Raw genomic sequence first — 56,864 nt, 5'->3', positions numbered from 1 at the left:
AGCTCGACGACGACACCGTCCGCGTCGACCTGACCGTCACCAGCGCCGGACAGAAGGTGCTGGGCATGTCCCGGGCGCTCGTACGCCTGGCCTGAGCCACGCGTCGTAGACCTGCCTCGAGCCGCGCGGTCGCCCCGCACCCCTCCCCCATCTCCCCTCCACCACACAGGAGAACGATGCTCCAGCGTCGGCTGTCCACCCTCGCCGTCTCGGCCCTCGGGCTCGGCTGCATGGGGATGAGCGACCTCTACGGCCCCGGCGACGACACCGAGTCGATCGCCACCATCAGGCACGCACTGGACCAGGGGGTGACCCTGCTCGACACCGCGGACATGTACGGCCCCTTCACCAACGAGCGGGTCGTCGGCCGGGCGATCGCGGACCGCCGGGACGAGGTCGTCCTCGCCACCAAGTTCGGCATCGAGCGCCTGCCGGACGGCACCCTCCTGGGCATCAACGGCCGCCCCGACTACGCACGGACGGCCTGCGACGCCTCCCTGCGGCGCCTCGGCGTCGACCACATCGACCTCTACTACCAGCACCGCATCGACCCCACCGTCCCCATCGAGGAGACCTGGGGCGCGCTCTCCGAACTCGTGGCCGCGGGGAAGGTGCGCCACCTGGGCATCTCCGAGGCCGCGCCGGCGACGGTGCGACGGGCGCACGCGGTCCACCCGATCACCGCGGGCCAGTACGAGTACTCCCTCTTCAGCCGCGGCATCGAGGACGAGCACCTGCCCACCCTGCGGGAACTGGGCATCGGCCTCGTCGCCTACGCCCCCATGGGCCGCGGCCTGCTCACCGGCACCGTGACGAGCCCCGGCCAGTTCCCCGAGGGCGACGTCCGCCGCATGGCACCGCGTTTCCAGGAGAGCAGCCTCGTCACCAACCTCGCCCTCGTCGAGCGGCTGCGCGAGCTGGCCGCCACGGTGGGGGCCACGCCCGCCCAGCTCGCCCTCGCCTGGCTGCTGCACCAGGGACCCGACGTCGTGCCGATCCCGGGCACCAAGCGGCGCGGGTACCTCGACGAGAACCTCCGGGCATGCGACATCCCCCTCACCGGCGATCTCGCCCGGGCCCTGGCGGAGGCGATACCGGCCGACGCCGTCGTCGGCGAGCGCTACGACGCGGCGCGCATGGCCACGCTGAACCTGTGACCCGCGCCAGACCCCGAACCCCGCCCCTTCCGCCCCGATTCCCGCCCTCGTGACACGAAGGAACCAGCACATGACCATCACCGTCCTCGGCGCCACCGGAGCCACCGGCCGCCTGATCGTGGAACAACTCCTCCGCCATGGCCACTCGGTGCGCGGCGCCGTACGGAAGCCGGCGAAGGCCGCCCGGTCCGCCGCCGGCACCGAGTTCGTCGAGCTCGACCTCGCGGCACCCGACAGTGACCGGTTCGCGGAGGTCTTCGCCGCGACCGAGGTCGTCGTCAACGCCGCCGCCACCCGCAGCATGACCAAGAAGCAGGCCGACCTGATCGACCGACAGGGCATCATCGCGGCCATCGACGCGGCGGTGGCCGCGGGCGTGAAGCGGTGGATCCAGGTGTCCATGATGGGCAGCGGCGACCCGGCCCGGCTGCCGGGGTACCTGCGGGCCACCGGGCAGGCCAAACACGCGGCCGACCTCCATCTCGCACGGTCGGGCATGACGTGGACGGTCATCCGCCCGCCGTGGCTGACCGACGGCGCCGCCACGGGCCGCGTCACCGCCGGCGAACAGGTCCCCGAAGGAAGCCTGACCCGCACCGACCTCGCCGCCGTCGCCGTCGCCTCACTGGACACCGTCCCGACCCACAACCGCCTGTTCGAAATCACCGGCGGCGGCCGCCCCATCGCGGAATCCCTGGCGGCCCTGGCCTGAGCCGCCACCGGACCTGAGTCATCCACCCGAACACGGGGGCCAGAAGGAGTGCCCCCGTGTTCGAGGACGGCTGGGGACGGCCGGGGACACCCATGGCCTCCCCATGGCTCAGCCCTTCCGGGGTTCAGCCGAGCCAGGCGAGCGGGTCTTCCTCGCCCTCCCCGGACGCCCGGACCGTCGTGAAGGTGAGCGGGACTCCCAGTTCCGCAAGACCTGCCAGAACGTCTGGCGAGAGGTACAGCCCCGATCCCGACCCGGCAACGCCTGACACATCGACCTTCACCGACGCCCCCGCCTTCTTCAGCGCGTCGAGCGCCGGCTTGCGCGGGCTGAGGAATGCGATGAGTTCCGCGGCCTGTTCGTCGACGCCTTTCGAGCGCCGCTCGTCAACGGTGAGCGCGACCCACCCGGGGCCGGAAGAGAAGCCCACACCCTCGAACGAAGAGAACTCTTCACTGTCGCCGAATTGCAACTCCGCGGTCAGGGCGGCCGAATCCACTCCCTCACTCCGCCTTCGGGATGCGGCCCCAAGACCTACGCATCAACAGTGATCCGATCCTGGTCCGGGAGCGTCCACGGTCGCCCGTCACAAGTCTTGCGTACGCGCTCGGGCACCGTGCCGGGCGGCCGTGGACGGAAGCGCCTCGCCCTGGGACGAGCGTCGACCGAGACCGCCGCCGCCCCTCGACGCGCGAGGTGTCTAGATGAGCTTGGGCAGCCCGAAGTTGTTGATCAGGGGACCCTCGATGGTCAGTCCCTCAGTGATCAGGGACTCGGCTCCGGGCAGCACCGGGCTCGGGTTGGCCGCCTTGTGCTGTCCCACCGGAGCGGCCTGAGCGGTTCCGGTCACGGTCAGTGCGGCCCCGACGAGGGCGAGTGCGGCGAGTGCGCGCCTGCTGTTGTTCATGCCGGGCCCAACGATCTTGACGGGTGACGGACACGCCACCCGCAACCACTGAGACCAGCACGGGGACCGAGGACCGGCGCGCGGCCCGCGCCCGCCACCGTCGCTGCCTCCACTGAACACAAAAGCCCAGCTCAGACAATGTCTGGGCTGGGCTTGGAGAGAGCCGCCTTCGGGATTCGAACCCGAGACCTACGCATTACGAGTTGTCCGATCTTGGTCCGGGGGCGTCCGTGGGCGTCCGTCATCCCGGCTTCTTGCCTGATCACAGGGGTTGGCAGACCCCGGTGGACGGGACCGGACGACTGGGGAATCAGCGGCTGTTGAGACCAAGGTTGAGACCACCCGACGCGACAAGTGCGCCGGATCCCCAAATGCGGTGGCGGATCGATGGCTACCTCGGTGGATACTGCCGCATGGCGCGGATGCTGGAAGACCTGTTCAAGGAGTGCGGCGTTAAGGGGTGGGCGGCAGGCCACGCGACCCTAGCGCAGATACAACTTGAGGCTGCGATGCTTCGATGGACCGCAGTGCCGACACGACGGGGTGGCCCGGATGTCGCCACCCTGCGCCCGGTCGACCCCGCCGAGGCGCAGCCCAATTCGCTCAGCGCACGCTATGGCATGGGTGCCCAACCTCTGCACACTGACGGCGCACACCTGCATGAGCCCCCAGACATCGTCGTCCTCACATGCGAAACCACCAGTACGACGCCAACGCGTCTGTGGAACAGGATGCGCTACGGCCGCTTCATCCCAGGACTGCCGGAATCCGTGCGGCACGGCGTCTTCTTGATCAGTAGCGGAAACGACAGCTTCTTCGCTACGGCATACGCAAGCGGGCGCTTGCGCTACGACCCTGGCTGCATGCTTCCCTGCGACGCGCGAGCGAGACAGGCAGCTCAGTTCTTCGAGGAAGCGGAGAGTTCTACGACCGAGCACACATGGAACGAACCCGGTCAGGTGCTCTTGATCGACAATCGTCGAGTCCTGCATGCCCGCGCCTCCGCTGTAGACGAACCACAGAGAGAAATCCGCCGACTCAGCTTCCACCTTAACCGCGAGGCGTCATGACCAATCCATTCGATCACGAGGCGCTCTGGACGAAGGCGAAACTCTTCCTCAACCGCGCCATGGACGATGACGCCAGGTCGTTTGATGAACAAGCCCTTTGGGCCGCACTGGCGCTCGAACTACTAGCCAAGGCGGCCCTCGCGCGCGTTTCACCGCTCTTGATCGCGGAACCAAACGAGGAAGGCACCAATCTTCTCATCGCAAGCGGACTGGTCAAGGGCGACGCCAGGTTTACCTCCGTGCGCGCAAAGACGCTGATGGCCCGATGCCACAAGGCATTCAAGCCTTTCGACCAGTCGGAAGCCATGAAAATTATCAACGGTCGAAACGAGTACCTCCATAGCAGCGGTACTGGCTTCATGGCCATCCCACCCCACGCATGGTGGCCCAGGTACTGGGCACAGGCCGCCGTCCTGGTCACAGCACTTGATCGTGAAATAGAGGAGTTGGTGGGCAGTGACCGCGAACTCACGGTTACTAAGCATCTCGAACGGAACGCCAAGAACCTTGAACAGCGCACTGAAGCTCTGATCGAGAGAGCTAAGCAGCGTCGGCAACAGTGGCTCGGTGGGACTCTCCCCGCAAAAGTCGCCGCAGAGTGGAAGTCGGGACAGTATCTGTCGGCAACAATGTCTCACAGTGAAGCCGCGACTTGCCCGGCTTGCGAATCCGCTGGACTCCTCGAAGGCGAGGAGGTGGTCAACGTCCAGTATCACTATCCGCCTACCGGCGGCTACGGGCCGGACGGCGAGTACGACTACCTGGACGAAGCCTCGGTGACCCTTACCATCGGCGCCGACTACTTCAGTTGCCCGGCCTGCCAGTTGGTCTTGAACAGCTACGATCTGATTAGACAGGCGGGAATGGACACCGAATTTCATGTTGAGGGCGACGCCTATGAGTACATCGGTCGAGAGCCTGAGTACGGAAACGACTAGCGGACCCAGATGGACGGACGCGGACTGGGGTCACAGCTGACACCGCAGACCTATCTGGCCGCTGACCCCCAGTCCTCTCCGCAGCGGTCGCGAGTCGTGGGAGTCTTGGAGGTGACGACGGCGAACGGCGAGGGAGAGCGAGTGTCGCAGCAGGCCAACCCTCGGGGAACCTTCCTGAGGATTGCCGACTCTGTGAAGCGGCAGATCGAGGACGACCCGGACATGACGGAGCTCCCGTCACTGGCTGAGGTCATGCGCGACCACAAGGTCTCGCGCGGGGTTGCCCTTCGCGCGTTCGGCGTGCTGCGTCAGGAAGGCGTGGCCGAACCGGCGCCCGGCGAGCGGTGGCGCGTCGTGCGCGCGGGTGCGCGAGTCGACCGGCGTCCGCTCGATCAGCGGATCGCAGACGTCATCACGGCTGACGGGCTCGAAGTAGGGGAAGCGTTCCCGAGTGCTTCCGCCCTAGCCGAACGGTTCGGGGTCTCACGTCCCACCGTGGCCAAGGCGCTGGAAAAGTTGGAAACCGCCGGCCTTCTGGCGGGGGGAGGACAAGGCAAGGTGCGGACAGTCCGCGCCGTGCCGACGCGAGAGGAGCGTTCCTAGCTTGCCGACGTTGACGGAGTGGGCCTATCCCCTGGCTGAGTCCCTGCTCGCCGAGCCGCTGCCGCGGCGGTGGAAGCACTGTCTTGGAGTTGCCGAGAGAGCGCGCACGATCGCTCTCGTTCTCAACGAGGACGCGGACCTGTTGGAGGCCGCGGCGGTGCTGCACGACATCGGTTACGCGCCGGACCTGGCCAAGACAGGCTTTCACCCGCTGGACGGTGCGCGCTACCTCCGGGACGTAGCCGGCGCCGACACACGGGTCATCAACCTGGTTGCTCACCACTCCTGCGCCTGGATGGAGGCGGAAGCGCGTGGCATGCGTGAGGAGTTGGAGGGCGAGTTTCCGCGCGAGAGTGCGCACCTGAACGACGCGCTCTGCTACTGCGACATGAACACGACGCCGGACGGCACGCCCACGAACCCGATCGACCGGGTCAACGAGATCGCCGGGCGGTATGGGCCGGACAGCCTGATCGGGCAGTTCATCCGCCGGGCCGAACCCGAGATCCTGGCGTGCACCTCCCGCGTACTCGAACGGGTCGTCGCCGCCAAGCGTCAGCCGATGTAGGGGGTCGTGCGCGTACGGTCCATCGCGTGCTCGATCCGGAGTCGCATCGTGGGGTGCACGTCCAACGCCGTCAGGTCCGCGGGGTCGACCCAGCGGACCTGAGTCGTCTCGTTGCTCGTGCGGAGCTCACCGCCGACCGGCCGCGCTCGAAAGCAGATGCTGAACTGCTGGCGCACCTCGCCGTCGTCGTACTGCATCACGTGTCCAGGGTCCGTGTAGAGCCCGGACACGTCGACGACTTCAGCCTTGATTCCGGTCTCTTCCCAGACTTCACGCACGACGGTGTCGCTGATCGACTCCCCCACGTCGTGGCCACCGCCGGGCAGTGCCCAGCGCCCGTTGTCGGATCGCTGGATCATCAGCACCTGTCCCGCGTCGTTCTGCACGAACGCGACGACGGACGGCACCACCGAGTTGGCCGGCGGGGCGTCGGGGTCGTGCAGGTAGTCAATGCGTCCCATGATGCTCAGGCTCCTGTGATGTCTCGGTCCGTGACCTGGCGAGCGCCTCCCCAGGTCTGTTCGATGCTATTCGCGTAGGTGTCGAACAGACCGCCGCCCGGCATGCGCCGCAGGTGGAAGACGGGTGCCATGTAGGCGCCGATGCCGTAGACGTGAGGGTTGACGAGCATCTCGTCATCGGACCGGTATATGGAGTTGTAGAGCGTCGTCGAGTGGAGCCGAAAGCCGATTTCAGGGTGGCTCTCGGCGAGGGGGCGATAGTTCACCAGCGCGTTCCGGATCTTGCCATCCATGATCCGGTGCCCCTCGTCGATGCCGCGCTGCCGGACGGCTTCACACTCCGGGTCCCCAAGCATGATGCGCACCTGTGTGGACCCTTCCACCTTCTTCTTCAGCAGATCGTGGAACAACGGATCCTCCGACAGGAAGAGCCCCGAGTAGACGAGAACGTCCAGGTTGCGCTGTGCGCGCGCGTAGAGATCACGCCAGAGGCCAGACGGCACTGTGTGCCGATGCGGGTAGACGGCGACGATCTCCGCTTTGGTCAGATCCATCGCACTGTCGACGGTGCGACCGTCGTCCCACAGCGTCGTCACGTCTACCTTGAGCGCCGCCGCCGTCGCGTACTGGTGGCGCCGGTACGGCACCTTGCCCTGTGTGATCCAACGTTCGACCGTCTTCGGGTTGACCTCGATAGCTTCGGCGAGGCTCTGCACGGTCATGCCGCAGGCGAGCAGTGCGGACCGCAAACGCTCGTTCGACATCTGCACCCCCGTTGGGACGTCTAGGAACTTCTTGACCGTAGCCAGAAGTCCCAAAGCTGTCCACGGCTGCGGTGACCAACTCCCCTGACCTGCAGCGATTCTGAATGTGCGCCAGGAAGTCCCGGCGCAGAAGCAAGAGGCTCCGGCAACGTACTTGACGGGCCCTCATGCAGTACCTGTAAAACAGGTACTGCAGCAGCCGGACGCAACAACTCGGCTGGAAGGCGGCTTCATGCCGCATGCGCAAAGGGCGGAGGACGCTGCAAGACCGCCCGCTTAGGCCCAGGTGCAACAGGGTTTCGGCCCGTACTGGGGAGGTGGCCCGGCGACCGCGAGCAACGGCCGGAGAGTGGGGACGCGGTCCCCCTTGCAGCAAATCCCCTGTTCTCTCACCTAGTTGGAGGCTCCTCATGCACCGACGAAAGCAACGGGCGCCGCCGTGATGGACCGGCCGGCGGCGCCAGTGCTTGACCCCAGCTCGTGAGCGGAACGCACGCTCGCGGCCAACCCGGTCCGCCCCTCAATCCGCCATCGCAGCGGCTAGCGCTGCGGCCGGTTGCCTCCCTCGCCCGTCCGGCTCCGCACTCGCGCGGTGGTCGTACGGGCGGGGTTGCAGGGAGCCGAGTCTGTTCCGGCTTCAACGGCGAGCACCCCCGGAGTTGGCGCTCCGGGGGTGCGGTTCGGGCCGTTCACCCTTCGAGAGGAACACGACCCATGAAGCACATCGGTGCTGATCAGGCGGGTGTTACCGCCGACGACTTCGACCGCGAGCCGACGGCCGCGGAACTCGACGCGATCGAGAGCGAGTGGCCCGCCATCGAGGCGGACGTCAAGCGGCTCGACGCGCTGATCCAGAGCCTGAACCAGCGTCCGGACGAACTGTCCGTGCGTCGGGTGCGCCGGACGCAGCGCCGGATCCTGGCGGCCCGGCGGGTGCTGGTCAACGGCGAGCTGAGCGGGGGTGCGGCATGACCGGCACCGTCCGTTGCCCAGCGGCTCACCGCGACGACCCGACCCCGTGCGACGGCCCGGCCGTCGTGACCGTGCTGGATCAGTACAACGCGGGCGCGGATGGCTGCGAGCACCACGGGGCCCGGTTGCTGGCGTCGTTGGAGCGCGGCCGGGTCTACGCCCTGCCCGCCGCGCCGGCGGGCGCCGCCATCCGTGTCTTCACCGCCGCGGATGGCATCCCGCCGTTCGTCTGGTACGAGGGCGCCCCGCGGACGCAGCCGAACCAGCGCAGCCACGCGGAGAACCGCCGCCTGGGGGTGACGGAATGACCACCACCGAGACGACACAGACTGCTGAGCGTCCGGCGGTGCCGCCGCTGACCCGCCCGGAAATGGGGCTCGCCGGAGTCGGCGCGCTCGCCGCCGCCGCGGTCGGGGCGCTCGGGCTGATCTCCTCCTTCGACGCCGTGTCGGCCGCCGCCGCGCGGTGGGGGTTCGGCGAGCCGTGGATGCTGCCCGTCGGGATCGACACCGCCATTCCGGTGTTCACCGTGGCCAACCTGCTGTTGATCCGGATGGACATGGCGTTGGCGTGGGTGCGGTTCGTGCCCTGGGTGCTCACCCTGGTCACCTGCGGTCTGAACGTGGCCGCGGGTGACGGGCTGTGGGCGAAGGTGGCGCACGGCACGATGCCGCTGCTGTGGGTGGTGTTTTCCGAGATCGGCGCGCACATCTACGCCGTGCGGATCGGCGCCGCCACCGGACGCCGGATGGAGAAGATCCGGTTCTCCCGCTGGCTGCTGGCCCCGCTGTCCACGTTCGCGCTGTGGCGCCGGATGACGCTGTGGGAAGTCACCTCCTACGCTCTGGCGCTCGGCTGCGAGCGAGAACGATTGCTGGCCCGCGCGGACCTGCGCGAGCAGTACGGGCCGCTGTGGCGTTGGAAGACACCACGGCGCGAGCGGGTCATGCTGCGGATGGGCGAACTCACCCCCGCCGCCGAACCCGCACCTGTCATGCCCAATCCGGAACCGGAGCCGACGGAACCGAAGGGCGAGGCGCCCACGCCGACGCGCACGCGGACGGCCAAGCCCCGGGCGAAGAAGGCTGCTGCCTCGCCCTCGCCGCAGCGCACGGCGGCCGAACTGCTCGCCGAAGCACGCACGGTCACGGCCGACTGGCCGGACGCGCAGATCAACGGCGAGGCGCTGCGCAAGGTGCTGCGCTGCGGTTCCGGACCGGCCCGGCAGGTGCGTGACGCCCTGCTCGCCGAACGCGCGCACAACCCCGCCCCGCACATCGTCGGTGCCGACGCCGCCGTGTCCGGCGCAGAGGCTGATGGGGTGGCCGCGTGAACACCCTGGCAACGATCCTGCTGTCCGCGCTGCCGCTCGCCGTCGGGTGGGCGGTGCATGTGTGGTGGCTGCGCAGCTGCCTGAACACCGCCCGGCGCGACCCTCTCACCGGACTGCGCACCCGCGACGGGTTCACCCGCCGTGCCACGGCCCTGCTGAAGGACCCACGCGCGGTCGTCGTCCTCGCCGACGTCGACCGCTTCAAGCACATCAACGACACCTACGGGCACGCGGCCGGGGACGCCCTGTTGAAAGCGACCGCCGACCGCCTCGCCCACCACACCGGCCCCCTGGGGGTGGCCGGACGGCTCGGGGGCGATGAGTTCGCCGCCGTCCTGATCGACGACCACGGCACCGCCGGCGACATGCTCGCCGTCCTGCAGGGCGTGCTCGCCCGCCCGGTAGACGGCCAGGACCCCGCCGTCCACACCACGGTCTCTCTCGGTTGGGTGCGCGCCGCCGACTTCCCCGCAGACGACCTGTCTGGGCTACTGCGGCGGGCGGATGAGGCCATGTACGCGGCCAAGCAAGCCCGCTCCGGTACCCGCCGGGCGGGACTGGGCCGGCTGTTCGCCACCCTCGCCGGACGGCGTGCCGGACGCTCCGGCGCCCACACGGCCCCGTCGGCTCCGGTCGTGGGGGTGGCGGCGTGAAGTCTCAGCCCATCGTCGGCGCCGCCGTGTTCAACACCGTGATGCAGGCGGCCGGCTACCGCTGCCAGTGCGGCGGTGAGTGCGGCAATCCCCACAACCGGGACGCCGGGCGCTGCCCACGCGAACACGATCACTACACCAGCAAGCACGGTCGACTGGTCCGGCTCATGGCTGCACCCGCTGACCCGCTCGCGAGCAACATCACCGCCGCCCGTCTCCCGGCGTGCGCGCTGCGCGCATGGTGCCCCGACTGCCACGAAGCAGCCGCACGCCAAGCCAGGAAACAACTCCCCCCAGCCCCCGCGGATCAGTGCGCGCTGTTCGACCTGAGCACCGGAGAGGACCACTCATGACGACCACAACCGAGCCGGTCAAGGCATTCAGCTTCGGGGGCGGCTGGCAGTCGACGGCCGCCCTGGCGCTGGCCGCACGCGGGGAGCTCGACTACCGCACGTTCATCTTCGCCAACGTCGGTGACGACTCCGAGAAGCCCGCGACCCTGCGCTACGTCGAGCAGTACGCGCAGCCGTTCGCCGACGCCCATGGGCTTGAGTTGGTCACGGTCGGCCGGGTGCGACGGGACGGCACAAACGAAACTCTCTACGGGCGCATCACTCGGGAGGGCTCGCGCTCGCTGCCCATTCCGGTACGGCTGTCCCCGAGTGGAGCGCCGGGCACGCGGGCCTGCACCGGCGACTTCAAGATCAAGGTCATCGGCAAGGAACTGAAGCGGCGCGGCGCGAGTCGCGACAACCCGGCCACGGTCGGCATCGGCATCAGCGTGGATGAGATCGGCCGGGCCAATGCCCGGCGCTGCGAGCCGCACGAGCGGATCGAATACCCGCTGCTTGATCTCGGCATCCGTCGGGCGGACTGCCCGCGCATCATCCGATCCGCGGGCCTACCGGTGCCGCCGAAGTCGGCGTGCTGGTTCTGCCCCTTCCACCGGCCCGAGAACTGGCACGACATGCGCCGAGATGAGCCGGAGCTGTTCGCCAAGGCATGTGACCTCGAAGCGTTGCTCAACCGACGCAGGGACGCGCTCGGCAAGGACCACGTCTATCTCACCCGCCTGCTCCGGCCGCTGGCCGACGCGATCCCGGACGGGGTCGACACGTTGCCCTTCGACGACACCGACACCGGCTGTGACTCCGGCTGGTGCATGACCTGAGCACACCCCACTTCCGGGCCCGGCCGCTCACCTTCCACAGCACGCGGTCGGGCCCGGTATCCCTCCCAGAGAGAAGGAACTCTCAGTGAACCACCCCGACGACAACGAACTCTTCAACCGACTGGAAGCCGAGATGTCCGCCGACTCCGGCGGCGAGGTGGTCGACCTGGACAAGGCCCGATCCGCCCGCACCGAGTCGACCGACTCGGTACCCCGACCGGCCGCCGACCGGTCGTCCGACTCCCACCCGGGTGAGTCGGGGGCGGAGTCGGCCGACCCTACGGCCACGGTGTTGGTCGACTCGCCGACGCTAAAGGCGGCCGGTCCGGGCTACCTCGGTCGGCTCGCCGCCGCGCAGCGTCGCCCGGTCGTCCCGGCGTGGCTGTGCTCGGTCGCGGAACTCAAGACTGCGTCGGCGTGGGTGGCGCGCCACTACGCCCACGCCGCCGGCTACCACGCCCTTCGGACCCCGGTCTACGCCGCCCGCCTCGCTCTTCAGGCCCCGGCCGGCGCCGCGCGGTTCGTAGGGGGCACGATGCGGTGGGTGGCCGACCGGGAGGGCGAACCCGTCCGGCTCGCCGCCGTCCGCCGCGAGGACGCAGCCGAGTACCTGAAGCTGTCCCGGCAGCGTGACGGCCGCGTGCGGCTGCGCACCCTGGTCACCGTGCTGGGCATGTTCATCGGACTCGGTACGGCGCTGGCCATGTACGTGCTCGCCCCGAGCTGGCTTCAGGCCGTGTCGGTGACCGCGCTGGTGATGGCGCTCGGAGTCGCCGGCCGCCGCGCGGACGCCCCGGTCGTCCACCGAGCCGTGGAACTGCCCAAGGCCACCAAACTCACCAGTGACATCGTGCTGCGGGCGCTCGGTGCGCTGGGCATTCCGGCGATCAACCAGGCGCAGGCCAAGGGGCGGGACGGGTTCGAGTTCACCGCCCCGATCACCCGCGACGGCCCCGGATGGCGCGCCCAGGGCAACCTCCCCTACGGCGTCACCGTGACGGACATCATCGAGCGCCGCGAGCGCCTCGCCTCCGGCCTGCGCCGCCCGCTGGGATGCGTCTGGCCGGAGGCCGTAGCGGAACAGCACACCGGGCATCTGGTGCTGTGGGTCGGTGACCAGGACCTGGCCCAGTCGAAGAAGCCACAGTGGCCGCTGGCCAAGGCGGGCGCGGTCGACTTGTTCAAGCCCGTCGCCTACGGCACCGACCAGCGCGGACGCTGGGTCGACGTCACCCTCATGTACATCGCCGGAGTGATCGGCGCCATCCCCCGCATGGGCAAGACGTTCCTGCTGCGCCTGCTGCTGCTCATCGCAGCCCTGGACCCGCGGGCGGAGCTGCACACCTTCGACATGAAGGGCACCGGCGACCTGGACCCGGTCGGTGACGCCGTCTCCCACCGGCACGCCGCCGGCGACGACGACGAATCCATCGGCTACGTGCTCGCCGACTTTAGGGCGCTGCGCGAGGAACTGCGCCGCCGCACCAAGGTGATCCGCTCCCTGCCCCGGGACATCTGTCCGGAATCGAAGGTGACCAGCGCTCTCGCGGACAAGCGGTCGCTGGGGCTGCACCCGATCGTGGTGGGGGTGGATGAGTGCCAGGTGCTGTTCGAGCACCCCGAGCACGGCAAGGAGTTCGAGGAGATCGCCACCGACCTGGTCAAGCGCGGCCCCGCCACCGGCATCGTGATGCTGCTCGCCACGCAGCGCCCCGACGCCAAGTCGCTGCCCACCGGCATCTCCGCGAACGCCGGCGCCCGCTTCTGCATGAAGGTCATGGGCCAGACCGAGAACGACATGGTGCTCGGTACGTCCGCCTACAAGCGCGGCGTGCGGGCGACCATGTTCGCCTGGGGTGACAAGGGCATCCACTACTTCGTGGGCGAAGGCGCGGACGCCCGGATCGTCTACGGCACGTTCGTGGACGCCCCCGGCGCCGCCGCCATCGCCGCCCGCGCCCGCAAGGCCCGCGAGACGGCCGGACTCCTCACCGGTCACGCGCTCGGGGAGACGCCGGAGGCGGTGACCGGGCCGTCCTACGACCTGCTCGCCGACATCCTCGCCGTCGTCCCCGCCGCGCAGGCCAAGGAATGGTCCGAAACGGTCGTGGCCCGGCTCGCCGAACTGCGCCCGGAGGTCTACGGCGGATGGGAGCCGGACGCGCTCGCCGCCGCGCTCAAGCCGCACGGCGTCGCCACCATCCAGGTGGGCCGCCGGGTGGACGGCAAGGTCGTCAACCGCCGCGGTATCGACCGCTCCCACATCACGGCCGCGATTGCGGAGCGTGACGGAAAGCGGGACGCGGGCTGAGGCTCCGGGGCCGCTAACGATAGCGGCACGCCCCGCTAACGTTAGCGGCCCCGCTAGCGCCCCAAACAGCCTTTGATCAGGCCGCTAGCGGATAGCGGCCCACCTGCGGAAACCCCCAGAATCCCGCCCGGAGGGCATCTCATGACCCCCATCATCCTTGCTATCGCCTGCCTGTTCGCCGTCACACTCGGTTACGGTGGGCTGTGTGCGGCCTCGCCGTTCGGCGACTGCCGCAAGTGCCGCGGCATGGGCCACACCCTCAAGACCGACCGCAAGGGACGGTTGAAGCGCGGCAAGGACTGCCGCCGCTGCAAGGCCACCGGCAAGCGCATACGCGTCGGCCGCTGGCTCTACAACCGCTGGGCCCGCATCTACCGCGCCGGCACTGGCTGAGAGACGCGACCGACGACCGCCCGTCATGAGACGGACCCCGCTCCTAGCTGGAGCCAGGCGGGCACGGTCGCCGGTCATTCGCCCCGAATTTGCCAGAACCCGGGGCCCGCAGAGCGTATCCACCCATCCACTTCGCCCGGAAGCGAGATCACTGCCGTGATCCTCAACATCTCCGCCGTCCTGCTCTTCGGCGCCGCCTCCGCCTTCGCCGTCAAGACCAAGTCCGCCGGCGGCGGCGCCGCCCTGGTCCTGTTCCTGTTCGGGTTCTTCGCCGCCGGGACCGGCGCGTACGAGCCCATCCACAACCTCGTGCAGGCGTCCGCCGACGCCCTCACCGCCCTCGGCAACTGACGGGAGACGACGACCGTGAACGAACCCACCCGCCACCCGGCCGTGCACGATACGGCGGCCCTGGAAGTCCACCGACCCACACCCATCACGCCCGCGCACCCGGCGCCGCTCGTGCCCGTGCACCCCGGCACGATCCCGGCCGTGGCGAGCGTCGTCCTGCCGGACGGCCGTGTCGTCACCGGCTACGCCGTCGCCCCCGCGCAGCCCGAACAGGTCGTCGCCAAGCCGGCCGTCTCCCGCGCGGCGGTGAACGTCGCCCTCGGAGGCGTCGGGTTCCTCGCCGTGTGCGGCGGGCTGTTCCTGCTGACCGCGTTCATCACCGCGCTCACCGCGCTGGTCACCCAGCTGGTCATCCTCGCCGCTGTCATCTTCGGCGGATGGGTTGCCGTGCAGGTGATGGGGTCGAGTAGTCGCAAGGGCGGCACGACGGTGAACATCCGCCGTGCCGTCTTCAAGCGCAACCACTTCCACAGCTAACAGGACTCTGCCGCGGCGGCTACGGCTGGTTGTAGGCGAGCGGCCAGCCGGCGAAACCGCCGTCCTCGGTCTGGTAGACCAGCTCCACGTACTCCTCACCGAGGAGATCCTTCAGGTCCTCGCTGGGCTCACTGGGCAGCAGCACAGCGACACGCAGGTCCTTGCGCCCGGGGACGTGGCGGCGGTAGTCGGCCAGCTGACCAATAGCCATGCGGATGTTGGCCCGGGTTGTCTGCCCCTTTGCCTCGTACAGCGCATGGTCCGTGGCGTCGTACAGGTCGGGCATCAGCGCCCCGGGCTCACCCTTGACGGTGATCTGGAAGCGGTGGGTACTGTGCCCAGCCGCGGTCAGGTGCGCCACGAAGGCCTTGACCAACTCGCCCTCACGGCGCAGGACCTTGCGCTGTCCGGCAGGAATGTCCGCAACGGTCTCCGCGGTGGCGTGCTGCTCGGTCTTCATGACCTTCGCGCCGCTCTGCTTCGGCAGCGTGACCGGCTCCGGCACGTCCACCACGGGTTCGGTGATCTCGACGTCCGACTTTGTCGCGGCCGGCATCCGATCGGCCTCCGTCCACGCGGGCGTGGTCCCCGCGGCCGGCCGAAACCGGAAGACCAGCACGTTGCGCATCACGCCGTCCCTGCCGGGCCCGCGGCGAACGTCGTACGGCTTGATGGGGTCCACCACCATCTGACCGATGTAGCGCTGCTGCATCGCGCCACTGCCCGGCACCCTGCCGGCGGCGACGAACAGATGCACTTCACGGCCCTTCTCGGCGTGCGTCAGCAGTGAGCCGTTGCGGCCGGAAGGCTTCTGGTCCCCGTTCGCGCCGGCGCCGGTGTACAGATACAGCGGCCCGAACTCATCGTCTTCCGCCCGGCCATCGAAGGTGTAGCCGTACTCCTCCCCCGCCGAAGGGTCGGAGTACACGAACACCTTGCCCGCTTCATCGGCCGGTTCGATGCCCTGGAACGTGCCACAGCCGTAGGCCGCCGCGATCGCATCGCGCGTCGTCACCACACCCGGCACAAGATCAACGGTCGTCGTCATGCCGCGACCTTAACGACCCCCACTGACACCCTGCCGCCCCATTTCCCAGGGGCAGGCAAAAGGGCGACCCCCCTTCCGGCAAGAACGCGGGGCCGCCCTCATCCCAGCACCATGCAACAGCACTGGAGACACCCAGCATGACGCAACCCACCACCGTCCGGCGAGCCCGAACCGCCACGCTCGAACCCCTGCGCATCGCGCTGGCACTCGCTGCGCACGGCGTACCGGCGTTCCCCCTGCGCGCCGGGAAGCGGCCGTTCGGCAACTGCCCCGACTGCAAGGACAGCGCGTGCGGCGACCGGCCCCACATGAAGAACGCGGGCCCCTGCCAGTGCCCCGCGCCGTGTCACGGATGGGCCGCCGCCACCGCCGATCCCCGAGTCCTCACCTCCCCCGCCTGGGCCCTCGCCTGGGACCGGGCGCACGACGTTGGTTACCACCCCGGCGGCGCCGGCGTGACCGTGGTCGACCTCGACAACCCCGCGGCCGTCGCATGGGCCCGCGCCACGCTGCCAGCCACCCGCACCGTGCCGACCACACGGGGAGAACACTGGATCTACCGCGGCGTGATGCGCTCCGCCAACGCTGTCCGGCCCGGCGTCGACATCAAGTCGCACATGCAATACGCCCGCTGGCTCGGCCCCGGCGCCGGCATCATGACGAGGTTGTCCACGTCCGTGGTCGCACTCGTCAGTAAAGAAGACACCACCCCCGCCCGCGCAGGGGTGGTGTCTTCCCTCCCCCGAGCCACCTGGGACCGCCACGCGGCCACCGGGTGCCGCCACACCGAACGCTTCGTGCGCACTGGCCTGGAACGCGGCCTGACCCTCGTACGCGCCCGCACCGAAACCGGCGCTGGATCACAGGCGTTCGGCGTCGCACGGTTCCTCGCCGTACAGCACGCCGCATGCCCCGGACCCTGCGGCCTGGAAGCGCTCGGAGAAGAGATCGTGTCCGCCGCCGTCGCCGTCGGCGTGCCGGAGTCATACGCCCGCCGTGCCGTCTCAAACGGCCTCAACACCGGCAAGGGAGTCACCGCATGACGAACAGGCCCCACACACCCGGCAACGGCCCGCAGGACGCCGTACAGCCCGCACCGGGCCCGGTCGTGGGCGAGCCGACAGGCGCCGCCCGCAAGGACGTCCCTTCTGCCCCTCGCCCTGAGCCGCACCCGGAAGAGCTGCCCGCGCCGTCCAACCCGCTCGCCGTCGCCCGCCGACTGCTGCCGGACTGGCAGACCGAGGACGGACAGCTTGTCTGCCGACGCTGGCGCGCATCGTGGATGCGATGGACCGGCACATGCTGGCGCGAGATGGACGAAGCCCAGATGCGCGCAGCGATGTACACCCGGCTGGAGCACGCCACCTACAGCGCGCCCGGCAAGGACGGACAGCCTGAGGAACGCGACTGGGCACCCACCAAACAGAAGATCAGCAACCTTCTCGACGCCCTCGGAGCCATCACCCTGCTGCCCACCGACACCGACGCCCCCGCATGGATCGACCACGACGGCGAGCCGGACGCCGGGCCCATCGTGGCGTGTGAGAACGGGCTGCTGCGCATCCGTGACCGGGCGCTGCTGCCGCACGGTCCCGGCTTCTTCAACCTCGTCTCCGTCCCCTTCGCCTACGACCCCACCGCCACGGCGCCGACGTGGGAACGCTTCCTGGCGCAGATCTGGCCCGACGACCCCGACGCCGTGGCGGCGCTCCAGGAATGGTTCGGCTACGTCCTGTCCGGCCGCACCGACCAACAGAAGATCCTGCTCATCGTTGGCCCCTCCCGCTCTGGCAAAGGCACCATTGCCCGCGTCCTCAAAGAGTTGGTCGGCCGCGACAACCTCGCCGGCCCCACCCTCGCCGGACTCGGCACGAACTTCGGCCTGTCCACCCTGGTCGGCAAGCCGCTCGCCGTCATCTCCGACGCCCGCCTGTCCGGCAACGACAACAGCCAGGTGGTTGAGCGACTGCTGACGATCTCCGGTGACGACACGATCGACATCGACCGCAAGTACCGCGAGCCGTGGACCGGCAAGCTGCCCACCCGGCTGATGATCCTGTCCAACGAGTTGCCGCACTTCGGCGACTCCTCCGGCGTCATCGCCAAGCGGTTCGTGCTGCTGAACATGCGGGTGTCGTGGCTGGGCAGGGAAGACACCACCCTCACCGACCGGCTCACGGCGGAGATGCCCGGCATCCTCAACTGGGCATTGGAAGGGCTCGCCCGTCTTCAGCGCACCGGCAGGATCACGGAACCGGCATCCAGCCGCGAAGCGGTCACCACCATGCAGGACACCGCATCCCCCACCAGCGCATTCATCCGTGAGCGCTGCATCACCGGACCCACGTGCAGCGTGCCTGTGGACACCCTGTGGTCCGTCTGGCGCGAGTGGGCCGAAGACAACGGCGTCCGCCCCGGCACGAAGCAGGTGTTCGGCCGCAATCTGCTCTCCGTCATCCCCCAGCTCAACCGCACCCGCCCCCGTGACACCTACGGCCGACAGGTGATCACCTACAACGGAATCACGGTCAACGTGTCCGAACCACATTTGCCTGAGTCGCGGCTCACCGCGTCTCAAGACCCCTCCGAGCGCCTCTGAGTGCCGATGAGTCGCGACTCAGCGCAATGTAAATCCAACTCCGTTCCGGCCCCGAGCCCGTTCCGTCACGGAGGTACGCCCCGATGAGTGCCGCCATCGTGCCGACCACTGACCAGTTGCTGTACACCCCGGAGGAAGCCGCCAGGGTTCTCCGCTTCGGCCGCTCAACCGTCTACGAACTGATGGCCGAAGGGTCACTGACGTATATCAAGCGCGGTCGCTCTCGCCGCATCCGCCGCAGCGACCTGGAGGCGTACGTGAACAGCCTCGAACCGGCCGCAGCCTGAATATCCCCACACCCCAACGCGGCTCCGAGCACCGTGCCCGGAGCCGCTCTGTTGCGCAGAGGAGCACATGAGCCCCCGCCCAAAGAAGCAGAACATGGAGTCATCCATCTACGAGGGCAATGACGGTTGGTGGCACGGTCGCGTCACCATGGGCGTCAAGGACGACGGCAGCCCTGACCGCCGGCACCGCCGCGCCCGCACGGAAACCGAAGTGAAGCGCAAAGTACGCGAGTTGGAGGATCTACGGGACAAGGGCCGCGCGCCCAAGGCCGGCCGCAAGCCGACCGTAGAACAGTGGATGACCACCTACCTCACGGACATAGCGTCCCTGAAGCTGAAGCCGCGCTCTCTGGATGATTACTGGTCCAAGACCAGGAACGACATCATCCCCGGCATCGGCAAACACCGGCTCGACAAGCTTCAGCCGGAGCACCTAGAGCGGATGTACCGCGTCATGCTCGATGAGGGGCACGCGCCCTCTCATGTGCTGAAGGTGCACCGCATCCTGTCCCGCGCTCTGAAAATCGCCCACCGCCGACGCCTCATCGTGGAAAACGTGGCCACCCTCGTGGATCCGCCCACGGTGGACGAGACGGAGGCAAACCCCTTCACCACCGCAGAAGCCAAAGCGTTTCTCCAGGCCGCCGCCAAACGCCCCACCTTCATGCGCTGGTGCGTCGGTGTCGGCATGGGCTTCCGGCAGGGCGAGACCCTGGGCCTGAGGTGGCCCTACGTCGACTTCGACAACGAACTGTTCCGCCCGGAGTGGCAGCTTCAGCGCCTCACCTGGCGGCACGGCTGTAAGGACCCGCACGCGTGCGGAGCCAAATTCCACCGGTTCGAGCCGTGCCCGCCGACCTGCACGACGCACAAGGGCTACAAGCGCGGATGCCCGAAGTCGTGCCCGGAGAGCTGTACGAGTCACGCCCGCGCCTGCCCCGACCGCAAGGGCGGCGGGCTGGTCTTCACCCGCCCCAAGACCAAGAAGAGCAGGAACGCCGTGCCCATCCCGCCGCCGTTCATCCCCTACCTTCGCAAGCACAAGGCCCGGCAGGAGGAAACGCGCGCCGAAGCGGGCGACGCGTGGGAGGAAAACAAGCTGGTCTTCACCCGCCCGGACGGCCGTCCCCTCGACCCCCGGCAGGACTGGGAAGAGTTCAAGGAACTGTTGGCGGAAGCCGGGATCGACGACCGCCGCCTGTACGACGGGAGCCGCCACACCGCCGGCACGATCCTCAACGAACTCGGGGTAGACATGCCCACGATCATGGAGATACTCCGGCACACCCAGATCAGCCAGACCCGGCGGTACGTGAAGGGGCGCTCACACCTGTCGAAGGACGCCATGCGTCGCATGGGCGACACCTTCATGCCCGGCCCGGAACCGGCCCCGGAGCCTCAGCCGGAACCCCACCCCGGACCATCCGTTGAGACCAGAATTGAGACCAGGGACAGCCGCGCGGCCCGTGCGCAGCGTCGCCGCCGCATCCGCTGAACGCAAAAGCCCAGCTCAGACACTGTCTGGGCTGGGCTTGGAGAGAGCCGCCTTCGGGATTCGAACCCGAGACCTACGCATTACGAGTGCGTTGCTCTGGCCATCTGAGCTAAGGCGGCGCGCCGTCCACACCATGGTGCGATCAGCAACGTCGGTAAGTCTACACAGTTTCCAGGGGTGCTCCGTACCACCCCCGGAGGCGACGGCTCCGGGAGTGGCTGTCAGGGCTATGAGCAGCGCTTTCCGTCCGTCGGAGGTGTCCCGCGGAGGAGGTAGGCGTTGATCGCGGAGTCGATGCAGGCGCTGCCGCGGCCGTAGGCGGTGTGGCCGTCGCCCTGGTGGGTGAGGAGGTGGGCGGAGGAGAGCTGGGCGGCGAGGGAGCGCGCCCAGCGGTAGGGGGTGGCGGGGTCGCGGGTGGTGCCGACGACGACGATCGGGGCCGCGCCCTTCGCCTCGATGCGGCGCGCCTCACCGGTGGGCGCGACCGGCCAGTACGCGCAGTTCAGGGCCGCCCACGCGAGGCCTTCGCCGAAGACCGGGGACGCCCTCTCGAACTCGGGCAGCGCCCTGCGCACCTGGTCCGGGCCCTCGAAGGCGGCGGGCATGTCCACGCAGTTCACGGCCGCGTTGGCGAACATCAGGTTCGAGTAGCGGCTGCCGGCGTCCCGCTCGTAGTAGCTGTCGGAGAGGAAGAGCAGCCCGGACCCGTCGTCGTCCTCGATCGCCGCGGTCAGCGCCTCGCGCAGCTGCTCCCAGGCGCCCTCGTCGTACATCGCCGCGATCACGCCCGTGGTGGCGAGGGATTCGGTGAGTCTGCGGCCGTCCACGTCACCGGTGGGCAGGGGCCGCGCGTCGGCCTTCTCGAAGAACGCCTTGAGCTTCTCGCCGACCTCGCCCGGCTCGGTGCCCAGCGGGCAGCCCGGCCGCCGTACGCAGTCCCGCGCGAAGGACCGGAACGCCGTCTCGAAGCCCGCCGTCTGGTCCAGGTTCATGCGCCGGGAGGACAACGACGGGTCCATCGCACCGTCCAGCACGAGCCGCCCCACCCGCCCCGGGAACAGCCCCGCGTACGTGGCGCCGAGGAACGTCCCGTACGACGCCCCCACGTACGTGAGCTTCCGGTCCCCCAGCGCCGCCCGCAGGACGTCCATGTCGCGGGCCGCCTCGACGGTGGAGACGTGGCGCAACAGCCGCGTCGACCGCGCCCCGCACCCCTCCGCGAAGTCCTTGTACGCGGTGACGAGCACGTCCGTCTCCCGCTGGTCGTCGGGGGTGACGTCGGTCTGCGTGTAGGCGTCCATCTCACGCCCGTCGAGGCACTTCACGGGCTCGCTGCGGGCCACGCCCCGCGGGTCCACGGCGACCATGTCGTAGCGGGCGCGGACCTCGGCCGGGTAGCCGACGCCGGCGTACTGCTGGAGGTAGCCGATCGCCGAGCCGCCGGGTCCGCCCGGGTTCACGAGCAGAGAGCCGAGCCGCTCGCCGGGGCCCGTCGCCTTCTTGCGGGCGACGGCGAGCCGGACGTCGCCGGCGCCGGGACGGTCGTAGTCGAGCGGGGCCGTCAGGGTGGCGCACTCGAAGCCGGGGACGCCACAGCCGCGCCAGCTCAGCTTCTGCCCGTAGTACGGCGCCAGCGCGGACGGCGTGGCGCGGGGCAGTGCGGCCTGCGCCGCCTCCGCCGCCGGGGTCGCGGACCCCGTACCGCCTCCGGGGGAGCAGGCGGCGAGGAGCAGGGCGGCGAGGGACGCGAGGGTGGGGAAGATGACGCCGGTACGGGATGTGCGGGGGGAGCGCCTGATGTGCATCCAGCGAGCGTAACTCTGCGCGACGGATCGAATGCCGTGCGTACGCCGACCGCCACGGAAGAGTGACGCGGTCAACGCGCCGCCAACCGCCCGGCCGGACTCAGCCCGCTCTCAACGCCATCGTCATCGCCTCCACCGCCAGCAGCGGGGCCACGTTGCGGTCGAGGGCCTCTCTGCACGCGGCGATGGCCTCGATGCGACGGAGGGTGGACTCGGGGGTGGTGCCGCGGGCGAGCCGCTCCAGGGTGTCCTCGGCGTCCGTGTTGGCCAGGGCGACGCGGGAGCCGAGCTGGAGGGCGAGGACGTCGCGGTAGAAGGCGGTGAGGTCGGTGAGCGCCAGGTCGAGGCTGTCGCGCTGCGTACGCGTCCTGCGGCGCTTCTGCTTGTCCTCCAGGTCCTTCATCACGCCTGCCGTGCCGCGCGGCATCCGCCCGCCCTGGGCCGCGCCCAGCGCCGCCTTCAACTCCTCGGTCTCCTTGGCGTCCCTCTCCTCGGCGAGCTGCTTGGCGTCCTCGGTGGCCGCGTCGACGAGCTCCTGCGCGGCCTTGAGGCAGCCGCCGACGTCCTCGACGCGCAGCGGCAGCCTGAGCACGGCCGCCCGGCGCTCGCGGGCGGCGGGGTCGGTGGCCAGGCGCCGGGCCCGGTCGACGTGCCCCTGGGTGGCGCGGGCGGCGGCCGCGGCGACGGCGGGCTCGACGCCCTCACGCCGTACGAGCATGTCGGCGACGGCGTCGACGGAGGGCGTGCTCAGGTTCAGGTGCCGGCAGCGGGAGCGGATCGTCGGCAGGACGTCCTCGAGGGACGGCGCGCACAGCAGCCACACGGTGCGCGGGGCGGGCTCCTCGACCGCCTTGAGCACGGCGTTGGCGGACTTCTCGTTCAGCCGCTCGGCGTCCTCGACGAGGATGACCTGCCAGCGCCCGGTGGCAGGCGAGGTGAACGACTTCCGCACCGTGTCGCGCATGTCCTCGGCGAGGATCTGCGTGCCCACGGCGGCGACGGTGGTGACGTCGGCGTGCGTGCCGATCAGCGCCGTATGGCAGCCGTCGCAGAAGCCGCACCCCGGGGCGCCGCCGAGCGCCCGGTCGGGGCTCACGCACTGGAGCGCGGCGGCGAAGGCCCGGGCCGCCTGCGTCCGGCCCGCGCCGGGCGGCCCCGTGAACAGCCAGGCGTGCGTCATCTTCGACGCCTCGGGCGGCGGCGCGTCGGACGCGGCCGCGGTGACGAGCGCGTCGGCGTCCCGGGCGGCGGCGGTGAGCTGTTCACTCACCCTCTCCTGCCCGACGAGGTCGTCCCATACGGTCATGGGTTACGCCGCCCCTTTCGTCACGGTGCGCCTTGCGGATTCCCATTGTGCGGGCTCCCACTGACAACGACTCCGGCACCCCACGGACCTCGGCAGCCCACAGGCCCCGGCCGGCACTCTGAGGCCCCCACGGACGTCGGCAGCCCGAGATCCGACCGTCCCGGGCGCCGGCCCGGGCCCTGCGGCAACCCGCGGGCCTCGGCGTCCCCCAGGATCTTCCGCCCCCCACTCGGTCGCCCAAGACTCACTCAGCGCGGCACGGAATCCGGCCCCCGAGATAAGCCCCCGGAAGCCCGCCCCGGCCGATGACCGGACTCCGGCAGCAGGTGTTGAGCCTCACAACCGGCTGCCGGGTCCCGGCGACGCCGACCCGGCCTTCGGCCGCCGCCGCAACCCTTGGCGAGCCCGGACATCCCCCGCGGCCGCGCGAGGCCTCGGCATCAGGTACCGGGCCGCCCGCCTCATCGGCGGCCGGACCACAAGGCGCCGACCGCCCTCGGCTGCCGCCGCAGACTCCGGCGGGCACAGAAGCCCGCCTGCGGCCGCCGCCACCTGGCAAGCCCGGAACGCCACTCGAAGCCGACGGCCACGCCTCAGTCACCAGTGCCGAGCCGCCCGCCTCACCGGCGGCCGACCCTCAGCGGCGTCGACCCCGACCTCGGCCGCCGCCCCGGCCGCCGTCCCGTCCCTCGTCGGCGCCGTCGTCGTACCCGGCGTCGTCGCGGTGCGGGCCCAGCAGTTCGTCCGCCAGCGTCGGCAGGTCGTCCAGGGGTGTCTCCTCGGCCCAGTCCGGGCGCGGCCGGTGTCGGGGCGTGCCCTCCTCGTCGACCTGGGGCAGCTCTCGCGTGCGGTCATCGGAGCCGTCCGGCCCGGCAGCCGGACGCTCGTCGCGGAAGTACCCCGGCGGCACCCGGTCGGCGGGGCTGTCCCCGGGCGCGGGCGTCCCGTCCGCGGGGTTCTCGCCGCGCACCGGGGGCAGCACCGCCGTCTCGTCGGCAGCGCCCGGCGACGTCACGGGGGGCAGGACGGCCGTCTCGTCGGCGGCAGCGGCAGGCGCCGGCGGCTGCGGCAGCTCGGCGGTCACCTCGGCGTCGGACCCAGGCCGCTCGGGTGCGTCCGACGGCTCCCCGGCGACCCCGGCCGACCTCCGGGAGTCGCGCGAGCCCCGCGAGTCCTCGACGGGATCCTTGTCCATGCGTACGCGAGGCAGCACGGCCGTCTCCTCGACGGGCCCGCCCGACGCGTTCGTCGGCGTCACCACCGGCGTCGGCACGGTCGCCGCGTCCGGCGCGACCGTGGCGGCGGGGGGCGGCGTCGGCTTCGGGCCGGCCTGGGCGGCGGCAGCGGCCTGCTCCGCCGCGCGCCGCGCCTCCTCGGCCCGCAGCAGCGCCTCCTCGGCCTTCCGCTGCTTCTCCAGGCGCAGCGCCTCGGCCTCGGCGCGCAGCCGGGCCTCCTCCTCGGCCTGCCGGCGGCGCCGCTCCTCCTCCGCCCTGCGGCGGGCCTCCTCGTCGGCGCGGGCCTTCTCCTCGGCGAGGAGACGCAAGCGCTCCTCCTCCGCCCGCCGGGCCGCCTCCTCGGCCCGCCGCCGGGCCTCCTCGGCCTGCCGCTCGGCCTCGCGTCGCTGCGCCTCCTCCAGCTCGCGCCGCTTGCGCTCCTCCTCCTCGGCACGCAGGCGGGCGAGCTGTTCCTGGCGCTCACGCTCCAGGCGCTCCTCCTCGGCCTTGCGCCGGGCCTCTTCCTCAGCCTTCCTGCGCGCCTCCTCCTCGGCCTTCCTGCGCGCCTCCTCCTGGGCCTTGATCTCGGCCTCGGACAGCGGCAGCATCCGGTCGAGCCGGGCCCGGACGGCCGCGGTCACGGCCTCCGGCTCCTGACCGGCGTCGACGACGAGGTAGCGGCCGGGGTCGGCGGCGGCCAGCGTGAGGAAACCGGAGCGCACGCGCGCGTGGAACTCCGCCGGCTCCGACTCCAGCCGGTCCGGCGCCTCCGTGAAGCGTTCGCGGGCGGTCTCCGGGGAGACGTCCAGCAGCACCGTCAGATGCGGCACCAGCCCGTTCGTCGCCCACCGGGAGATCCGCGCGATCTCGGTCGGGGACAGGTCCCGGCCGGCGCCCTGGTAGGCCACGGACGAGTCGATGTACCGGTCGGTGATCACCACGGCGCCGCGCTCCAGCGCGGGACGCACGACCGTGTCCACGTGCTCCGCGCGGTCCGCCGCGTACAGCAGCGCCTCCGCGCGGTGCGAGAGCCCGGCGCTCGACACGTCGAGCAGGATCGACCGCAGCCGCTTGCCGACGGGCGTGGCACCCGGCTCGCGCGTGAGGACGACCTCGTGCCCCTTGGCGCGGATCCACTCGGCGAGCGCCTCGGCCTGGGTGGACTTGCCGGCGCCGTCGCCGCCCTCCAGGGCGATGAAGAAACCGTTGGCGGCCGGTGCCTGCACGGGGTCGTCACCGCCGAGCAGCGCGTCCCGCAGGTCGTGCCGCAGGGGTACGCCGGAGCGGTCGTCGACCTTGGCGAGCACCAGCGCGGCGACCGGCAGCAGCAGCGCGCCCACGAGCATCAGCGTGAAGGCGGCCCCGCCGTGCGCGAAGACGAACTTGCCGTTCTCCAGTCGGTGCGGCCCGATCAGCGCCGCCACCACCGGGGCGATCAGCGCGCCCAGCGCGACGAGGACGCGGACGACCGCGTGCAGGTGCTCCGTCACGCGCGTGCGGCGGTGGTCCTCGGCCTCCTGGTCGAGGAGCGCGTGCCCGGTGTTGGCGGCGACGCCCGCGCCGACACCGGCGAGGGCGACGATCAGCAGCACGGTGGTGACGTCCGGGACGAGCCCGGCCGCGAGCAGCGCCACGCCGGTGAAGGCGATGGCCAGCGCGAGCAGCCGCCTCCGCGACAGCGACGCCAGCATCTTCGGTGCCGTACGGACGCCGGCGACGACTCCGCCGGTCAGCGCGAGCACGAGCAGGCCGTACGTCACCGGGCCGCCGCCCAGGTCCTTGGCGTGCAGCACCGCCACGGCGACCGCGGCGGCGATGGCGCCGGCGACGGCAGCGCAGGCGAGGACCAGCAGCGGGATCGCGCCCGTGCGGCCCACGTCGACACCGGTGGCCGTCCGGGGCCGGCGCAGCCCCTCGAGCGGGGACCGCGCGCGCGGGGTGCGCGTACCGGGCAGGTCCAGGAAGACCACGACGGAGAGGGACGCGGCGAACAGGCCGGCGGCGACATACGAGGCGAGGGCCGCCTGGTGCTGGGCGAACCAGGCGATCCCGGCGCCCAGCAGGTTGTTGAGCAACGCCGCCACGAGCAGCGCGGCCGCGCCCAGCGGCACCGCGACGAAGCCGGTACGCAGCGACAGCCGGCGCAGCGCGTCGAGGTGGTCCGGCAGCGGCCGTACCGTCGCGCCCTCCAGCGGCGGGGCGGGCAGCAGCGCGGGGGCCGCGCTCTCGCGGGCGACCGTCCAGAACCGCTCGGCGACACCGGTCACGAACACGGTGACCAGCAGCAGCGCCAGGGCGTCGTCCGGGGTCCAGTCGATCCACAGCGGCGCGACGATCAGCAGGGCGGCGCGCAGTCCGTCCGCGCCGACCATGGTCCAGCGGCGGTCCAGCGGCCCGTCCGGCGACGTCAGGGAGGTCAGGGGTCCGAGGAGGACCGCGCCGAAGAGCAGGGTGGCGAGGATCCGTACGCCGAAGACGGTCGCGACCGCGAACGCCACGCCCCGGTAGCCGCCTCCGAAGGAGCCCTCGGCGATCGCCGCCTGGAGGGCGAGGAGGACGAGGACCAGCAGGGCGAGGGCGTCGCCGACGCCGCTCACCAACTGCGCGCTCCACAACCGCTTGAGCTGCGGCTGGCGCAACAGGGCGCGAACGGCGCGCTCGCGGGAGTCCGCTACCAGGGCGTCGTCTGGGGCCGGGTGGTGGGCCGTTGGCTGCTCGGCTCGCGTCATGCTTTCAGCCTATCGGCAGCGACTGACAGCCCGAGGGGCCCGTCCACAGGCGTGCACACCCCGACACCAAAGTGATGCCGGGGCGTGCGTTTCGCGAAGCCGATGTGGGGAAATCCCGCGCGGCGCGGGCGGCTTGGGCTCTCAACCCTCAGAGCTCGGCCTTCGGCAGCCCGCAGTCCGCGGCTTCCGGTCCACCTTCAGCTCCGGCCGCCCTCAGCCATCGGCAGCTTGCGGCCGGCAGCCTCCGGTCCATCTCAGCCTCCGGCCATCGACAGCCGGCAGCCTCCGGGCGCCGTCGGCTCAGCCGTCAGTCACCCTCAGCCTTCGGGCGCCTTCAGCCGTCGGCCGACGTCAACCTCCGGTCGCCCTCAGCCGCCGGTCGCCCCGGCCCCGGTCGCCGTCAGTCCTCGGTCGCCGTCCTGGAAGCCGTCGCCTTCTTCGCCGTCGTCTTCTTCGCGGTCGTGGTCGTCTTCTTCGCCGCGGTCTTCTTGGCGGCCGTCTTCTTCGCCGGAGCGGCCTTCTTCGCGGCCGTCTTCTTGGCGGGCGCCTTCTTCGCCGTCTTCTTGGCGGGCCCCTTGGCCCGCTTCTCGGCGAGCAGCTCGAAGCCGCGCTCCGGGGTGATCGTCTCGACGCTGTCGCCGGAGCGGAGCGTCGCGTTGGTCTCCCCGTCGGTGACGTACGGCCCGAAGCGACCGTCCTTGACGACGACCGGCTTGCCGCTGACCGGGTCCTCGCCCAGCTCCTTCAGCGGCGGCTTGGCCGCGGCGCGACCACGCTGCTTGGGCTGGGCGTAGATCGCCTGCGCCTCCTCCAGCGTGATCGTGAAGATCTGGTCCTCGGACTGCAGCGACCGCGAGTCCGTGCCCTTCTTCAGGTACGGGCCGTAGCGGCCGTTCTGCGCGGTGATCTCCGCGCCGTCCGCGTCGGTGCCGACGACACGCGGCAGCGACATCAGCCTGAGTGCGTCCTCCAGCGTGACCGTGTCCAGCGACATCGACTTGAAGAGCGAGGCCGTCCGCGGCTTGACCGCGTTCTTGCCGGTCTTCGGGGTGCCCTCGGGGAGTACCTCGGTGACGTACGGGCCGTAGCGGCCGTCCCTGGCGATGATCTGGTGGCCGGTGGCCGGGTCGGCGCCCAGCTCGAAGTCACCGCTCGGCTTGGCGAGGAGTTCCTCCGCGAGTTCCACGGACAGCTCGTCCGGCGCGAGGTCCTCGGGGATGTCGGCTCGCTGGTGGCCCTCCGCGTCCTTCTCACCGCGCTCGATGTACGGGCCGTAACGCCCGACCCGCAGCACGATGTCGTTGCCCACCGGGAACGACGACACCTCGCGCGCGTCGATCGCGCCCAGGTCGGTCACCAGTTCCTTGAGGCCGCCGAGGTGGTCCCCGTCGCCGTTGCCGGCGTCGGCCGCGCCGCCGTTGCCCGTGCCCTCGCCGAAGTAGAAGCGCCGCAGCCACGGCACGGCCTGCGCCTCGCCGCGGGCGATGGCGTCGAGGTCGTCCTCCATCTTGGCGGTGAAGTCGTAGTCGACGAGCCGCCCGAAGTGCTTCTCCAGGAGGTTGACCACGGCGAAGCTCAGGAAGGACGGCACCAGCGCCGTGCCCTTCTTGAACACGTACCCGCGGTCGAGGATCGTGCCGATGATCGACGCGTACGTCGACGGGCGGCCGATCTCGCGCTCCTCGAGCTCCTTGACCAGGCTGGCCTCGGTGTAGCGGGCCGGGGGCTTGGTGGCGTGCCCGTCGACCGTGATCTCCTCGGCGCTGAGCGCGTCGCCCTCGGCGACCTGGGGCAGACGGCGCTCGCGGTCGTCCAGCTCGGCGTTCGGGTCGTCGGCGCCTTCGACGTACGCCTTCAGGAAGCCGTGGAAGGTGATCGTCTTGCCGGAGGCGCTGAACTCGACGTCCCGTCCGTCGGCCGCCGTGCCGCCGATCTTCACCGTGACGGAGTTGCCCGTCGCGTCCTTCATCTGCGAGGCGACCGTGCGCTTCCAGATCAGCTCGTAGAGCCGGAACTGGTCGCCGGTCAGGCCGGTCTCGGCGGGCGTGCGGAAACGATCACCCGAGGGTCGGATCGCCTCGTGCGCCTCCTGCGCGTTCTTGACCTTGCCGGCGTAGGTGCGCGGCTGGGGCGGCAGGTAGTCGGCGCCGTACAGCTGCGTGACCTGCGCCCGGGCCGCGGCGACGGCGGTGTCGCTCAGCGTCGTGGAGTCCGTACGCATGTACGTGATGTAGCCGTTCTCGTACAGCTTCTGCGCGATCTGCATCGTGGCCTTCGCGCCGAAGCCGAGCTTGCGGCTGGCCTCCTGCTGCAGCGTCGTCGTACGGAACGGGGCGTACGGCGAGCGGCGGTACGGCTTGGACTCGACGGACCGGACGGAGAAGCGGGTGTTCTCCAGGGCGGCGGCGAGGGCGCGGGCGTTCGCCTCGTCGAGGTGAAGGGTGTTCGCGCTCTTGATCTGTCCCAGGGAGTCGAAGTCGCGGCCCTGCGCGACCCGCCTGCCGTCGACGGTCTGCAGGCGGGCGACCAGCGACGACGGGTCCGACGGATCCCCCGCGCGGCCGGTCGCGAAGGTGCCCGTCAGGTCCCAGTACTCGGCGGAACGAAACGCGATGCGCTCGCGTTCCCGCTCGACGACGAGCCGTGTGGCGACGGACTGGACACGGCCGGCCGACAGGCGCGGCATGACCTTCTTCCACAGGACCGGCGAGACCTCGTAGCCGTAGAGACGGTCGAGGATGCGGCGGGTCTCCTGGGCGTCGACCAGCTTCTGGTTGAGCTGGCGCGGGTTGGCGACGGCCGCCCGGATCGCGTCCTTGGTGATCTCGTGGAAGACCATCCGCTTGACGGGGATCTTGGGCTTGAGGACCTCCTGGAGGTGCCAGGCGATCGCCTCGCCCTCCCGGTCCTCATCGGTGGCGAGGAAGAGCTCGTCGGACTCCTTCAGCAGATCCTTGAGCTTCTTGACCTGTGCCTTCTTGTCGGCGTTGATCACATAGATCGGCTGGAAGTCGTGGTCGACGTCCACACCGAGGCGGCGGACCTCGCCGGTGTACTTCTCCGGCACCTCCGCGGCGCCGTTGGGGAGGTCGCGGATGTGCCCGACGCTCGCCTCGACAACGTATCCGGGGCCGAGATAGCCCTTGATCGTCTTCGCCTTGGCAGGCGACTCGACGATGACGAGTCGGCGGCCGCCCTTCGCGGTCTCGCTGGTCGGGGACAACTTCGCTCTTCTCTCCGGTCGACGCTGGGGCCTCCCCAGGCCTTGCTCCCGGGGTCGGGTCATGGTGACGCTGCGGAGTGTGACGGTACAGCCCGCCCCCGTGTCAAACGGGAAAAGCCCGCAACGGCCACTCGAACGGTAACCCGACTTCCGCCATTCCTGCCGCCCGGAGTGCCGACCGGCACTTTTCCGCCGGAGCGGAGCACGACCTCTCAATTATCCGTGTTGCCGTCCTTACGCGGTTCTCACCGGTGCTTCAGCAAGATCTTCCGCAGTGCTTCAGAGGCGGGTGAAGCACCACGTTCCGACGGTCAGTGCGACCACGGCGACGAGGGACGCGAGGGCCGCCGATGCGACCGGGCTCACACCCTGGGCGACGGGTTGGCGCTGCCGTACGCGCACCGCCGTCCATCCCAGCAAACCGCTTCCGAACAGGGCGAACACCGTTCCCGTGAAGATCGCCGGCCCACTCTCCATGATCGTCCGCGCCCCTCTTCTCCCCGCCCGCGCATGCCCCGGTCCCGGGAGGCTGACACGCGTGGGCGGCGTCCGGACGAACCCGGGGTGAACGGCGGGTCGACGGGCGGGGGCGATGGGCCGCCGTGAGCGTCGCACCAGGATGCGACCGGACTCACACCGCACCGGGCGCGGGTATCTTTCCCGTCGTCTTCCCGTTGTCGACCCTGCTCACCGTGCACACGATCTTGGTGAATCCGGCGTTCCAGTCCTCCTCGTCGGTCATCCAGCCGACCACGACACGCTCGGAACCGGGCGCCCAGGCCGACTCGAATTTGTTGGCACAGAGCTTGCTCGCGTTGTCGACGCCGTTCTTGTAGCTCATTTTGTCGGCGGCCTGAACGGTTCCGATCACCTGGTCCGTGTGCGGTTTGGCGCAATCCGTGAGGGGCGCCTTGTAGCCGTCGTCCAGATCCTCGTAGATCCAGCAGTCGCCGACGCTCATCTGCCCGACCCACAGGTCCGTGCCGGCGTCCCGGAAGCGGCCCACCTCGCCGCCTATCGCCGCATGGCGGCCGAGGACGAGACATGCCGTACCGCTGTCGGCCGCGGTGAAGCCTTCCCGCGTCGGCACGACGGCGTACCCGCCCGCGTCGGGCAGGGCCGCGACGACCGCCCGGCTCTGCGCGGCGCACCGCTGGGCTCCCCGGTCCCGGGCGTCGGCGAAGTCGGTGGCCGTGTCGACCGCCACGACCTGGCCGTCCGGCCAGTCCTCGGTGCAGTCCACCACCCCCAGGTTCGGCGCCGACGCGAACGGCTCGCCCGACCAGACGGCCTTCACGCAGTCCCCCGTCTCCAGCGGCTGGGTCAGCCCGACGGCCTCGCCGTACGGGTACACGGGCCCGGTCGGCGACGACGACGGCGTGGGCGCGCCCGGCGAGGACGACTTCTTCGCCGCCGGGGTGTCGTCGTCACCGCGACCGACCAGTGACACGGCCGCCCACGCCCCTGCGGCGACCACGAGGACGGCGGCCACGACGAGGGCGATGACCGCGGCCCGCTTCCTGGACGCGGGAGACGGCGGACCGCCGGAGGGACCGGCCGCCGCGAAGAAGGGCGGGATGGGACCGCCACCGTGGCGGCCCGCGTCGTCGCCGTACGTGCCCGCTCCCGCGGGGTACGGCTGCGGGGCGCCCGCGTACGGCGTCCCGTTCGCGCCGCCCGCCGCGTAGGGGCTGCCGGACGCCTGGGCCGCCGGGCCCGCCCAGGCGGCCTGCGCCCGGAAGCCCCCCGCCGCCTGCGCGTACGGATTGCCCGGTGCCGACGGGCGCTGAGCGACAGGCGGCTGCCAAGGACCGTAGGGGGCCGCCGGTGCAGGCGGGGCGCCGGGAGTGTGCTGACCGACGGGCGCCGGGGGAGTGCCGGGGGCCGTGGGCGCACCCGGTGTCGGCGGCGAGCCGCCGGTCGGCGTCTGCGGAGTCTGCGGCGTCCCCGGCGCATACGGCGGCGGGGGCGTGCCCGGCGTGTGCGGGGCCCCCGGCGTGTGCGGGGCGCCCGACACTCCCGCGCCTCCGGAGGGTGTCGGGGAGCCGTACCCGGGGAGGGCACCGTGCCCGCCGGGGACGGCATGCCCAGGGTGTGCGCCGGACCCATCCGGGGTGCCCTGCTCCGGTGGTGCGCCGGACCCATACGAATTGCCCTGCCCCGGTGGTACGTCGGAACTGACGCGCCCGGGCGGTGCGCTGGACACACCAGGCGGCGCGCTGGACACACCGGGGGTGCCGTGCCCTGGTGGTGCGCCGGAACCGACGTGCCCGGGCGGTGCGCCGGAGCCGACGTGCCCGGGCGGTGCGCCGGACCCGCCGGGGATGCCCTGCCCCGGTGGTGCGCTCAGCCCAGGAGACATGCCCTGCCCCGGTGGTGCGCTCGACCCAGGAGACACACCGTGCCCCGGTGGTGCGCCGACCGCGGGAGACACACCGTGCCCCGGAATCGAACCCGCCACGGGTGCCGCGTCCCCCGCCGGACTCCACGGTGCCGGCCCCGCCGCTGCCGCCGCTGCCGCCCCGGCTCCCGCGACGGCCGCGCCGTACCCCTGGGGCGGTGGGCCGAAGGCTCCCGGCGGTGCGCCGGGGTCGCCCGCCACCGCAGCCGTACCCGGTCCCGGCGGTCCCGACGGCCGGGCGCCCTCCGCCGACCGCAGCACCCGCTCCAGTCCCCGGGCCGCCGCCTCCGGCGACGACCTGCGCACGGGGTCCTTGACGAGCAGTCCCTGCAGCACCGGCGCCAGTTCACCGGCCCGTGTCGGCGGGGTCGGATCCTCGCCGAGAAGGGCGGTCAGGGTGGCGTATTCGCCGTGGCGGTCGAAGGGGCCGCGGCCCTCGACGGCGGCGTACAGCGTGGCGCCGAGGGAGAACAGGTCGGCGGCAGGGGTGGGCGGCTCGCCGCGGGCCCGCTCGGGGGCGAGGTAGCCGGGGGTGCCGAGGATGCCCGCGGTCGCGGTGAGCCGGGGCTCGCGGGACTCCGGCTGGAGCGCGATGCCGTAGTCGGTGAGCAGCACGCGCGCGTAGGAGTCGCCCGAGGCGTCCCGCGACACAAGGACGTTGGCCGGTTTCACATCCCTGTGGAGGATGCCGATGCGGTGGCCGGCGGTGAGCGCGTCGAGGACGGCGAGGCCGACGCGGGCCACCTGGACGGGCGGCAGCGGCCCGGAGCGCCGGACGACCGCCTGGAGGTCGACCGCGTCCGGCACGTACTCCATGACGATCCAGGGCAGTCCGTCGTGCATCACCACGTCGTGCACCGTCGCCACGTGCGGATGGCCACGCAGGCGGGCGGCGTGCCGGGCCTCACTGCGGGCCCGGGCGACACGCTGCTCGTGCTCGGTCGCGTCCCTCGGCACCTCCGACAGCGCGATCTCCTTCAGCGCCACCTCGCACGCGAGTTCCTCGTCGTGCGCGAGCCAGACGCGGCCCATGCCGCCCGCGCCCAGCGTGCGCAGCAGCCGGTAGCGGCCGTTGATGATCCTGCCCTGGCCCCGGCCCTGGTCCGGCGTCTCCCCCGCCATCGCGCCTCCCCCCGAGACAGCGCGCCTCCCCCGAGAACGCGCGACGTTCGTCCCTTGAAGGTAGCTTCGCACCCACCACTGACAGGAGGCCTTTTCGTCACCAATCCCGTCGATCCCGTCAGATCGGGCACAGGCGTCTCAGTGGTACGGGCGCGACCCGGCAGAGACGCGCGCCGGCCCGGGGCCTCAGGCCGGTTCGAGGAACCCCTGTTCCACCAGCAGCCGGATCTGCGCCGGCGTACGGTCGCGCAGCAACAGCGGGTCCTCGCCGACGAGTTGCGCGATGGCGTCCAGGATCCGGCCCGCGCTCAGCGAACCGTCGCACACGCCCGCGAACCCCGCGCCGACCGTGTCCACCTTGGTGGCGCGGCGCATGCCGCGGTGCTGCCGCAGCACGACGTGCTCCGGGTCCTCGGCGCCGGGCAGTCCGACCTGCTCCTGCACGACTTCCGCGGCGAGCCTGAAGTGTCCCGTGAGCAGGGCCGCGTCGTCGTGAGTGCGCAGGAAGTCGACGCGGCCGAAGTGCGCCCGGACCGTGTCGCCGAGGGGCTGCTCGACCGGGTGCGGCCACTCCTCGAGGGTGATGGTGGGCGCGGCGGACTCCGTCCTCCGCAGCGTGATCCAGCCGAAGCCGACGGCCTTCACCTTGCGCGCCTCGAACTCGTCCAGCCAGGCGTCGTACCGCGCCTGGTACTCCTCCGGGTCGCCCCGGTGGTCACCGGCGTCCCTGAGCCACAGCTCGGCGTACTGCGTGATGTCCTGCACCTCGCGCTGCACGATCCACGCGTCGCACCCGCGCGGCACCCACGACCGCAGCCTGTCCTGCCAGTCCTCCCCCTCCACGTGCTGCCAGTTGGCGAGGAACTGCGCGAAACCGCCCACGCTCAGGCGTTCCCCCGCCTGCTGAACGAGCGACCGGCACAGATCGTCCCCGCCCATCCCGCCGTCCCGGTACGTCAGCCGCGCACCCGGCGAGATCACGAACGGCGGGTTCGAGACGATCAGGTCGAACGTCTCGTCGTCCCGCACGGGCTCGAACAGCGACCCCTCGCGCAGGTCGGCCTCCGGGGCGCCGGACAGCGCCAGCGTGAGCGCGGTGATGTGCAGGGCACGCGGGTTGAGGTCGGTCGCCGTCACGCGGGTGGCGTGCTGCGCGGCGTGCAGCGCCTGGATGCCGGAGCCGGTGCCGAGGTCGAGGGCGGACTCGACGGGCGTACGGACGGTGATGCCGGCGAGCGTGGTCGACGCCCCGCCGACGCCGAGGACGACGCTCTCGTCGCTGCGGCCGATGCCGCCGGCCCCGCCGACCGCGCACCCCAGGTCGGACACGATGAACCAGTCCTCGCCGCCCGGCCCGCCGTACGGTCGCACGTCGACGGTCGCGGCGACGTCGTCCTCACCCGCGCGCCGCAGCCAGCCGCTCTCCACGCACGCGTGGACGGGCAGAACGCCCTCCACGCGCGCGTAGGGGACCGGCTGCTGGAGCAGGAAGAGGCGGACCAGCGCCTCCAGCGGCGTGTCGCCACGCGTCGCCCGCAGTGCGGGAACGACCTCGCTGCGGGCCAGGGCCGCGTACGCGGGCGCGCCGAGCAGTTCGAGCAGCCCGTCGGCGGTGAAGGAGGCCGCGAGAAGGGCCTCGCGCAGCCGGGCGGCGACGTCGGGGCGGTCGGCGGAGGGCAGGGGGGACAGGGTGGCGTTACTCACGCCCCCATTGTGTCCCGCGCGCGTGCCGCACGCCCCGCGCGGATCAGCCGACCGGACCGCCGGCGGCGGCCGACGGGCCCGGCAACGGGTGGCCGCGGCAGCGGGACGGCCGCAGCATGGGACGGCCGCAGCATGGGATGGCCGCGGCATGGGGCGGCTGCGGCATGGGCGGCTGCGGCATGGGCGGCTGCGGCCGGACATCAGGTGATCGCCCGCCCGGGATCACCCGGCCTTGTGCCCGGGGTCACCCACCCCGTGCCCCGTGTCAGCCGGTCCGTGGCCCCCGATCAGCTGCTCGCGGCCCGCGCCGAGGCCGAGGCCGCCACCTTCTTGCAGCTGTCCTGCTTGGCCATGGCGTCCTTGACGTCGCCCTGCTCCAGGTTCTTCAGTGCCGTGTTGCCGCTCTTGCTGAGGCTGCCCAGCTCGGTGGCGATGTCCTGGAGGCCGTCGGCGAACTTCGCCTGGTCCTTGGTGTCGAGCGCGTCGACCTTCTTCTTCAGGTCGGCGTAGGACGCGGAGAGGCCGTTGAGGGCCGTGACGGCGTCCTGCTGCTTCTTCTCGCCGCCCTCGACGCCGGGCGGCGTCCCCGCCTTCTGGACGGCCTGCGCGAGTGCCTTGTAGGCGTCGGACATGTCCTGGAAGGCCTGGGAGTCGGTCTTCTGGACGTTCGCCGGGGCGTTGTTGTCCGTGGCGGCCTTCTTGATGGCGTCGTTGGCCGCGTCGACCTTGGCATCCTGGGCGGGCAGCGCGTCGCAGACCTGCTTGGCCCAGGCGTCGAGCTCCTTGTTGCCGTCGTCGCTGCTGCATCCCGACAGCGCCAGTACCAGTACCGCACCGCCGGACAGTGCGGCCGCGAGCTTCTTGTTCACCGGATTGGTCCCTTCCATGGCTCTCGGCCCCGGAACATACACGCCAACCGGGCGACAGCCCCAGGATGAATGTCCTTCATATGCGCCTATAGATCCATTTGCACGAAGAGAGAGAAGGCTCACGGGCCGGGCGCACACGCAACGAAACGGGCGGCCGACGCGTCAACACGCGTCGGCCGCCCGCCCCTTGAGCTGCGGAACCTGACCGGAACCCGGCAGGTCCCTACGAAACCACCGCCGAATCCGCCGACTTGGGGGAAGAATCGGCGTCGCCTTCGTCACCCACGGCGATCCCGCGCCGCTTGGAGACGTACACCGCGCCGACGATCACGGCCAGCGAGAGCACCGCGATCACGATCCGCACGGCGAGGTTCTCGTCCTCTCCGTAGCTGAACTGGATCACCGCGGGCGCGATGAGCAGCGCCACGAGGTTCATCACCTTCAGCAGGGGGTTGATGGCGGGGCCGGCGGTGTCCTTGAAGGGGTCGCCGACGGTGTCGCCGATCACGGTGGCCGCATGGGCCTCGCTGCCCTTGCCGCCGTGGTGGCCGTCCTCGACCAGCTTCTTGGCGTTGTCCCAGGCCCCGCCGGAGTTGGCGAGGTAGACCGCCATCAGGGTGCCCGCGCCGATCGCGCCCGCCAGATAGGCGCCGAGCGCGCCGACGCCGAGCGTGAACCCGACGAAGATCGGCGCCATGACGGCCAGCAGACCGGGGGTCGCCAGCTCCCTCAGCGCGTCCCTGGTACAGATGTCGACGACCTTGCCGTACTCCGGCTTCTCGGTGAAGTCCATGATCCCGGGCTTCTCACGGAACTGCCGGCGCACCTCGAAAACCACGGAACCCGCCGAGCGCGAGACCGCGTTGATCGCCAGCCCCGAGAAGAGGAAGACGACCGCCGCGCCGGCGATCAGACCGACGAGGTTGTTCGGCTGCGAGATGTCCATCATCAGACTCATCGGCGCGCCGTCACCGCTGAGCTTCTCGCCGACGTCCCGCGCGCCGGTCGTGATCGCGTCACGGTACGACCCGAAGAGCGCCGACGCCGCGAGAACGGCGGTGGCGATGGCGATGCCCTTGGTGATGGCCTTGGTGGTGTTGCCGACCGCGTCGAGGTTGGTGAGCACCTGCGCGCCCGCCCCCTCGACGTCGCCGGACATCTCGGCGATGCCCTGCGCGTTGTCGGAGACCGGTCCGAAGGTGTCCATCGCGACGATCACGCCGACGGTGGTGAGCAGACCGGTGCCGGCCAGGGCCACCGCGAACAGCGCCAGCATGATCGACGTACCGCCGAGGAGGAACGCCCCGTACACGCTCAGACCGATCAGCAGGGCGGTGTAGACGGCGGACTCCAGGCCGACGGAGATGCCGGCGAGGATCACCGTGGCGGGGCCCGTCAGCGACGTCTTGCCGATGTCCCGGACCGGACGGCGGGTGGTCTCGGTGAAGTATCCGGTCAGCTGCTGGATGACGGCGGCCAGGAGGATGCCGATCGCCACCGCGACCAGGGCGAGGATCCGCGGATCGCCGTCCTTGCCGAGGATCGCCTCGTCGGTGACGCCGTCGAGGTCCGCGTACGACCCGGGGAGGTACACGAAGACGGCGACGGCCACCAGCGCGAGCGAGATCACCGCGGAGATGAAGAAGCCCCGGTTGATCGCGGACATGCCGCTGCGGTCGGTCCGCCGGGGCGCCACCGCGAAGATGCCGATCATCGCGGTGATCACACCGATGGCGGGGACCAGGAGCGGGAACGCGAGCCCGGCGTCGCCGAAGGCCGCCGTGCCGAGGATCAGTGCGGCGACGAGGGTTACGGCGTACGACTCGAAGAGGTCGGCCGCCATGCCCGCGCAGTCGCCCACGTTGTCGCCCACGTTGTCGGCGATCGTCGCGGCGTTGCGCGGGTCGTCCTCCGGGATGCCCTGTTCGACCTTGCCGACCAGGTCGGCGCCGACGTCGGCGGCCTTGGTGAAGATGCCTCCGCCGACACGCATGAACATCGCGATCAGCGCCGCGCCGAGACCGAAGCCCTCCAGGACCTTCGGCGCGTCGGCCGTGTACACCAGCACCACGCAGGAGGCGCCGAGCAGACCGAGCCCCACCGTGAACATGCCGACGACGCCGCCCGTACGGAAAGCGATCTTCATAGCCTTGTGCGAAACGGTGGTGAGATCCTTTTCCGGTTCACCCGCCGCAGGAGTCGCTTCCCGGGCCGCCGCGGCGACGCGCACATTACTGCGCACGGCGAGCCACATGCCGATATAGCCGGTGGCCGCCGAGAACGCCGCACCGATCAGGAAGAAGATCGATCGTCCGGCGCGCTGATTCCAGTCGTCCGCGGGCAGCAGCATGAGCAGGAAGAACACCACGACGGCGAATACGCCGAGTGTGCGCAACTGGCGTGCCAGATAGGCGTTGGCGCCTTCCTGGATGGCCGCCGCGATCTTCTTCATGCTGTCGGTGCCCTCGCCGGCCGCGAGCACCTGGCGCACAAGTACGCCCGCGACCACGAGCGCAGCCAGTGCGACGACCCCGATGACCACCACGAGGAGGCGGTTGCCGTCGGTCAGCACTGCAGCTGCGAAGGTTGTGGGGTGGTCCAACCGATGAGGGGTAGAAAGCCCCGCCATTCGTCCTCCTTGACGCTTGGGCTGAGCTCAAGATGTGGACGGATTGTAGGTACCGGAACCTGATCAAAACAGTGCGCGGTAAATGCAATTCGCCTTCGCACGCGATCGGGTGATCAAGTGGGGACGGTAATGCCCTCAAGGCATTGTGGTTCGTGAATTGATTCACGAAATTCCCGGGCAAGATTCACTTCTTCAAGATTCACTTCCTGGGACCACTGTAAGCGCGTCAGGCGATCTCCGCACATGACGAAGGACCCCACGAGTGGGGCCCTTCGTCGTGCGTTTCCGTATGGGTGTGCGCGTGTCGCCGCGATGCCGGATACGGCCATCGGGGTGAGGCGTTCGCGTCAGGCGCCTCATGCCCGGCGCCCTGCGCCCGGCGTCAGACCATGGGCGCGGCGGCCGGTGTGCTCGGCCAGGTCATGCGGATCGACCCGCCGTGCTCGCCGGCGGTGACCTCGACGTCGTCGACGAGGCCGCTGATGACCGCGAGGCCCATCTCGTCCTCCTCGGCCTCCAGGTCGGCCTCCTCGCCGGAGCCCGGCTCCCGGTCTCCGGGAACCGCGTGCGGTGCCTCGTCGCCCACCTCGATGGAGAACTGTTTCTCCTCCTCGATGAGCAGCACCTTCACCGGCGCGGTGATGCCGCCCGTCTGGTGCAGTCCGACGGCGCGGGTGCAGGCCTCGCCGACGGCGAGCCTGACCTCGTCGAGAACGGCCTCGTCCACTCCGGCCCTGCGCGCCACCGCTGCCGCCACCAGCCGGGCGGTCCTGACGTGCTCGGGCAGCGCGCTGAAGCGGAGCTCAACGGTGGCCATGCATCCCCCTCGGAACTACGGGCGTGCTGTCGGGGGGCCGGGCCGCCGAAAGCCCGGTCCCCCGGTGTGTGCAACTGTGCTGCCGCCCCGGGCGCGGCTGTGACGTGCCCGGGATCGGTGATCAGTCGGTGGCCGCTACCGCTTCGTCGACCGAGGTGTGGATGGGGAACACCTTGGTGAGACCGGTGATGCGGAAGATCTTGAGAATGCGCTCCTGGTTGCAGACCAGGCGCAGCGAGCCCTCATGGGCACGCACTCGCTTCAGACCTCCGACCAGCACGCCGAGCCCGGTGGAGTCGAGGAAGTCCACGCCCTCCATGTCGACGACGAGGTGGAAATTCCCGTCGTTCACCAGCTCGACCAGCTGCTCGCGCAGTTTGGGCGCGGTATATACGTCGATTTCGCCACCGACCTCGACGACCGTACGATCGCCGACGGTACGGGTCGACAGGGACAGGTCCACGGATCCTCCAGCACCTTGCTATCGAGCGGTCGCCCCTCGGGACACCTCGGCAGGAGCCCCCGGGACGGTTCGCCAGCCGCGATGGCATTCAATCACTTACCGGCAGGCGTACACGACGCCTTGGCTCCATTGTCCGTCACGCCAGTGACACACTCGGTGCCGATGGCCAAGAATCACCGATCCGATCGATCCTCGGCACAGCCCGCCTCCCGCCTGTCGCCGGGCGAGATCCTGGACCGGCTCGCCCCGGGGCCGAGCCGGGCGTCGCGCATCACTCATACGGAGCACTTGCCCCCGCGCGCGGGCCGCCATGCCGTCTGGCCTGACCGGATTCGCCCGGAGGTCATCGCGGCCGTTCAGGCGTGCGGCATCGAACACCCCTGGGCCCACCAGGCCCGCGCCGCCGAGCACGCCCTGGACGGCGACTCGGTGGTCGTCGCGACGGGCACGGCGTCCGGCAAGTCCCTGGCGTACCTGGTGCCGGTTCTCTCGACGCTCCTGGAGGGCTCGGAGGCCGCGAACGGCCGCGGTGCCACCGCGCTCTACCTGGCCCCCACGAAAGCTCTTGCGGCGGACCAGTGCCGGTCCGTGAAGAAACTTTCACAGCCTCTGGGGACGGCGGTACGCCCGGCCGTGTACGACGGCGACACCCCGTTCGAGGAACGCGAGTGGATCCGCCAGTACGCCAACTACGTCCTCACCAACCCGGACATGCTGCACCGCGGCATACTCCCGTCCCACCCCCGCTGGTCCTCCTTCCTGAAGTCGCTGAAGTACGTCGTCATCGACGAGTGCCACACCTACCGCGGCGTCTTCGGCTCGCACGTCGCCCAGGTGCTGCGCCGCCTGCGCCGCCTGTGCGCCCGCTACGGCGCCTCCCCCGTCTTCCTGCTGGCCTCCGCCACGGCGGCCGAGCCCGCGGTCGCCGCCGGCCGCCTGACCGGCCTCCCGGTCGTGGAGGTCGCCGACGACGCCTCCCCGCGTGGTGAACTGGTGTTCGCCCTCTGGGAGCCCCCGCTCACCGAGATGCAGGGCGAGAGAGGCGCCCCGGTCCGCCGCACCGCCACCGCCGAGACCGCCGACCTGCTCACCGACCTCGCCGTCCAGGGGGTGCGCACGGTCGCCTTCGTCCGCTCCCGGCGCGGCGCCGAGCTGATCTCGGTGATCGCCCAGGAGCGCCTCGGCGAGGTCGACCGCTCCCTGGCCCGGCGTGTCGCGGCGTACCGCGGCGGCTACCTCCCCGAGGAACGCCGCGCCCTGGAGCAGGCCCTGCACTCCGGCGAACTCCTCGGCCTGGCCGCGACGACCGCCCTCGAACTCGGCATCGACGTCTCCGGCCTGGACGCCGTCCTGATCGCCGGCTACCCGGGCACGCGCGCCTCCCTGTGGCAGCAGGCGGGCCGCGCGGGGCGGGCCGGGCAGGGGGCGCTGGCGGTGCTGATCGCCCGCGACGACCCGCTGGACACCTTCCTCGTCCACCACCCCGAGGCCCTGTTCGACCGCCCCGTGGAGTCGACGGTCCTCGACCCCGACAATCCCTACGTCCTCGCCCCCCACCTGTGCGCGGCCGCCGCCGAGATCCCCCTGACGGACGAGGACCTGGAACTGTTCGGCCCGGAGACCACGGGACTGCTGCCGCAGCTGGAGGCCGCGAAGCTGCTGCGCCGCCGGACGCGGGCCTGGCACTGGACACGCCGGGAACGGGCCGCCGACCTCACCGACATCCGGGGCGAGGGTGGCCGCCCGGTCCAGATCGTCGAGGAGGGGACGGGCCGCCTGCTCGGCACGGTCGACGAGGGCGCCGCCCACGCGACCGTCCACGAGGGCGCCGTCCACCTGCACCAGGGGCGCACGTACCTGGTGCGGTCACTGGACCTGGAGGACTCGGTCGCCCTGGTCGAGGAGGCCAGTCCGCCGTACGCGACGGTCGCCCGCGACACGACGTCGATCTCCGTCCTGGAGACGGACGTCGAAGTCCCCTGGGGCGACGGCCGGTTGTGCTACGGCTCCGTCGAAGTCACCAACCAAGTGGTCTCCTTCCTGCGTCGACGGCTCATCACCGGTGAGGTACTGGGCGAGTCGAAGCTCGACCTCCCTCCTCGTACGCTGCGCACCCGTGCGGTGTGGTGGACGGTCACCGAGGACCAGTTGGACGCCGCCCGCATCAACCCCGAGATCCTCGGCGGCGCCCTGCACGCCGCCGAACACGCCTCCATCGGCATGCTGCCCCTCTTCGCGACCTGCGACCGCTGGGACATCGGAGGCGTGTCGATCCCCCTGCACCCCGACACGCTCCTGCCCACGGTCTTCGTCTACGACGGCCACCCGGGCGGCGCGGGCTTCGCGGAGCGCGCCTTCCACACGGCCCGCGCCTGGCTGACCGCCACCCGCCAGGCCATCGCCTCCTGCGAATGCGAGGCCGGCTGCCCGTCCTGCATCCAGTCCCCCAAGTGCGGCAACGGCAACGATCCACTGCACAAGAGGGGGGCGGTACGGCTGCTCACGGAACTGCTGAGGGGGGCTCCGGAGGACAAGCCGGTGGATTAGCGGGCGGGGTGGGGACGGCCCACCTGGCGGGGTGGGGACGGACCGCTGGGCGGGGGTGGAAGGACGCAACGGGCGCCGGCACCGGAGGAGGCGCCTACCGAAGCCGTCGGTGCCGGTGCTGTCAGCCCACCGGCGGCGGAGCCGGAGCCTTCGGTGCTGTCGACCCCACCGGCGCCGATACGGGAGCGGATCGTGCTCTCGCCTTCAGAGGCGGCGGAACCGGAGCCGTCGGTGCTGTCACCCCACCTGCGACGGAACGGGAGGAGACGGCGCTGTCGACCCCACCGGCGGCGGAGCCGGAGGTGGGGCCGGAGGTGGGGCCGGAGGTGGCTGCTCAGGCCCCGGAGGCCCCGCCCTCGCCCTGACCTCCGCCGAGAACGGCCCCCGCCCGGCCGCCGCCGTCACGTCGGAGATCTCCCCGACGACCGCGCACCGCACGAGCCGCGCGCCCTGCGCCCGAGTCACCCGCTCCGCCTGGGCGCAGGCCGCCGACGCACCGTCCGTCCAGTGGTCGGCGGCCGCCAGTGCCGCGAGATCCGCGGCGCCGGCGGCGCGATGCCGGGCCAGCACGGCCTGCCCCAAGGCGAGCACCACGCCGAACACCACGCACAGCACGGCGATCGCACCGACCGTCCAGACGCTCGCCGAACCTCGGTCGGAAACCCCACAGCGACGCCCGCCCACCACAGCGCCCCTGACGAACCGGCCTCGTCGCCCTCTCACTGCCCCACCTCCACGTCCTCCGCCGCCGCCACGGCCTCCTCCCGTACCTCGAACGGCAGCCCCCGCAGCACCGGCGGCCTCGCCACGACCACCACCCGGACCTGGCCGCCCTCCCGGCTGACCGTCACCCGCGCCCCGCGCGGTGCCGTCGCCCTGGTCACCTGCGCCACCGCGTCGGCCGGGTCCTGCCGGGCGGCGGCCCGGGCGCCGGTCCTGGCCGCGTCGAGGCACTGGATCTGAGCCGCCATGACGAGCAGCCCCCACACCAGCGCCATCGCGAACGCCACCAGCACCGGCAGCACGACCGCCGACTCCGCCGTCACGAACCCCCGGTCCGCGGCCCGCGCACGTCCGCGCTCACGTACGCGCACTGAGCGCCCGCTTCACGATGCCCTGCAACTCCGCGGTGACCGTCCCGCTCGTCACCACCTTGTAGAGGATCACGGCGAACGCGACCGCCGCGACGATTCCCATCGCGTACTCGGACGTCACCATCCCCGCGTCCTTCCGCGCCGTGCACACCCTGTGCACCCTGCACACCAGGGCACGCAACCGCGCCCGTACCGCCTTGCTCATCTCAACCCCCGTGAGGTTCGACCCGTTGTTCCGGTGAGCCTTTCGGCCCTGTCAGTCGTTTTTGCCGACCCGTGTCGGCTTCGTTCGCTCTTCTCCCGCACCTGCAGCTCAGCGCACTCTCACGGCGCACCCCCTCCCAGCGCCCCACCCGCCAGGCCGATCACGACGGGTGCGATGCCCACCGCGATGAAGGCGGGCAGGAAGCACAGCCCGACCGGTGCGGTGACCAGGACGGCCGCGCGCCGGGCCCGTGCGGTCCCCGCCCGTGCCCACTCGGCGCGGGCGTCCGCGGCGAGCCGGGCGACCGGTCCGGCCGCCGGAAGCCCTGAGACGTCGGCCCGCTCCAACAACCGGGCGAGGGACGCCGCTCCCGGCACCGCGGCCAGCCGCCGCCACGCGGTGGCGGGTTCGCCTCCCAACCGCACCTCGGCGGCACCGTGCGCCAGCCCGTCCCCGACGGGACCGCCCAGTGCCTCGCCGACCGCCTGTGCCGCGATCACCGGACCGGCGCCCGCCGCGATGCACGCGGCCAGCAGGTCGGCGGCGAGCGGCAGTTGCCGCGCCGCAGCCCGCAGATCGGCCTCGCTCACGGCGTCGACCGCCCGCCGCCGACGGCGCCACCACGCCAGCACCGCGGCGCCGATCAGCCCGAGGCCGAGGCCGACGACACCACCGCCCACCAACCAGCCGGCGCCCAGGACCGCCACCTCGGGCAGCCACCGCCGCGCGACCTCCCGCAGTCCGGGACGCGGGATGTCGTGCACCGCCGCCCGCGCCAGCAGTTCGGCAAGCCGCTGCCGCGTTCTGCGCTCACGCCGTGCAACCGTCAGCCACCGCACCGACCACGCCAGCACCAGTACGCCCCCCACGGCCACCCACAGCCTGTGGACAACTTCCGCACTCATTCCGCCTCCGCCCCCGATCCCTCTCTCCTCACCGGCAGCGCTCGGCCCGTCGACCGCCCCGCCGGAGGGCCCCGCCGATCACCCCACCGGAGGTCCCCGTCGGACCGCCCCGCCGGAACCCTTCGCCGGGCACCCCCTCCGCCCGCGCCCGCTGCCCGCTCCCCGTCCACGCCACCCGCGCTCATCACGCCCCCACACACCACGCCTCACACCTCCTCCGCACCCCGCACGATCCGCATCGCCCACCACATGCCGAGGCCCTCCAGCACCCCACCGACCAGCAGGCACCCCCACCCCGCGCCGGTGTGCAGCAGGACGCGCAGGGGGTCGGCACCGAGTGCGGTCCCCAGGGCGAGGCCCAGCACGGGGAGTCCGGCGAGCATCACCGCCGTGGATCGCGCACCCGCCAACTGAGCGCGTAGATCCGCCCGCTGATCCCGTTCCGCTCGCAACGCCCCTTCCAGGCGGTCGAGGCCTGCGGCGAGGCCTGCGCCCTGGTCCACGGCCACCCGCCAGCACGCGGCGAGCCCGAGCAGTCCGTCGGCCCCGGGCCGGCGTGCCGCGGCGGCGAGCGCTCCGGGCACGTCCCCGCCGAACCGTGCCGCCGCCAGCACGGTGGCCTGCGCCGCGCCCAGCCCTCCGGAGTCGCGAGCGGCCCGCTGCAAGGCTTCCCCGGGCTGCCGTCCCGCGCGCACTTCCCCGGCGAGCGCGGCGCACAGCGCGATCACGGCGTCACCCCGGCGCTCCCCGGCCCGCCGCGCCTCGCGAGCCCGCCGCAACCGACGCAGCAGGGGCACACCGGCCGCTCCCGCGACGACCGGCAGTACCGAGGCGCCCAACACCGCCAGGGCCAGTCCGGCGACCGGCGCCCACCACTCGGGCCGCCACCGCCCACGCACCCTCCGCAGTTCGCCGGCCAGGTCCTGCCAGGACGGCGGCCCACTGCCGGCCGCCCCGCCTCCCGCCAGCAGCAGCTGTGCCCGCCGCGCCCCGGAGTACGGACCGCTCAGCAGCCAGATCGCCGCCCCGGCACAAAGCGCGGCCGTGACCATCGGCGCCTCAGGCATCACGCTCATCTCTCTCCCCCATCCTGACTTCGCAGCAAGTCCCGCAGGCGCTCCCACCCGCGCTCGCGGCTGAACGCCTCCGCCCGCCACCGCAGCGCCGGCACCGTCCGCACCAGCCCGGACGAGTCCCGCTCCAGAACGTGCACCTCGGCGATCCGCCGTCTCCCGGCCCGGTCCCGCACGAGATGCAGCACCACCGACAGGGCGGCCGCCAACTGGCTGTGCAGCGCGGCCCGGTCCAGGCCGGCAGCCGTGCCGAGCGCCTCCAGGCGGGCCGGGACGTCCGCGGCGGCGTTGGCGTGGACCGTGCCGCAGCCGCCCTCGTGGCCCGTGTTCAGCGCGGCCAGCAGGTGGACGACCTCCGGCCCGCGCACCTCGCCCACGACCAGCCGGTCCGGTCGCATCCGCAGCGCCTGCCGCACCAGGTCCTCGAGCGTGATGAGCCCCGCTCCCTCCTGGTTGGCGGGTCTGGTCTCGAGCCGGACGACGTGCGGGTGATCCGGCCGCAGCTCCGCCGAGTCCTCCGCGAGCACGATGCGCTCCCCGGGCCCCCCCAGGCCCAGCAGGGCGCTGAGCAGGGTCGTCTTGCCGCTGCCGGTGCCGCCGCTGACCAGGAACGACAACCGGGCCCGCAGCAGGTCCCGCAGCACCTGGTCGCCGCCCGGCGGCACGGTGCCCGCGGCCACCAGTTCGTCGAGCGTGAACGCCCGCGGCCGCACCACCCGCAACGACAGGCACGTGCAGCCGACGGCGACCGGGGGCAGCACCGCGTGCAGCCGGGTGCCGTCGGGCAGCCGCGCGTCGGCCCAGGGCCGGGCGTCGTCGAGTCGCCGTCCGGCCACCGCGGCCAGGCGCTGCGCGAGGCGTCGAACGGCTGCCGCGTCCGGGAAGGTGACGGTGGTCAACTCCAGGCCACCGCCGCGGTCGACCCAGACCCGGTCCGGGGCCGACACCAGCACGTCGGTCACCGAGGGGTCGGCGAGCAGTGGCTCCAGGGGCCCGCTGCCGACGAGTTCCGACCTCAGTTGCTCTGCCGCGCCGAGGACCTCCGCGTCGCCGAGGACCCGCCCTTGTTCCCTCAGCGCCTGTGCCACGCGCGCGGGGGTCGGCTCGGCGCCGCTCTCGGCGAGCCACTGCCGGACGCCGTCGAGCAGCGCTCCCGTTCCCCTCAGCCGTTCGAGTCCGGGCACCGTGCTCATGCGCCACCTGCCTCGACCAGCGCCCGCTCCCAGAACTCCTTGCAGAACCGGGCGAGGGGCCCGCGGGGGGCCGCGCCGGGTGGCGCCTTGCCGCCGTCCGGACGCAGCAGCCCCGACTCGACGGGCACCTCGCCGGCCAGCGGCAGTCCGAGCAGCCGGGCCACCTCACGGTCGTCGAGTCCGGGCGTGTACGGCCCGCGTACCGCCACCCGAAGGTCGCGCAGGACCATGCCGACGGCGGAGGCGACACGTCCGGCAGCCGCGACCGCGCGCAGTTCCGCCGGGACCACGAGGAGCCCGACGTCGATCTGGGCGAGGGCCTCGGCGACGCCGTCGTCGACGCGGCGCGGCAGGTCGACGACGACCGTGCCGCCTCGGCGCCGGGCTGCGGCGAGCACCGCGCGTACCGCCTGCGGCGGAATGGTGACGCAGTCGCCGCGGTCCCAGCTGAGCACCCGCAGCCGGTGCAGCTCGGGCAGTGACTCCTCCAGGGCGCCGCCGCCGACCCGGCCGCGTGAGGCGGCGAACGCGGGCCAGCGCAATCCTTCCGCGGTCTCCCCGCCGAGGAGCACGTCGAGTCCGCCGCCCAGCGGATCGGCGTCCACGAGGAGGGTGCGCAGTCCCTCACGCGCGGAGGTGACGGCAAGGGCGCACGCGAGCGTGGACGCTCCGGCGCCACCGCGCCCGCCGACGACGCCGACGGTGAGAGCGGGCCGGCCGACGCCCTCGGCGACGTCGGCGATGCGGTCGACCAGCCACTGTTCACCGTCGGGCAGCACCAGGACGTGGTCGGCTCCGATCTCGACGGCGCGTCGCCACACCCCGGAGTCGTCCTGGTCGCGTCCGACGAGAACCACTCCGCGCCTGCGGGCGGCCCCGCGCACCCGGCGCGCGGCGTCGTCGCCGACCAGGACGAGCGGCGCGGACTCCCAGCCGCCCCGCTGTTCCGGAACGGAGGGGTGCACCTCCGGTGTGGCGCCTGCCGCGGCGCACAGCCGCAGCAGGTCGTCGAGGAGCTCGGCGTCCTCGGTGACAATCAGCGGCCTGCCCTGCCGTCCTCCGGTGGCGGGCGGCGGGTCGTGTGTGACGGCTCCGGTCACGGTTTCCATCCCCCTTCGCTGCGGGGCGCGCGCCGCTCCGCGGCCCCGCGATTCCCCTGCGTGTGAAGAACCGGCGAGCGGTCTCCATATGAACGACCGGCGGAAACCGGCCCACGCGCCCGGCAAACGGAACCGGCCAAGAACTCGCCGCGAGCGGACGCGTCGGAATCACGGTGCAGCGAACCCGGAAATCTTGTGGATCTTGGTGGATAACTGTGGACGAGAGGATGGTTGTGAATATCGCTGTCACCCATACCGGTGAGCGCTGTCCCAGTCCCCGTACGACTTCCGCAGAGCAGTCCGACGACTACGCAGCGTGACGGGTTGCGGGCATGCGGAAGATGCGGCTGCGGACGCCTCGGCATGGCGTCACGGCCGCTTGCAGAAGAGGAAAACCCACCCGGACATGCGACGACCCCCGCCGGGGGGGAGAGCGGGGGTCGTCTCCACGGCCGACTCGGGGGGGGAGGAGCCGGACCGGGTTAGCACGGTCGCGAACGATCCGTGACTTCCATGGTGTACCCGAGAGCCCTCTCAGGCAAACCCACACGCCCACCTTACGCCGAATGGGCTCCCCCTATGCTCTGCGTTGTGGAAAACCACTCCTTGCCCCGCACAGCGGCCTTCTTTGACCTGGACAAGACGGTCATTGCGAAGTCGAGCACGCTCACCTTCAGCAAGTCCTTCTACCAGGGCGGCCTGATCAACCGCAGGGCGGCCTTGCGCACCGCATACGCCCAGTTCGTCTTCCTCGTGGGCGGTATGGACCACGACCAGATGGAGCGGACGCGCGAGTACCTGTCCGCGCTGGTGCGCGGCTGGAACGTCCAGCAGGTGAAGGAGATCGTGGCCGAGACCCTCCACGCCCTGATCGACCCGCTCATCTACGACGAGGCCGCCTCCCTCATCGAGGAACACCACATCGCGGGCCGCGACGTCGTGATCGTGTCGACGTCGGGCGCCGAGGTGGTCGAGCCGATCGGCGAGCTGCTCGGCGCCGACCGCGTGGTGGCCACCCGCATGGTCGTCGGCGAGGACGGCTGCTTCACCGGCGAGGTGGAGTACTACGCGTACGGCCCGACCAAGGCGGAGGCGATCAAGGAGCTGGCGGAGTCCGAGGGGTACGACCTCTCGCGCTGCTACGCCTACAGCGACTCGGCGACCGACCTGCCGATGCTGGAGGCGGTGGGCCACCCGCACGCGGTGAACCCCGACCGCGCACTGCGCCGCGAGGCCCTCGCGCGCGGGTGGCCGATTCTGGACTTCCACCGGCCGGTGCGGCTGAAGCAGCGCATCCCCTCGTTCTCCGTCCCGCCGCGCCCCGCGCTGGTCGCGGCGGCCGCCATAGGAGCCGCGGCCGCCACGGCCGGACTCGTCTGGTACGCCAGTCGGCGCAGGGCGGCGCCGGCCGTCTGAGCGGAACCGCGCACCCACTCCCACCAGGGCGTCCGTTTACCGCCTCTTTGAGAGTAAAAGTAAAGAAGTGGCGACGGGACTTCCGCTTGCCGGGGTCCTGGAGTACAAAGGACTCAACGGCCCGCGAGACCAAGGACATCCGAAAGGATCACCTTAAATACCGCATTTGGCCCCACGGACCGGTGCATGAACATCGGGCACCCACGCGACGTCGACCCGTCGATTACGGGCCAGCCGCACCAGGTGACGGGCAAAGTTCCCGACCTGATGGGCGACATTCGAGGACGCTTGGTAACTCGATGAGCATGCCAGCGGCGGTACGACAATTCGTACCGCCGCATCTTGTGTCCGGACCCCTCGCGGGGCCTTTTTCCCGTCAGGCCGCCCCGCGCTGCAGCGCCTCGCACACCGCCGTCGACTCACGGGCTCCCAGCTCGACCGCCCGGCCGCAGTGGGCGATCCAGGCCGCCATACCCTCAGGTGTACCGGAGACGTAACCGTCCAGCGCGGCCAGGTAGGCCGCCCGCCCCAGTTCGGCGTGGCCCACCTCGGCCGGGCAGACCGACTTCGGGTCGAGGCCGCTGCCGATCAGGACGATGCGTTCGGCCGCGCGCGCGACCAGGCCGTTGTGGGAGGCGAAGGGGCGCAGAGCGAGCAGTTCGCCGTGGACGACGGCAGCCGTCACCAGGGCGGGAGCGGAACTGCCCGCCACGATCAGCCCGGACAGCCCTTCCAGCCGGCCGGCGACCTCGTCCGCGCCGGGCAGCGGCAGCTCGATCAGCGGCTCGTCGACCTGCTCACCGGCCTGGCGCGGGCGGCCGACCTCGTCGTCCTTGCTCGCCGCGGCCACCAGGTGCAGCCGGGCCAGTACCCGCAGGGGCGACTGGCGCCAGATGGACAGCAGCTGGCCCGCCTCGGCGGTCAGCCGCAGCGCCGCGCCCACGACGCGCGCCTCGTCGTCGGCGCCGAAGTCACTGCGCCGGCGCACCTCCTCCAGGGCCCAGTCCGCACCGGACAGCGCCGCCGAACCGCGGGCGCCGCGCAGGGCGGCCTCGGAGGTGATCGCGGTGCTGCGGCGGCGCATGATGCGGTGCCCGTAGACCCGGTCCACGGCCTTGCGGACGGTCTCGACGGACTCGGCCACACCGGGCAGCGAGCCCAGGGCCGCGAGCGGATCGGCGGGAGCGCCTGTCGTACTCATGGAGACGACACTACGCAACGGGCGCCCGCACCCCTCGATGGAGTGGTCTTCTTCACGCAGCCCTGCCACGCAAAGCTATCAGCGCACTACTCTTGGTGAACATGAAAATTGCTTTCGTCGGGAAGGGCGGCAGCGGCAAGACCACCCTGTCGTCCTTGTTCATCCGCCACCTCGCCGCCACCGGCGCGCCCGTGATCGCGATCGACGCGGACATCAACCAGCACCTGGGAGCCGCGCTCGGTCTGGACGAGGCGGAGGCCGCGGCCCTGTCCGCGATGGGCGACCGGCTGCGCCTGATCAAAGACCATCTGCGCGGCTCCAACCCCCGCATCGCCTCCGCCGACACGATGATCAAGACGACGCCGCCCGGCGAGGGATCCCGGCTGCTGCGGGTGCGCGAGGACAACGCGGTGTACGACGCCTGCGCGCGGACCGTGGCACTCGACGGCGGCGCCGTCCGTTTGATGGTCACGGGCCCCTTCACGGACGCCGACCTGGGGGTCGCCTGCTACCACTCCAAGACGGGAGCGGTGGAGCTGTGCCTGAACCACCTGGTGGACGGACGTGACGAGTTCGTCGTGGTCGACATGACGGCGGGCTCGGACTCCTTCGCCTCCGGCATGTTCACCCGTTTCGACGTCACGTTCCTCGTCGCCGAACCGACCCGGAAGGGGATCTCCGTCTATCGCCAGTACAAGGAGTACGCCCGCGACTTCGGCATCGAGTTGAGGGTCGTCGGCAACAAGGTGCAGGGGCAGGACGACCTCGACTTCCTCCGCGCCGAGGTCGGGGACGACCTGCTCGTGACGGTCGGGCACTCCGACTGGGTGCGGGCCATGGAGAAGGGCCGGCCGCCCCGGTTCGACGCCCTGGAGAAGGCCAACCGCCACGCCTTGGACGTGCTGCGGGCGGCCGTCGACTCGGCGTACGAGCGGCGCGACTGGGAGCGCTACACGCGCCAGATGGTGCACTTCCACCTGAAGAACGCGCAGTCGTGGGGGAACGAGCGGACCGGGGCCGACCTGGCCGCTCAGGTCGACCCCGGCTTCGTCCTCGGCGAGAGCGTCACCGCCTCCGTGTGACGGCCGGCCGGCTCCCCGGCGGCTACTGCTTCGGTGCCGGCGCCCCGGGCACACCCTTCGGCGCCGGCGCGGGGCCACCGGAGAGGAAGGCCGCCCAGCCCTGCTTCGGGGCCTCGCCGACCTTGAGGGTGCCCAGCTTGGCCAGGGTCTGCGGGTCCTGGGCGTCCAGCCAGTCGGCCAGCTGCCGGAAGGAGACACAGCGCACCTCCTCTCTGGTGCAGACCCGCTCCACGACCTCCTGTACGGCGCGCATGTAGGTGCCGCCGTTCCAGGACTCGAAGTGGTTGCCGATGATCAGAGGCGCCCGGTTGCCGTCGTAGGCCCGCCGGAAGCCCATGAGCAGGCCGTCACGCATCTGGTCGCCCCAGAGGTCGTGCTTGGTGGGGTCGCCCTGGGTGTTGGTGCCGGACTGGTTGACCATGAAGTTGTAGTCCATGGTGAGCTGCTCGTAGGAGTGGCCCGGAAAGGGCACGAGCTGCATTGACAGGTCCCACAGGCCCTCCTCCCTGTCGGGCCACACCTGGTTGTTGACGCCGCTGGTGTCGTAGCGGAAGCCGAGCTCCCGGGCGGCCTTCATGAAGTTCTCCCGGCCTTCGAGGCAGGGGGTGCGGGCGCCGATGAGCTCCTTGTCGTAGTCGAAGGGCAGCGGGGACGCCGTCTTCATGCCGGTGTTGGTCTTCCAGGTCTTCACGAACTGCTTGGCCTGGGCGATCTCGTCCCGCCACTCCGCCACCGACCACTCGCCGACGCCGCCGCCCTTGCCGCAGAAGTGGCCGTTGAAGTGGGTGCCGATCTCGTTGCCCTCCAGCCAGGCCAGGCGCAGTTGCCTCACGGTGGCATCGATGCCCTCGTGGTCGTTGAAGCCGATGTCGGAGCGGCCCGGCGAGTGCTGCGGCGGTTTGTAGAGGTCGCGCTTCTCCTCCGGCAGCAGGTACACCCCGCTGAGGAAGTACGTCATGGTGGCGTTGTTGGCCTTGGACACCTGGCGGAAGTGGGAGAACAGCCGCTGGCTGTCCTCGCCGGCGCCGTCCCAGGAGAAGACGACGAACTGCGGCGGCTTCTGGCCCGGCTTCAGGCGTTCCGGTCTGGGCAGGTGCGGCTGGGCGCCGGTGAAGGCGGTGGAACCGTCGCCGATCAGGCGGACCGCGCTCTCGGGAGCCGTGGCCGGCCTCTCCTTCTGCGGGCCCGGCGCCCCTTGCCGGGGACCGTCGGACCGACCGGTTGCCGCCGTGCAACCGGCGAGCGAAGCGGCGGCGGCCGCGGCGACCACGGCGCACGCGGTGATCCTCTGGGTGGCGGCCATCTTCCGCCCACCTTCTTCCTTCTCTCGGACCAACGCCGGCAAGGGCGTTCTGAGGTGGCGTGCCGGGACGAGCCGACAGCGCCGCCAAGGTCGCACGGGACAGAGAAGGAATTAGTACGACAAGCCGACAAAGGACTCACTTCACTCCTGCGGGTGATCTATTGACCCATTTGCCCGAAATAACCATGCTTGGCCTTTACTCTGCATTACGATCTGTTTACCGAGCGTTGATTTTTCATCCCGCCACTGCACGCCGTGACCCACGGCCGCGACCGCCCCCGCCTCGCCGGGGGACCACTTGTTCCGCGACCGCGCTGCCCCGGAGGAGACGGGAAACATGTCAGCCTGCGTCCCCACCCGCACGTCCGACTCGACGCACACCCGGCGCGTCCACCCGCCCCACAGCCCCCCACCGACCCGGCGCCGCCGCTTCCATGTCGCCGGCGCCGACGTGTCCGCCTCGATCGCGGTCTTCCTGATCGCCCTGCCCCTGTCCCTCGGCATCGCCCTCGCCACCGGCGCACCTCTGCAGGCCGGCCTCGTGGCCGCCGCCGTCGGCGGGCTCGTCGTCGGGTGGCTCGGCGGGGCGCCGCTCCAGGTCAGCGGCCCCGCCGCCGGACTGACCGTCGTCACCGCCGACCTCATCCACCGCTACGGCTGGCAGACCACGTGCGCCATCACCGTGCTCGCCGGCCTCGCCCAACTCGGCCTGGGCTGCCTGCGCGTGGCACGCAGCGCGCTCGCCGTCAGCCCCGCCATCGTGCACGGCATGCTCGCCGGCATCGGCGTCACCATCGCCGTCGCCCAACTCCACATCGTCCTCGGCGGCAGCCCGCAGAGCTCCGTCCTCGACAACCTCCGCGCCCTGCCCGCCCAGTTGGCGGATCTGCGGCCGGCCGCCGTGGCGGTGAGCGCGCTGACGCTGGCTCTCCTGCTGCTCTGGCCCCGCCTGCCCGGCCGGATCGGCCGCCTGCTGCGCACGGTGCCCGCGGCGTTGGTCGCCGTCGCCGGTGCCACCGCCACCGCCGTACTCGCCGGCCTGACCCAGCCGAGGGTCGAGCTGCCGTCCTGGAGCAGCCACGCCCTGGCCGGACTGCCCGAGGGACCCGTACTCGGTCTGGTCGCGGCCGTGCTCACCATCACACTGGTGTGCAGCGTTCAGTCCCTGCTGGGCGCGGTCGCCGTGGACAAGCTGATCGCCTCCCGCCCCGGTCTTCCCGCCCGGGTCGGGCGCTCCGACCTCGACCGCGAACTGCTCGGGCAGGGCGCCGCCAACGTGGTCTCCGGAGCACTCGGCGGACTGCCGGTCGCGGGCGTGGCCGTGCGCAGCACCGCGAATGTGCGCGCCGGTGCCGTCAGCCGGAACTCCACGATGCTGCACGGCGTTCTCGTAGTAGTCGCCGCGCTGTTGATGGTCCCGCTGCTGGAGCTCATCCCGCTCGCCTCGCTCGCCGCCCTGGTGATGGCCGTCGGCATCCAGATGGTGTCCCTGCACCACATCCGCACGGTGACCCGCCACCGAGAGGTGCTGGTGTACGCCGTCACCACCCTCGGCGTGGTGCTCCTCAACGTCCTGGCGGGCGTGGCGCTGGGGATCGCGGTGGCCGTCGCCGTCTCCCTGCACCGTCTCGCCCGCACCCGCATCACCCATCACGAGCAGGAAGGAGTCCATCACGTACGTGTCCGAGGACAGTTGACGTTCCTCGCGGTGCCACGGCTCAGCCGCGCCCTGCACCTCGTGCCCCAAGGCACGCATGCGGTGGTCGAGTTGGACGGCTCCTTCATGGACCACGCGGCGTACGAGACCCTGCAGGACTGGCGGAAGACGCACACCGGGCAGGGCGGCTCCGTCGACCTGACCGGCCGCCGCTCCGGCACCGGTGTCACGGCCGCCGAGCCCACCGCCATCGAGGATCCCGACCCCACCCAGGAGGCGGGCACCTCCCTGGCCGGCTGCCGCTGCCGTCCCTGGACACCCTGGCGCAACCACCAGTGCGAGGGTCGGAAGATCACGCCTTCGCCCCTGTCGTTGGCCTCGCCCGGCGGCCGTACGGACGGACACCCACAGGACGGGACCTCGGCAGGAAAGCCGGACGGACAGGCCGGCGGACCTCTCGGCGGGCCCTCCAGGCCCGACGGGTCCGCCGACGGGTCCGACGGGTCTGGGACGTCCGACGGGCACGGGGCGGCCGACGGGTCCCCCGAAGCGGCCAGGTCAGCCGGGCCCACCGGTTCTGCCGGGTCCGCCGGCTCTGCCGGGTCGGGCAGGCCCGCCGACACCGCGCCGAGCGCTCACCAACTCGTCCGTGGTATCAGCGCGTTCCAGCGCAACACCGCGCCTCTGGTGCGGGATGAGCTGGCGCGGCTGGCCCGGGAGGGACAGCGCCCGTCCCAGCTCTTCCTCACCTGCGCCGACTCACGGCTGGTCACCTCGATGATCACCTCCAGTGGTCCCGGCGACCTGTTCGTGGTGCGCAACGTGGGGAACCTGGTGCCGCTGCCCGGAGAGGAGAGCGGGGACGACTCGGTGGCGGCCGCCATCGAGTACGCGGTGGACGTGCTCGAGGTGCGGTCCATCACGGTGTGCGGGCACTCCGGGTGCGGGGCCATGCAGGCATTGCTCAGCTCCGAATCCGGCAGCGGCGGCGGCGCGCAGACTCCGCTGAAGCGGTGGCTGCGGCACGGGCTGCCGAGCCTGGAGCGGCTGGCCGACGACAGCCGCCCCTGGGCCCGGCTCGCCGGGCGGGCGCCGGCCGACGCGGTCGAGCAGCTCTGCCTGACCAACGTGGTTCAGCAGTTGGACCACCTGCGCGCGCACGAGTCGGTGGCCCGGGCATTGCGGGCCGGCGCGCTGGAGCTGCACGGGATGTACTTCCACGTCGGTGAGGCCCAGGCGTACCTGCTCACCGAGAGAGGCGGGGAGGAGGGCGGGCTCTTCCACCACATCGGAGTGCCCGAGGTGGCGGATGCTTCCGACGGCCCCCATGCCCCCACGGGCTCGGAGGCCTCCTCTATCCCGGAGACCTCGGACGTCCGACGAGTCTCCTCGGCCCCGCAGGTGTCCGACGTGTCCGCCTGAAGCCGGTGCCGGTGTGCCGGTCCCCGTCGGGCGGGGGCCGCACACCGGCGGCGCCGTCACCCACCCGGAACCCCGGTCACGGTCTCGCCGGCACGCCCACGCAGGCGCGCCGGA

49 protein-coding genes, 1 tRNA gene and 1 pseudogene are annotated in these 56,864 nt (G+C 71.4%); 25 read left to right on the top strand and 26 right to left on the bottom strand.

The annotated features are described in order from the left end of the window. The 3 genes and pseudogenes from ACIHAR_RS27395 to ACIHAR_RS27385 form a co-directional block, all read left to right on the top strand. Window positions 1-95: pseudogene (locus ACIHAR_RS27395) on the top strand (dehydratase); the annotation flags it as partial. A gap of 81 nt (window positions 96-176) precedes the next feature. Further along, entirely contained in the window at window positions 177-1,157 is a 981-nt protein-coding gene (locus ACIHAR_RS27390; RefSeq protein ID WP_400022368.1) for an aldo/keto reductase, read from the top strand. A gap of 70 nt (window positions 1,158-1,227) precedes the next feature. Beyond that, window positions 1,228-1,869 (top strand): NAD(P)H-binding protein, encoded by a 642-nt coding sequence (locus ACIHAR_RS27385; protein WP_400022367.1) that lies wholly within the window; start codon window positions 1,228-1,230, stop codon window positions 1,867-1,869. 124 nt (window positions 1,870-1,993) lie between these two features. Here ACIHAR_RS27385 and ACIHAR_RS27380 read toward each other — a convergent pair whose 3' ends face one another. Both ACIHAR_RS27380 and ACIHAR_RS27375 read right to left on the bottom strand, forming a co-directional pair. Then, complete coding sequence (locus ACIHAR_RS27380; RefSeq protein WP_400022366.1) at window positions 1,994-2,368, bottom strand: hypothetical protein; 375 nt, start codon at window positions 2,366-2,368, stop codon at window positions 1,994-1,996. Between the two features lie 201 nt (window positions 2,369-2,569). Beyond that, on the bottom strand, window positions 2,570-2,776 hold the full coding sequence (locus tag ACIHAR_RS27375; protein ID WP_400022365.1) for a hypothetical protein: 207 nt from the start codon (window positions 2,774-2,776) through the stop codon (window positions 2,570-2,572). A gap of 413 nt (window positions 2,777-3,189) precedes the next feature. Here ACIHAR_RS27375 and ACIHAR_RS27370 point away from each other — a divergent pair, with 413 nt between their 5' ends. The 4 genes from ACIHAR_RS27370 to ACIHAR_RS27355 all read left to right on the top strand — a co-directional run bounded on the left by ACIHAR_RS27370 (window position 3,190) and on the right by ACIHAR_RS27355 (window position 5,955). Further along, window positions 3,190-3,846: a TauD/TfdA family dioxygenase gene (locus ACIHAR_RS27370; protein WP_400022364.1), complete on the top strand. Its 657-nt coding sequence runs from the start codon at window positions 3,190-3,192 to the stop codon at window positions 3,844-3,846. Then, a complete protein-coding gene (locus ACIHAR_RS27365) occupies window positions 3,843-4,784 on the top strand; it encodes a hypothetical protein (protein WP_400022363.1) in 942 nt (313 codons plus the stop codon). The genes ACIHAR_RS27370 and ACIHAR_RS27365 overlap by 4 nt, the downstream gene beginning before the upstream one ends. A 141-nt stretch (window positions 4,785-4,925) precedes the next feature. After that, window positions 4,926-5,387 carry a GntR family transcriptional regulator gene (locus ACIHAR_RS27360; protein WP_400022362.1) on the top strand — a complete coding sequence of 154 codons (462 nt, stop codon included), beginning with the start codon at window positions 4,926-4,928 and terminating at the stop codon, window positions 5,385-5,387. Window position 5,388: 1 nt separating this feature from the next. Continuing rightward, window positions 5,389-5,955, top strand: a complete 567-nt coding sequence (locus ACIHAR_RS27355) for an HD domain-containing protein (protein ID WP_400022361.1) — start codon at window positions 5,389-5,391, stop codon at window positions 5,953-5,955. On the opposite strand, the gene ACIHAR_RS27350 is transcribed toward ACIHAR_RS27355, so the two are convergent. Both ACIHAR_RS27350 and ACIHAR_RS27345 read right to left on the bottom strand, forming a co-directional pair. Further along, complete coding sequence (locus tag ACIHAR_RS27350) at window positions 5,943-6,416, bottom strand: NUDIX domain-containing protein (protein ID WP_400022360.1); 474 nt, start codon at window positions 6,414-6,416, stop codon at window positions 5,943-5,945. The genes ACIHAR_RS27355 and ACIHAR_RS27350 overlap by 13 nt on opposite strands. A gap of 5 nt (window positions 6,417-6,421) precedes the next feature. Continuing rightward, entirely contained in the window at window positions 6,422-7,180 is a 759-nt protein-coding gene (locus ACIHAR_RS27345; RefSeq protein WP_400022359.1) for an XRE family transcriptional regulator, read from the bottom strand. A 714-nt stretch (window positions 7,181-7,894) separates the two neighbouring features. Here ACIHAR_RS27345 and ACIHAR_RS27340 point away from each other — a divergent pair. The 10 genes from ACIHAR_RS27340 to ACIHAR_RS27295 all read left to right on the top strand — a co-directional run bounded on the left by ACIHAR_RS27340 (window position 7,895) and on the right by ACIHAR_RS27295 (window position 14,841). Further along, on the top strand, window positions 7,895-8,152 hold the full coding sequence (locus ACIHAR_RS27340) for a DUF6284 family protein (protein ID WP_400022358.1): 258 nt from the start codon (window positions 7,895-7,897) through the stop codon (window positions 8,150-8,152). Continuing rightward, complete coding sequence (locus tag ACIHAR_RS27335; RefSeq protein ID WP_400022357.1) at window positions 8,149-8,460, top strand: hypothetical protein; 312 nt, start codon at window positions 8,149-8,151, stop codon at window positions 8,458-8,460. Before ACIHAR_RS27340 ends, ACIHAR_RS27335 begins: the two co-directional genes overlap by 4 nt. Beyond that, window positions 8,457-9,485: a DUF2637 domain-containing protein gene (locus ACIHAR_RS27330; protein WP_400022356.1), complete on the top strand. Its 1,029-nt coding sequence runs from the start codon at window positions 8,457-8,459 to the stop codon at window positions 9,483-9,485. Before ACIHAR_RS27335 ends, ACIHAR_RS27330 begins: the two co-directional genes overlap by 4 nt. Further along, complete coding sequence (locus ACIHAR_RS27325; protein WP_400022355.1) at window positions 9,482-10,138, top strand: GGDEF domain-containing protein; 657 nt, start codon at window positions 9,482-9,484, stop codon at window positions 10,136-10,138. The genes ACIHAR_RS27330 and ACIHAR_RS27325 overlap by 4 nt, the downstream gene beginning before the upstream one ends. Next, entirely contained in the window at window positions 10,135-10,491 is a 357-nt protein-coding gene (locus tag ACIHAR_RS27320) for a hypothetical protein (protein ID WP_400022354.1), read from the top strand. The genes ACIHAR_RS27325 and ACIHAR_RS27320 overlap by 4 nt, the downstream gene beginning before the upstream one ends. Continuing rightward, a complete protein-coding gene (locus tag ACIHAR_RS27315) occupies window positions 10,488-11,309 on the top strand; it encodes a phosphoadenosine phosphosulfate reductase (RefSeq protein ID WP_400022353.1) in 822 nt (273 codons plus the stop codon). Before ACIHAR_RS27320 ends, ACIHAR_RS27315 begins: the two co-directional genes overlap by 4 nt. A gap of 85 nt (window positions 11,310-11,394) precedes the next feature. Then, entirely contained in the window at window positions 11,395-13,620 is a 2,226-nt protein-coding gene (locus tag ACIHAR_RS27310; RefSeq protein ID WP_400022352.1) for a cell division protein FtsK, read from the top strand. A gap of 141 nt (window positions 13,621-13,761) precedes the next feature. Next, window positions 13,762-14,013 (top strand): hypothetical protein, encoded by a 252-nt coding sequence (locus tag ACIHAR_RS27305; protein WP_400022351.1) that lies wholly within the window; start codon window positions 13,762-13,764, stop codon window positions 14,011-14,013. A gap of 156 nt (window positions 14,014-14,169) precedes the next feature. Further along, window positions 14,170-14,364: a hypothetical protein gene (locus ACIHAR_RS27300; protein WP_400022350.1), complete on the top strand. Its 195-nt coding sequence runs from the start codon at window positions 14,170-14,172 to the stop codon at window positions 14,362-14,364. Between the two features lie 15 nt (window positions 14,365-14,379). Continuing rightward, the gene (locus ACIHAR_RS27295; RefSeq protein ID WP_400022349.1) at window positions 14,380-14,841 is read left to right on the top strand and encodes a hypothetical protein; all 462 of its coding nucleotides are present in this window, start codon (window positions 14,380-14,382) and stop codon (window positions 14,839-14,841) included. Between the two features lie 19 nt (window positions 14,842-14,860). On the opposite strand, the gene ACIHAR_RS27290 is transcribed toward ACIHAR_RS27295, so the two are convergent. Continuing rightward, the gene (locus tag ACIHAR_RS27290; RefSeq protein ID WP_400022348.1) at window positions 14,861-15,889 is read right to left on the bottom strand and encodes a hypothetical protein; all 1,029 of its coding nucleotides are present in this window, start codon (window positions 15,887-15,889) and stop codon (window positions 14,861-14,863) included. Between the two features lie 137 nt (window positions 15,890-16,026). On the opposite strand from ACIHAR_RS27290, the gene ACIHAR_RS27285 reads away from it, so the two are divergent. From ACIHAR_RS27285 to ACIHAR_RS27270, 4 genes are all read left to right on the top strand, one after another. Next, window positions 16,027-16,932, top strand: a complete 906-nt coding sequence (locus ACIHAR_RS27285; protein WP_400022347.1) for a bifunctional DNA primase/polymerase — start codon at window positions 16,027-16,029, stop codon at window positions 16,930-16,932. Next, on the top strand, window positions 16,929-18,488 hold the full coding sequence (locus tag ACIHAR_RS27280) for a phage/plasmid primase, P4 family (protein WP_400022346.1): 1,560 nt from the start codon (window positions 16,929-16,931) through the stop codon (window positions 18,486-18,488). Before ACIHAR_RS27285 ends, ACIHAR_RS27280 begins: the two co-directional genes overlap by 4 nt. 83 nt (window positions 18,489-18,571) lie before the next feature. Continuing rightward, a complete protein-coding gene (locus ACIHAR_RS27275) occupies window positions 18,572-18,775 on the top strand; it encodes a helix-turn-helix domain-containing protein (protein ID WP_400022345.1) in 204 nt (67 codons plus the stop codon). A gap of 94 nt (window positions 18,776-18,869) precedes the next feature. Next, entirely contained in the window at window positions 18,870-20,270 is a 1,401-nt protein-coding gene (locus tag ACIHAR_RS27270) for a tyrosine-type recombinase/integrase (protein ID WP_400022344.1), read from the top strand. 45 nt (window positions 20,271-20,315) lie between these two features. On the opposite strand, the gene ACIHAR_RS27265 is transcribed toward ACIHAR_RS27270, so the two are convergent. The 12 genes from ACIHAR_RS27265 to bldG form a co-directional block, all read right to left on the bottom strand. Next, window positions 20,316-20,389: transfer RNA gene (locus ACIHAR_RS27265), tRNA-Thr, on the bottom strand. Between the two features lie 108 nt (window positions 20,390-20,497). After that, window positions 20,498-22,075, bottom strand: a complete 1,578-nt coding sequence (locus ACIHAR_RS27260; protein WP_400022343.1) for an alpha/beta hydrolase — start codon at window positions 22,073-22,075, stop codon at window positions 20,498-20,500. 100 nt (window positions 22,076-22,175) lie between these two features. Further along, window positions 22,176-23,381: a DNA polymerase III subunit delta' gene (locus tag ACIHAR_RS27255; RefSeq protein ID WP_400022342.1), complete on the bottom strand. Its 1,206-nt coding sequence runs from the start codon at window positions 23,379-23,381 to the stop codon at window positions 22,176-22,178. A gap of 637 nt (window positions 23,382-24,018) precedes the next feature. Next, window positions 24,019-27,324: a dTMP kinase gene (tmk, locus tag ACIHAR_RS27250; RefSeq protein ID WP_400022341.1), complete on the bottom strand. Its 3,306-nt coding sequence runs from the start codon at window positions 27,322-27,324 to the stop codon at window positions 24,019-24,021. 400 nt (window positions 27,325-27,724) lie between these two features. Beyond that, complete coding sequence (topA, locus tag ACIHAR_RS27245) at window positions 27,725-30,547, bottom strand: type I DNA topoisomerase (protein WP_365472281.1); 2,823 nt, start codon at window positions 30,545-30,547, stop codon at window positions 27,725-27,727. Window positions 30,548-30,826: 279 nt separating this feature from the next. After that, window positions 30,827-31,024 carry a hypothetical protein gene (locus ACIHAR_RS27240; RefSeq protein WP_365472278.1) on the bottom strand — a complete coding sequence of 66 codons (198 nt, stop codon included), beginning with the start codon at window positions 31,022-31,024 and terminating at the stop codon, window positions 30,827-30,829. A 154-nt stretch (window positions 31,025-31,178) separates the two neighbouring features. Beyond that, a complete protein-coding gene (locus ACIHAR_RS27235; protein WP_400022340.1) occupies window positions 31,179-34,070 on the bottom strand; it encodes a protein kinase in 2,892 nt (963 codons plus the stop codon). Between the two features lie 186 nt (window positions 34,071-34,256). After that, the gene (locus tag ACIHAR_RS27230; RefSeq protein WP_400022339.1) at window positions 34,257-35,774 is read right to left on the bottom strand and encodes a methyltransferase; all 1,518 of its coding nucleotides are present in this window, start codon (window positions 35,772-35,774) and stop codon (window positions 34,257-34,259) included. 287 nt (window positions 35,775-36,061) lie between these two features. After that, entirely contained in the window at window positions 36,062-36,661 is a 600-nt protein-coding gene (locus ACIHAR_RS27225) for a small secreted protein (RefSeq protein ID WP_365472269.1), read from the bottom strand. Between the two features lie 205 nt (window positions 36,662-36,866). After that, window positions 36,867-39,272: a sodium-translocating pyrophosphatase gene (locus tag ACIHAR_RS27220; RefSeq protein ID WP_365471993.1), complete on the bottom strand. Its 2,406-nt coding sequence runs from the start codon at window positions 39,270-39,272 to the stop codon at window positions 36,867-36,869. A 382-nt stretch (window positions 39,273-39,654) separates the two neighbouring features. Further along, complete coding sequence (locus ACIHAR_RS27215; protein ID WP_365471996.1) at window positions 39,655-40,089, bottom strand: ATP-binding protein; 435 nt, start codon at window positions 40,087-40,089, stop codon at window positions 39,655-39,657. 121 nt (window positions 40,090-40,210) lie between these two features. Next, window positions 40,211-40,552, bottom strand: coding sequence for an anti-sigma factor antagonist BldG (bldG, locus tag ACIHAR_RS27210; RefSeq protein WP_009189842.1), 342 nt, complete (start codon window positions 40,550-40,552; stop codon window positions 40,211-40,213). Between the two features lie 81 nt (window positions 40,553-40,633). On the opposite strand from bldG, the gene ACIHAR_RS27205 reads away from it, so the two are divergent. After that, entirely contained in the window at window positions 40,634-43,099 is a 2,466-nt protein-coding gene (locus tag ACIHAR_RS27205; RefSeq protein WP_365471999.1) for a DEAD/DEAH box helicase, read from the top strand. Between the two features lie 237 nt (window positions 43,100-43,336). Here ACIHAR_RS27205 and ACIHAR_RS27200 read toward each other — a convergent pair whose 3' ends face one another. From ACIHAR_RS27200 to ssd, 7 genes are all read right to left on the bottom strand, one after another. Next, window positions 43,337-43,783 (bottom strand): Rv3654c family TadE-like protein, encoded by a 447-nt coding sequence (locus ACIHAR_RS27200; RefSeq protein WP_365472002.1) that lies wholly within the window; start codon window positions 43,781-43,783, stop codon window positions 43,337-43,339. Window positions 43,784-43,818: 35 nt separating this feature from the next. After that, window positions 43,819-44,145, bottom strand: a complete 327-nt coding sequence (locus tag ACIHAR_RS27195) for a TadE family type IV pilus minor pilin (protein WP_400022338.1) — start codon at window positions 44,143-44,145, stop codon at window positions 43,819-43,821. Between the two features lie 34 nt (window positions 44,146-44,179). After that, window positions 44,180-44,398 (bottom strand): DUF4244 domain-containing protein, encoded by a 219-nt coding sequence (locus ACIHAR_RS27190; protein ID WP_365472008.1) that lies wholly within the window; start codon window positions 44,396-44,398, stop codon window positions 44,180-44,182. A gap of 119 nt (window positions 44,399-44,517) precedes the next feature. Beyond that, the gene (locus tag ACIHAR_RS27185) at window positions 44,518-45,303 is read right to left on the bottom strand and encodes a type II secretion system F family protein (RefSeq protein WP_400022337.1); all 786 of its coding nucleotides are present in this window, start codon (window positions 45,301-45,303) and stop codon (window positions 44,518-44,520) included. A gap of 206 nt (window positions 45,304-45,509) precedes the next feature. After that, window positions 45,510-46,379, bottom strand: a complete 870-nt coding sequence (locus ACIHAR_RS27180) for a type II secretion system F family protein (RefSeq protein ID WP_365472014.1) — start codon at window positions 46,377-46,379, stop codon at window positions 45,510-45,512. Beyond that, window positions 46,376-47,569, bottom strand: a complete 1,194-nt coding sequence (locus ACIHAR_RS27175) for a TadA family conjugal transfer-associated ATPase (protein WP_400022336.1) — start codon at window positions 47,567-47,569, stop codon at window positions 46,376-46,378. Before ACIHAR_RS27175 ends, ACIHAR_RS27180 begins: the two co-directional genes overlap by 4 nt. Next, window positions 47,566-48,678, bottom strand: a complete 1,113-nt coding sequence (ssd, locus tag ACIHAR_RS27170) for a septum site-determining protein Ssd (protein ID WP_400022335.1) — start codon at window positions 48,676-48,678, stop codon at window positions 47,566-47,568. The genes ACIHAR_RS27175 and ssd overlap by 4 nt, the downstream gene beginning before the upstream one ends. Before the next feature lie 570 nt (window positions 48,679-49,248). Between ssd and ACIHAR_RS27165 the strand changes: the two genes are divergently transcribed. Next, window positions 49,249-50,085 carry an HAD family hydrolase gene (locus ACIHAR_RS27165; RefSeq protein WP_365472023.1) on the top strand — a complete coding sequence of 279 codons (837 nt, stop codon included), beginning with the start codon at window positions 49,249-49,251 and terminating at the stop codon, window positions 50,083-50,085. Window positions 50,086-50,461: 376 nt separating this feature from the next. Here the strand turns inward: ACIHAR_RS27165 and ACIHAR_RS27160 are convergent, their stop codons facing one another. Beyond that, window positions 50,462-51,286 (bottom strand): oxidoreductase, encoded by an 825-nt coding sequence (locus ACIHAR_RS27160; RefSeq protein ID WP_365472026.1) that lies wholly within the window; start codon window positions 51,284-51,286, stop codon window positions 50,462-50,464. A gap of 101 nt (window positions 51,287-51,387) precedes the next feature. Here ACIHAR_RS27160 and ACIHAR_RS27155 point away from each other — a divergent pair, with 101 nt between their 5' ends. Further along, entirely contained in the window at window positions 51,388-52,368 is a 981-nt protein-coding gene (locus ACIHAR_RS27155) for an ATP-binding protein (protein ID WP_400022334.1), read from the top strand. A gap of 22 nt (window positions 52,369-52,390) precedes the next feature. Here the strand turns inward: ACIHAR_RS27155 and ACIHAR_RS27150 are convergent, their stop codons facing one another. Then, window positions 52,391-53,671: a hypothetical protein gene (locus ACIHAR_RS27150; RefSeq protein ID WP_400022333.1), complete on the bottom strand. Its 1,281-nt coding sequence runs from the start codon at window positions 53,669-53,671 to the stop codon at window positions 52,391-52,393. 337 nt (window positions 53,672-54,008) lie between these two features. Here ACIHAR_RS27150 and ACIHAR_RS27145 point away from each other — a divergent pair, with 337 nt between their 5' ends. Continuing rightward, a complete protein-coding gene (locus ACIHAR_RS27145) occupies window positions 54,009-56,750 on the top strand; it encodes a SulP family inorganic anion transporter (protein ID WP_400022332.1) in 2,742 nt (913 codons plus the stop codon). Window positions 56,751-56,864: the final 114 nt, after the last annotated feature.

Origin of the sequence: Streptomyces sp. NPDC052016, from assembly GCF_044548445.1 — a bacterium.
GTDB lineage: Bacteria > Actinomycetota > Actinomycetes > Streptomycetales > Streptomycetaceae > Streptomyces.
Note: the sequence above shows the minus strand (reverse complement) of the source record. Positions and strands in the feature narration are given on the sequence as shown.

What these genes read in the sequence shown, in the direction of transcription:
- ACIHAR_RS27280 (WP_400022346.1), top strand. Translation starts at nt 16,929, where the DNA reads ATGACGAACAGGCCCCACACACCCGGCAACGGCCCGCAGGACGCCGTA.
- ACIHAR_RS27345 (WP_400022359.1), bottom strand. Translation starts at nt 7,180, where the DNA reads ATGTCGAACGAGCGTTTGCGGTCCGCACTGCTCGCCTGCGGCATGACC.
- ACIHAR_RS27215 (WP_365471996.1), bottom strand. Translation starts at nt 40,089, where the DNA reads ATGGCCACCGTTGAGCTCCGCTTCAGCGCGCTGCCCGAGCACGTCAGG.
- ACIHAR_RS27350 (WP_400022360.1), bottom strand. Translation starts at nt 6,416, where the DNA reads ATGGGACGCATTGACTACCTGCACGACCCCGACGCCCCGCCGGCCAAC.
- ACIHAR_RS27225 (WP_365472269.1), bottom strand. Translation starts at nt 36,661, where the DNA reads ATGGAAGGGACCAATCCGGTGAACAAGAAGCTCGCGGCCGCACTGTCC.
- ssd (WP_400022335.1), bottom strand. Translation starts at nt 48,678, where the DNA reads ATGGAAACCGTGACCGGAGCCGTCACACACGACCCGCCGCCCGCCACC.
- ACIHAR_RS27145 (WP_400022332.1), top strand. Translation starts at nt 54,009, where the DNA reads ATGTCAGCCTGCGTCCCCACCCGCACGTCCGACTCGACGCACACCCGG.
- ACIHAR_RS27220 (WP_365471993.1), bottom strand. Translation starts at nt 39,272, where the DNA reads ATGGCGGGGCTTTCTACCCCTCATCGGTTGGACCACCCCACAACCTTC.
- ACIHAR_RS27260 (WP_400022343.1), bottom strand. Translation starts at nt 22,075, where the DNA reads ATGCACATCAGGCGCTCCCCCCGCACATCCCGTACCGGCGTCATCTTC.
- ACIHAR_RS27255 (WP_400022342.1), bottom strand. Translation starts at nt 23,381, where the DNA reads ATGACCGTATGGGACGACCTCGTCGGGCAGGAGAGGGTGAGTGAACAG.
- ACIHAR_RS27190 (WP_365472008.1), bottom strand. Translation starts at nt 44,398, where the DNA reads ATGAGCAAGGCGGTACGGGCGCGGTTGCGTGCCCTGGTGTGCAGGGTG.
- ACIHAR_RS27240 (WP_365472278.1), bottom strand. Translation starts at nt 31,024, where the DNA reads ATGGAGAGTGGGCCGGCGATCTTCACGGGAACGGTGTTCGCCCTGTTC.
- ACIHAR_RS27340 (WP_400022358.1), top strand. Translation starts at nt 7,895, where the DNA reads ATGAAGCACATCGGTGCTGATCAGGCGGGTGTTACCGCCGACGACTTC.
- ACIHAR_RS27390 (WP_400022368.1), top strand. Translation starts at nt 177, where the DNA reads ATGCTCCAGCGTCGGCTGTCCACCCTCGCCGTCTCGGCCCTCGGGCTC.
- ACIHAR_RS27375 (WP_400022365.1), bottom strand. Translation starts at nt 2,776, where the DNA reads ATGAACAACAGCAGGCGCGCACTCGCCGCACTCGCCCTCGTCGGGGCC.
- tmk (WP_400022341.1), bottom strand. Translation starts at nt 27,324, where the DNA reads ATGACGCGAGCCGAGCAGCCAACGGCCCACCACCCGGCCCCAGACGAC.
- ACIHAR_RS27180 (WP_365472014.1), bottom strand. Translation starts at nt 46,379, where the DNA reads ATGAGCGTGATGCCTGAGGCGCCGATGGTCACGGCCGCGCTTTGTGCC.
- ACIHAR_RS27150 (WP_400022333.1), bottom strand. Translation starts at nt 53,671, where the DNA reads ATGGCCGCCACCCAGAGGATCACCGCGTGCGCCGTGGTCGCCGCGGCC.
- ACIHAR_RS27385 (WP_400022367.1), top strand. Translation starts at nt 1,228, where the DNA reads ATGACCATCACCGTCCTCGGCGCCACCGGAGCCACCGGCCGCCTGATC.
- ACIHAR_RS27175 (WP_400022336.1), bottom strand. Translation starts at nt 47,569, where the DNA reads ATGAGCACGGTGCCCGGACTCGAACGGCTGAGGGGAACGGGAGCGCTG.
- ACIHAR_RS27335 (WP_400022357.1), top strand. Translation starts at nt 8,149, where the DNA reads ATGACCGGCACCGTCCGTTGCCCAGCGGCTCACCGCGACGACCCGACC.
- ACIHAR_RS27305 (WP_400022351.1), top strand. Translation starts at nt 13,762, where the DNA reads ATGACCCCCATCATCCTTGCTATCGCCTGCCTGTTCGCCGTCACACTC.
- ACIHAR_RS27235 (WP_400022340.1), bottom strand. Translation starts at nt 34,070, where the DNA reads ATGGCGGGGGAGACGCCGGACCAGGGCCGGGGCCAGGGCAGGATCATC.
- ACIHAR_RS27270 (WP_400022344.1), top strand. Translation starts at nt 18,870, where the DNA reads ATGGAGTCATCCATCTACGAGGGCAATGACGGTTGGTGGCACGGTCGC.
- ACIHAR_RS27315 (WP_400022353.1), top strand. Translation starts at nt 10,488, where the DNA reads ATGACGACCACAACCGAGCCGGTCAAGGCATTCAGCTTCGGGGGCGGC.
- ACIHAR_RS27290 (WP_400022348.1), bottom strand. Translation starts at nt 15,889, where the DNA reads ATGACGACGACCGTTGATCTTGTGCCGGGTGTGGTGACGACGCGCGAT.
- ACIHAR_RS27330 (WP_400022356.1), top strand. Translation starts at nt 8,457, where the DNA reads ATGACCACCACCGAGACGACACAGACTGCTGAGCGTCCGGCGGTGCCG.
- ACIHAR_RS27165 (WP_365472023.1), top strand. Translation starts at nt 49,249, where the DNA reads ATGCTCTGCGTTGTGGAAAACCACTCCTTGCCCCGCACAGCGGCCTTC.
- ACIHAR_RS27275 (WP_400022345.1), top strand. Translation starts at nt 18,572, where the DNA reads ATGAGTGCCGCCATCGTGCCGACCACTGACCAGTTGCTGTACACCCCG.
- ACIHAR_RS27285 (WP_400022347.1), top strand. Translation starts at nt 16,027, where the DNA reads ATGACGCAACCCACCACCGTCCGGCGAGCCCGAACCGCCACGCTCGAA.
- ACIHAR_RS27370 (WP_400022364.1), top strand. Translation starts at nt 3,190, where the DNA reads ATGGCGCGGATGCTGGAAGACCTGTTCAAGGAGTGCGGCGTTAAGGGG.
- ACIHAR_RS27205 (WP_365471999.1), top strand. Translation starts at nt 40,634, where the DNA reads ATGGCATTCAATCACTTACCGGCAGGCGTACACGACGCCTTGGCTCCA.
- ACIHAR_RS27365 (WP_400022363.1), top strand. Translation starts at nt 3,843, where the DNA reads ATGACCAATCCATTCGATCACGAGGCGCTCTGGACGAAGGCGAAACTC.
- ACIHAR_RS27185 (WP_400022337.1), bottom strand. Translation starts at nt 45,303, where the DNA reads ATGAGTGCGGAAGTTGTCCACAGGCTGTGGGTGGCCGTGGGGGGCGTA.
- ACIHAR_RS27160 (WP_365472026.1), bottom strand. Translation starts at nt 51,286, where the DNA reads ATGAGTACGACAGGCGCTCCCGCCGATCCGCTCGCGGCCCTGGGCTCG.
- ACIHAR_RS27155 (WP_400022334.1), top strand. Translation starts at nt 51,388, where the DNA reads ATGAAAATTGCTTTCGTCGGGAAGGGCGGCAGCGGCAAGACCACCCTG.